51 protein-coding genes (1 of these 51 running past the window's edge) are annotated in these 57,323 nt (G+C 65.3%); 40 read left to right on the top strand and 11 right to left on the bottom strand.

The annotated features are described in order from the left end of the window. The 3 genes from B3H47_RS11645 to thiL form a co-directional block, all read right to left on the bottom strand. On the bottom strand, positions 1–265 hold a 265-nt coding region (locus B3H47_RS11645), incomplete at its 3' end, for a CinA family protein (protein WP_286987086.1). A gap of 4 nt (positions 266–269) precedes the next feature. Then, positions 270–791: a phosphatidylglycerophosphatase A family protein gene (locus B3H47_RS11650; protein ID WP_286987087.1), complete on the bottom strand. Its 522-nt coding sequence runs from the start codon at positions 789–791 to the stop codon at positions 270–272. Further along, positions 788–1,759 (bottom strand): thiamine-phosphate kinase, encoded by a 972-nt coding sequence (gene thiL / locus B3H47_RS11655; RefSeq protein ID WP_276706864.1) that lies wholly within the window; start codon positions 1,757–1,759, stop codon positions 788–790. The genes B3H47_RS11650 and thiL overlap by 4 nt, the downstream gene beginning before the upstream one ends. Before the next feature lie 136 nt (positions 1,760–1,895). Between thiL and B3H47_RS11660 the strand changes: the two genes are divergently transcribed. The 3 genes from B3H47_RS11660 to B3H47_RS11670 all read left to right on the top strand — a co-directional run bounded on the left by B3H47_RS11660 (position 1,896) and on the right by B3H47_RS11670 (position 5,377). After that, on the top strand, positions 1,896–4,184 hold the full coding sequence (locus B3H47_RS11660) for an NADP-dependent malic enzyme (protein WP_286987088.1): 2,289 nt from the start codon (positions 1,896–1,898) through the stop codon (positions 4,182–4,184). A 337-nt stretch (positions 4,185–4,521) separates the two neighbouring features. Continuing rightward, the gene (locus B3H47_RS11665) at positions 4,522–4,968 is read left to right on the top strand and encodes a ribonuclease domain-containing protein (RefSeq protein WP_156053923.1); all 447 of its coding nucleotides are present in this window, start codon (positions 4,522–4,524) and stop codon (positions 4,966–4,968) included. Then, positions 4,931–5,377 (top strand): barstar family protein, encoded by a 447-nt coding sequence (locus B3H47_RS11670; protein ID WP_013121914.1) that lies wholly within the window; start codon positions 4,931–4,933, stop codon positions 5,375–5,377. The genes B3H47_RS11665 and B3H47_RS11670 overlap by 38 nt, the downstream gene beginning before the upstream one ends. 179 nt (positions 5,378–5,556) lie before the next feature. Here B3H47_RS11670 and rsmA read toward each other — a convergent pair whose 3' ends face one another. Genes rsmA through B3H47_RS11685 form a run of 3 tightly spaced genes read right to left on the bottom strand, consistent with a single transcriptional unit; the run spans position 5,557 to position 10,087 of the window. Further along, entirely contained in the window at positions 5,557–6,363 is an 807-nt protein-coding gene (gene rsmA / locus B3H47_RS11675) for a 16S rRNA (adenine(1518)-N(6)/adenine(1519)-N(6))-dimethyltransferase RsmA (RefSeq protein WP_286987089.1), read from the bottom strand. Between the two features lie 27 nt (positions 6,364–6,390). Beyond that, a complete protein-coding gene (locus B3H47_RS11680; RefSeq protein ID WP_286987090.1) occupies positions 6,391–7,809 on the bottom strand; it encodes a peptidylprolyl isomerase in 1,419 nt (472 codons plus the stop codon). Beyond that, positions 7,802–10,087 (bottom strand): LPS-assembly protein LptD, encoded by a 2,286-nt coding sequence (locus B3H47_RS11685; RefSeq protein WP_286987091.1) that lies wholly within the window; start codon positions 10,085–10,087, stop codon positions 7,802–7,804. Before B3H47_RS11685 ends, B3H47_RS11680 begins: the two co-directional genes overlap by 8 nt. A 220-nt stretch (positions 10,088–10,307) precedes the next feature. On the opposite strand from B3H47_RS11685, the gene B3H47_RS11690 reads away from it, so the two are divergent. The 3 genes from B3H47_RS11690 to B3H47_RS11700 are packed head-to-tail and all read left to right on the top strand — an operon-like array spanning position 10,308 to position 13,488. Next, positions 10,308–11,336: an aminoglycoside phosphotransferase family protein gene (locus B3H47_RS11690; RefSeq protein ID WP_286987132.1), complete on the top strand. Its 1,029-nt coding sequence runs from the start codon at positions 10,308–10,310 to the stop codon at positions 11,334–11,336. Positions 11,337–11,362: 26 nt separating this feature from the next. Next, entirely contained in the window at positions 11,363–12,049 is a 687-nt protein-coding gene (gene murU / locus B3H47_RS11695) for an N-acetylmuramate alpha-1-phosphate uridylyltransferase MurU (protein ID WP_156055271.1), read from the top strand. Between the two features lie 32 nt (positions 12,050–12,081). Beyond that, on the top strand, positions 12,082–13,488 hold the full coding sequence (locus B3H47_RS11700) for an aminopeptidase P N-terminal domain-containing protein (RefSeq protein ID WP_286987092.1): 1,407 nt from the start codon (positions 12,082–12,084) through the stop codon (positions 13,486–13,488). Positions 13,489–13,670: 182 nt separating this feature from the next. Here B3H47_RS11700 and B3H47_RS11705 read toward each other — a convergent pair whose 3' ends face one another. Both B3H47_RS11705 and B3H47_RS11710 read right to left on the bottom strand, forming a co-directional pair. Then, complete coding sequence (locus tag B3H47_RS11705) at positions 13,671–14,474, bottom strand: carbon-nitrogen hydrolase family protein (RefSeq protein WP_286987093.1); 804 nt, start codon at positions 14,472–14,474, stop codon at positions 13,671–13,673. 39 nt (positions 14,475–14,513) lie between these two features. After that, on the bottom strand, positions 14,514–18,794 hold the full coding sequence (locus tag B3H47_RS11710) for a YhdP family protein (protein WP_286987094.1): 4,281 nt from the start codon (positions 18,792–18,794) through the stop codon (positions 14,514–14,516). Between the two features lie 207 nt (positions 18,795–19,001). Between B3H47_RS11710 and glnE the strand changes: the two genes are divergently transcribed. From glnE to B3H47_RS11835, 25 genes are all read left to right on the top strand, one after another. Then, complete coding sequence (glnE, locus tag B3H47_RS11715; RefSeq protein WP_286987095.1) at positions 19,002–21,737, top strand: bifunctional [glutamate--ammonia ligase]-adenylyl-L-tyrosine phosphorylase/[glutamate--ammonia-ligase] adenylyltransferase; 2,736 nt, start codon at positions 19,002–19,004, stop codon at positions 21,735–21,737. A 216-nt stretch (positions 21,738–21,953) separates the two neighbouring features. Further along, on the top strand, positions 21,954–23,648 hold the full coding sequence (locus B3H47_RS11720) for a proton-conducting transporter membrane subunit (RefSeq protein WP_286987096.1): 1,695 nt from the start codon (positions 21,954–21,956) through the stop codon (positions 23,646–23,648). A gap of 13 nt (positions 23,649–23,661) precedes the next feature. Then, a complete protein-coding gene (locus B3H47_RS11725) occupies positions 23,662–24,426 on the top strand; it encodes a hypothetical protein (protein ID WP_286987097.1) in 765 nt (254 codons plus the stop codon). Beyond that, positions 24,411–27,524, top strand: a complete 3,114-nt coding sequence (locus B3H47_RS11730; protein ID WP_286987098.1) for a DUF2309 domain-containing protein — start codon at positions 24,411–24,413, stop codon at positions 27,522–27,524. Before B3H47_RS11725 ends, B3H47_RS11730 begins: the two co-directional genes overlap by 16 nt. Continuing rightward, positions 27,521–27,847, top strand: a complete 327-nt coding sequence (locus B3H47_RS11735) for a P-II family nitrogen regulator (protein ID WP_013104276.1) — start codon at positions 27,521–27,523, stop codon at positions 27,845–27,847. The genes B3H47_RS11730 and B3H47_RS11735 overlap by 4 nt, the downstream gene beginning before the upstream one ends. 295 nt (positions 27,848–28,142) lie before the next feature. Continuing rightward, a complete protein-coding gene (locus tag B3H47_RS11740; RefSeq protein WP_013104278.1) occupies positions 28,143–29,564 on the top strand; it encodes a form I ribulose bisphosphate carboxylase large subunit in 1,422 nt (473 codons plus the stop codon). Positions 29,565–29,632: 68 nt separating this feature from the next. Beyond that, positions 29,633–29,962: a ribulose bisphosphate carboxylase small subunit gene (locus B3H47_RS11745; protein ID WP_013104279.1), complete on the top strand. Its 330-nt coding sequence runs from the start codon at positions 29,633–29,635 to the stop codon at positions 29,960–29,962. Between the two features lie 115 nt (positions 29,963–30,077). Further along, the gene (locus tag B3H47_RS11750; RefSeq protein ID WP_286987099.1) at positions 30,078–32,810 is read left to right on the top strand and encodes a CsoS2 family carboxysome shell protein; all 2,733 of its coding nucleotides are present in this window, start codon (positions 30,078–30,080) and stop codon (positions 32,808–32,810) included. A 16-nt stretch (positions 32,811–32,826) separates the two neighbouring features. Next, positions 32,827–34,392, top strand: coding sequence for a carboxysome shell carbonic anhydrase (locus tag B3H47_RS11755; protein ID WP_276729289.1), 1,566 nt, complete (start codon positions 32,827–32,829; stop codon positions 34,390–34,392). A gap of 10 nt (positions 34,393–34,402) precedes the next feature. Further along, positions 34,403–34,657: a carboxysome peptide A gene (locus B3H47_RS11760; protein ID WP_013104282.1), complete on the top strand. Its 255-nt coding sequence runs from the start codon at positions 34,403–34,405 to the stop codon at positions 34,655–34,657. Then, positions 34,657–34,902: a carboxysome peptide B gene (locus B3H47_RS11765; protein ID WP_013104283.1), complete on the top strand. Its 246-nt coding sequence runs from the start codon at positions 34,657–34,659 to the stop codon at positions 34,900–34,902. Before B3H47_RS11760 ends, B3H47_RS11765 begins: the two co-directional genes overlap by 1 nt. Positions 34,903–35,007: 105 nt before the next feature. Beyond that, positions 35,008–35,304 (top strand): BMC domain-containing protein, encoded by a 297-nt coding sequence (locus B3H47_RS11770; protein WP_013104284.1) that lies wholly within the window; start codon positions 35,008–35,010, stop codon positions 35,302–35,304. Between the two features lie 45 nt (positions 35,305–35,349). Then, positions 35,350–35,646 (top strand): BMC domain-containing protein, encoded by a 297-nt coding sequence (locus B3H47_RS11775; RefSeq protein WP_013104285.1) that lies wholly within the window; start codon positions 35,350–35,352, stop codon positions 35,644–35,646. 104 nt (positions 35,647–35,750) lie between these two features. After that, a complete protein-coding gene (locus B3H47_RS11780; protein ID WP_013121931.1) occupies positions 35,751–36,089 on the top strand; it encodes a BMC domain-containing protein in 339 nt (112 codons plus the stop codon). Between the two features lie 26 nt (positions 36,090–36,115). Then, entirely contained in the window at positions 36,116–36,547 is a 432-nt protein-coding gene (locus tag B3H47_RS11785) for a ferritin-like domain-containing protein (protein ID WP_286987100.1), read from the top strand. Next, positions 36,540–36,806, top strand: coding sequence for a 4a-hydroxytetrahydrobiopterin dehydratase (locus B3H47_RS11790; protein WP_013121933.1), 267 nt, complete (start codon positions 36,540–36,542; stop codon positions 36,804–36,806). The genes B3H47_RS11785 and B3H47_RS11790 overlap by 8 nt, the downstream gene beginning before the upstream one ends. 3 nt (positions 36,807–36,809) lie before the next feature. Next, positions 36,810–37,448 (top strand): ParA family partition ATPase, encoded by a 639-nt coding sequence (gene parA, locus B3H47_RS11795; RefSeq protein ID WP_286987108.1) that lies wholly within the window; start codon positions 36,810–36,812, stop codon positions 37,446–37,448. Then, positions 37,445–37,702 carry a hypothetical protein gene (locus B3H47_RS11800; protein WP_286987111.1) on the top strand — a complete coding sequence of 86 codons (258 nt, stop codon included), beginning with the start codon at positions 37,445–37,447 and terminating at the stop codon, positions 37,700–37,702. The genes parA and B3H47_RS11800 overlap by 4 nt, the downstream gene beginning before the upstream one ends. A gap of 67 nt (positions 37,703–37,769) precedes the next feature. After that, entirely contained in the window at positions 37,770–38,687 is a 918-nt protein-coding gene (locus tag B3H47_RS11805; RefSeq protein ID WP_013104291.1) for a CbbQ/NirQ/NorQ/GpvN family protein, read from the top strand. A 62-nt stretch (positions 38,688–38,749) separates the two neighbouring features. Beyond that, entirely contained in the window at positions 38,750–41,107 is a 2,358-nt protein-coding gene (locus B3H47_RS11810) for a nitric oxide reductase activation protein NorD (protein WP_013121935.1), read from the top strand. 13 nt (positions 41,108–41,120) lie between these two features. Then, positions 41,121–41,750: a microcompartment protein gene (locus B3H47_RS11815; RefSeq protein WP_013104293.1), complete on the top strand. Its 630-nt coding sequence runs from the start codon at positions 41,121–41,123 to the stop codon at positions 41,748–41,750. A 15-nt stretch (positions 41,751–41,765) separates the two neighbouring features. Further along, a complete protein-coding gene (locus B3H47_RS11820) occupies positions 41,766–42,590 on the top strand; it encodes a S1 family peptidase (RefSeq protein ID WP_013121936.1) in 825 nt (274 codons plus the stop codon). Positions 42,591–42,646: 56 nt separating this feature from the next. After that, the gene (locus B3H47_RS11825) at positions 42,647–42,949 is read left to right on the top strand and encodes a hypothetical protein (RefSeq protein WP_276729280.1); all 303 of its coding nucleotides are present in this window, start codon (positions 42,647–42,649) and stop codon (positions 42,947–42,949) included. Positions 42,950–43,016: 67 nt separating this feature from the next. Beyond that, positions 43,017–43,961: a transaldolase family protein gene (locus B3H47_RS11830; protein ID WP_286987114.1), complete on the top strand. Its 945-nt coding sequence runs from the start codon at positions 43,017–43,019 to the stop codon at positions 43,959–43,961. Between the two features lie 28 nt (positions 43,962–43,989). After that, positions 43,990–44,700, top strand: a complete 711-nt coding sequence (locus B3H47_RS11835; protein ID WP_286987115.1) for a 16S rRNA (uracil(1498)-N(3))-methyltransferase — start codon at positions 43,990–43,992, stop codon at positions 44,698–44,700. A gap of 21 nt (positions 44,701–44,721) precedes the next feature. On the opposite strand, the gene B3H47_RS11840 is transcribed toward B3H47_RS11835, so the two are convergent. Further along, positions 44,722–45,681 (bottom strand): LysR family transcriptional regulator, encoded by a 960-nt coding sequence (locus B3H47_RS11840; RefSeq protein WP_286987116.1) that lies wholly within the window; start codon positions 45,679–45,681, stop codon positions 44,722–44,724. 408 nt (positions 45,682–46,089) lie between these two features. Between B3H47_RS11840 and B3H47_RS11845 the strand changes: the two genes are divergently transcribed. From B3H47_RS11845 to B3H47_RS11885, 9 genes are all read left to right on the top strand, one after another. After that, on the top strand, positions 46,090–47,169 hold the full coding sequence (locus B3H47_RS11845; RefSeq protein ID WP_013104299.1) for a class 1 fructose-bisphosphatase: 1,080 nt from the start codon (positions 46,090–46,092) through the stop codon (positions 47,167–47,169). Positions 47,170–47,325: 156 nt separating this feature from the next. Then, positions 47,326–48,201, top strand: a complete 876-nt coding sequence (locus tag B3H47_RS11850; protein ID WP_276729275.1) for a phosphoribulokinase — start codon at positions 47,326–47,328, stop codon at positions 48,199–48,201. Positions 48,202–48,232: 31 nt separating this feature from the next. Then, entirely contained in the window at positions 48,233–50,260 is a 2,028-nt protein-coding gene (tkt, locus tag B3H47_RS11855) for a transketolase (RefSeq protein WP_286987118.1), read from the top strand. A gap of 22 nt (positions 50,261–50,282) precedes the next feature. Beyond that, positions 50,283–50,990 carry a phosphoglycolate phosphatase gene (gph, locus tag B3H47_RS11860; protein WP_013104302.1) on the top strand — a complete coding sequence of 236 codons (708 nt, stop codon included), beginning with the start codon at positions 50,283–50,285 and terminating at the stop codon, positions 50,988–50,990. 71 nt (positions 50,991–51,061) lie between these two features. Beyond that, the gene (gene gap / locus B3H47_RS11865) at positions 51,062–52,069 is read left to right on the top strand and encodes a type I glyceraldehyde-3-phosphate dehydrogenase (protein ID WP_156053945.1); all 1,008 of its coding nucleotides are present in this window, start codon (positions 51,062–51,064) and stop codon (positions 52,067–52,069) included. A 70-nt stretch (positions 52,070–52,139) separates the two neighbouring features. Beyond that, on the top strand, positions 52,140–53,345 hold the full coding sequence (locus tag B3H47_RS11870) for a phosphoglycerate kinase (RefSeq protein ID WP_286730320.1): 1,206 nt from the start codon (positions 52,140–52,142) through the stop codon (positions 53,343–53,345). 53 nt (positions 53,346–53,398) lie between these two features. Further along, the gene (gene fba / locus B3H47_RS11875; protein ID WP_286987120.1) at positions 53,399–54,463 is read left to right on the top strand and encodes a class II fructose-bisphosphate aldolase; all 1,065 of its coding nucleotides are present in this window, start codon (positions 53,399–53,401) and stop codon (positions 54,461–54,463) included. A gap of 110 nt (positions 54,464–54,573) precedes the next feature. Continuing rightward, complete coding sequence (locus tag B3H47_RS11880; protein WP_286987121.1) at positions 54,574–55,131, top strand: thioredoxin family protein; 558 nt, start codon at positions 54,574–54,576, stop codon at positions 55,129–55,131. Beyond that, positions 55,128–55,892, top strand: coding sequence for an HAD family hydrolase (locus tag B3H47_RS11885; protein ID WP_286987122.1), 765 nt, complete (start codon positions 55,128–55,130; stop codon positions 55,890–55,892). The genes B3H47_RS11880 and B3H47_RS11885 overlap by 4 nt, the downstream gene beginning before the upstream one ends. A gap of 292 nt (positions 55,893–56,184) precedes the next feature. Here the strand turns inward: B3H47_RS11885 and B3H47_RS11890 are convergent, their stop codons facing one another. Further along, positions 56,185–56,856 carry a hypothetical protein gene (locus tag B3H47_RS11890; RefSeq protein ID WP_286987123.1) on the bottom strand — a complete coding sequence of 224 codons (672 nt, stop codon included), beginning with the start codon at positions 56,854–56,856 and terminating at the stop codon, positions 56,185–56,187. Positions 56,857–56,973: 117 nt separating this feature from the next. Then, positions 56,974–57,323, bottom strand: the 3' portion of a protein-coding gene (gene holA / locus B3H47_RS11895; RefSeq protein WP_286987125.1) for a DNA polymerase III subunit delta. 742 nt of this gene lie beyond the right edge of the window; 350 of the gene's 1,092 nt are visible here — the last part of the coding sequence; its start codon lies beyond the right edge, outside the window — the gene reads right to left on this strand; the stop codon is at positions 56,974–56,976.

A 57,323-nucleotide genomic window follows, 5' to 3' on the forward strand; every position in this document is an offset into this window, starting at 1 on the left:
TGCTCTCAACGCAGGCCTGACTGACCGCGCCATGGCGAATCAGTATCTCTTCGGGTACGCCGAGCAGACGCATCTTGACGCGGTTGTCATAGGCCACCACGCCGCCCTCGAACCAGCGCGAACTTCCCGCCACATCCGTCAGCGTGCTCGCCACTAGCCCGCCGGTGCAGGATTCGGCCGTGGCCAGCCGCCAGCCGCGCGCGCGGCTGGCCGCGCCGACCTCGGCTGCAAGGCGGCAAAGTGCGTCGAAGTCGGGCCGGGTCATGGACTCAAACCAGGGCGTAAAGCCGGATGCCCAGTGCCATGACCAGCAGCGTGAAAGCGGCGGCGATCAGGTCGTCGAGCATGATGCCCAAGCCCCCTTTCACATTTCGGTCGGCCCATCCTACGGCCAGCCATTTACCGGCGTCGAAAGCGCGAAACAATAGAAAAGCGGCCAGTTGCTCAGCCCAGCCCGCCGGGGTGACGAGCAGCAGAATCAGCCAGAAGGCGATGATCTCGTCCCACACCACGGGCGAGGCGTCTTCCAGGCCCAGCGCACGCGAGGTATGGCCGCAGGCCCAGATGCCGGCGACGGCGCCCACGCCGATGACCACAGCCCAGCTCAGCGGGCTCAGCCAGAGCGAAAGCAGTTCGTAGCTGGCCCAAGCGAACAGCGTGCCCGCAGTGCCCGGTGCGATGGGCGACAGGCCGCTGCCGAAACCCAGTGCGAGCACATGCAGGGGGTTGCGCCACATGAAGCGCCAGGAAGCGCCTTGTGCGGTGGCGGGAATGGGGGTGGGGGCAGTCATGGTGTGCGGAAATGGTCGAAGCCCGCATAGACATTGTCCAACACCTGTCCGCTCGCGTCGATCAGCCGCAGGCCCGGCTCGGCGTCGATGCGGCCGATGCGGGTGACGGGCGTGGCAGCCTGTGCCGCGGCGGCGGCAACGGTGTTGCGCGCTGCGGGTGGGGCGGTGAACAGGAGTTCGTAATCGTCGCCGCCCGCGAGTTGGCACAGGCGGCGGCGCTGCAGGGGTTGGGCGGCAAGCGCTGCGCTGGCCGGGCAGGCGTCGGCATCGACGGTGGCTCCCACCCTGCTTGCGCGCAGGAGGTGGCCGAGGTCGGCAAGCAGGCCATCGGAAATGTCGAGCGCGGCCTGCGCCACGCCCCGCAGCGCCAGACCGAGGGCGACGCGGGGTTCAGGGCGATCCATGCGCGCAAAAGTCACGGCTTGCGTCTGCGCATCCAGCGTCCATTGCCCCAGGCGATGACCCAGCGCCAGCCGGGCGTCGCCCACGGTGCCCGAGACCCAAAGGTCGTCACCGGGCCGCGCGCCGCTGCGCAGCAGCGCCTGGCCGCGTGGCACGAGTCCGAGCACGGTGATGCAGAGGTTGCGGGGGCCGCGGGTGGTGTCGCCGCCGACCAGCTCGATGTCGTGGCCTTCGGCCAAGGCGAACAGGCCGCGCGCAAAACCTTCGAGCCAGCGTGGATCGGCCTCAGGCAAGGCCAGCGCCAGGGTGAAGGCGTGCGGCCTTGCGCCCACGGCGGCCAGATCGGACAGGTTGACCGCCAGCGCCTTGTGTCCCAAAGCGACCGAATCGGCCCCGGGTAGGAAATGCCGACCTTCCACCAGCATGTCGCTGGAAATGGCGATTTGTTCATTTGCGGCGGGCGCGGCGAGCAAGGCGCAATCGTCGCCCACGCCTAAAGCGGCGCGGCGCACGGGCCGGGTGAAGTAGCGGGCGATGAGATCGAACTCGCCGAGCGGTGCAGTCATGGAAAGGCTATGCGATCAGAGGTGGTATGCACGCCATGTTCGCATATCGGTGCGCGGGCAGGCTCCTACAATACCCGTTTCCCGTGCGGCGACAAGATGCGAAACGTTCACGACGGCCGCGTGAGGAGGAGACTTCATGTCCAGCCCAGAAGACACCAAGGCCAAGCTGCGCCAAGCCGCGCTTGAGTATCACGAATTTCCCCGCCCCGGCAAACTCGCCGTCGTCGCCACCAAGCAGTTGTCCAATCAGCGCGATCTGGCGCTGGCCTATTCGCCGGGTGTGGCGTCGGCCTGCGAAGAAATCCAGTCCAAGCCCGATGATGCGTTTCGCTACACCGGGCGTGGCAACTTGGTTGCGGTGATCACCAACGGCACCGCGGTGCTGGGGCTGGGCGACATCGGCCCGCTGGCAGCCAAGCCGGTGATGGAAGGCAAGGCGGTGCTGTTCAAGAAGTTCGCGGGCATCGATGTGTTCGATATCGAAGTGAACGAAAAAGACCCGACCAAGCTGGTCGAGATCATCGCCGCGCTGGAGCCCACGTTCGGCGGCATCAACCTCGAAGACATCAAGGCCCCGGAGTGCTTCGAGGTCGAGCGCAAGTTGCGCACCCGCATGAGCATTCCGGTGTTCCACGACGACCAGCACGGCACGGCCATCATCGTCGGCGCGGCCATTCTCAATGGCCTGAAGGTGGTGGGCAAGGACATCGCCCAGGTCAAGCTGGTGTGCTCCGGCGCGGGCGCTGCGGCGCTGGCCTGCCTGAGCCTGCTGGTCGATCTGGGGCTGCCGCGCAAAAACATCTGGGTGAGCGATCTGGCCGGCGTGGTGTACGCGGGCCGCACCGAGCTGATGGACGAGGACAAACGCCGCTTCGCGCAAGACACCCCGGCGCGCACCCTGGCCGAGATCGTCGACGGTGCGGACGTGTTTCTCGGCCTGTCCGCAGGCGGCGTGCTCAAGCCCGAATACACCCTGCGGATGGCGGACAAGCCCATCATCCTGGCGCTGGCCAACCCCACGCCCGAAATCCTGCCGGAAGAGGCGCGCGCGGCGCGGCCTGATGCCATCATCGCCACGGGCCGGTCGGACTATCCGAACCAGGTCAACAACGTGCTGTGCTTCCCCTACATTTTCCGCGGTGCGCTCGACAGTGGCGCCACCACCATCACCGCCGAGATGGAAGTGGCCGCGGTGCGTGCCATCGCCGAGCTGGCGCAGGCTGAACAGAGCGACGTGGTGGCGGCCACTTATGTGGGTGAGCCGCTGCGTTTTGGCCCCGACTACCTGATTCCCAAACCCTTCGATCCGCGCCTGATGATCAAGATCGCCCCGGCAGTGGCCGAGGCGGCGGCGAAGAGTGGCGTGGCGCGCCGCCCCATCGCCGATCTGGACGCCTATCGCGACAGCCTGCAGCAGTTCGTCTATCAGTCCGGCGCGCTGATGCGCCCGATGTTCAGCATCGCCAAGAAGGCGGCGAAAAAGCGCATCGTCTATGCCGAGGGCGAGGACGAGCGCGTGCTGCGCGCCGTGCGCGTGGTGGTCGATGAGCACCTGGCCCGGCCCACTCTGGTGGGGCGTCCGGCGGTCATTGCCCAGCGCATCGAGCGTTTCGGTCTGCGGCTGGAACAAGAGCGCGATTACGACGTGGTCAACACCGATTTCGATCCGCGCTACCGCGATTTCTGGCAGAGCTACCACCAACTTGCGGGCCGCAAGGGCGTGACCCCGGCGATGGCCAAGATCGAAATGCGTCGGCGCCTGACCCTCATCAGCTCCATGATGCTGCACAAGGGCGAGGCCGACGGCATGCTCTGCGGCACCTGGGGCAATACCCACATCCACCTGCACTACATCGACCAGGTCATCGGTCGTCGTCCCGGCGCCAAGGTGTATGCGGCGATGAACGTGCTGGTGCTGCCCGGTCGGCAGGTGGCGCTGGTCGATACCCATGTCAACATCGACCCCAGCGCCGATGAAATTGCCGAAATCACCTGCATGGCGGCGCAGGAATTGCGCCGCTTCGGTATCGTTCCCAAGGTGGCCTTGCTGTCGCATTCCAATTTTGGCTCCTCTCCTGCGCCCAGCGCGCTGAAAATGCGCGAGGCGCTTGCCCTGCTGCGCGAGCGCGAACCCGATCTGGAAGTCGATGGCGAAATGCAGGGCGACACTGCGGTCGACCCGGTCTTGCGCGCCAGCCTGATGGTCGATTCCGCCCTCACTGGCGAAGCCAATCTGCTGGTGTTCCCCAATCTGGACGCGGCGAATATCTCCTACAACCTGCTCAAGGCCACCGCGGGCAACAACATCGCCATCGGCCCCGTTTTACTGGGGGCGGCCAAGCCCGTGCACATCCTCACCGCGTCCAGCACCGTGCGTCGCATCGTCAACATGACGGCGCTCACCGTCGCCGAGGCCAATCTTTGAGCGCCCCCAGGGCCGGGCACTCCCCACCCCAACCCTTCCCACAAGTGGGGAGAGAGTGATCTCGCCTCCCCCACGACGTGGGGGAGGTCGGGAGGGGACTGCCCAGCCCGCCCCTCGTGGGGGCTGAGGCCTGCGGCTCTTTGACCGTAAAACCTGCCTAAAAATTGGGCGAATCCTTGTGTTTCCGTGGCGATTTCGCTACGATTGCGCTTTAGCTGGTGTGCAGGGTCGAAGAATTTCATTATGGCCCAATACGCGAAACCGAACAGCATCAGCTGGTAATTTTCACGCAATTGCGTCCAATTTTCTCTAACGGTGCGGCTTTTGCCGCAGCAGCATGAATCGCCGGTGCATTCGTTCTACGCTGCAATCCCTGTTTTTTGCGGGGCTGCTGATTGCCACTTTGTCGCTTCTGGCATCAGGCGGAACCAGCGTGTGGCCTGCAGCCCAGGCGCGCGAAACGTCGCAATCGTCGCAAACCTCGGCACTGCAGGATATTCCAGTCATTTCCGTGGCCGACCTGCCGGTGCAGGCGCGAGACATGTTGAAGCGCATTGAACAAGGCGGCCCGTTCGAGGGATACAAGGACGGCGTCATTTTTGGAAACTATGAGCGGCTTTTGCCCTCAAAACGTCGTGGTTATTACCGCGAATACACCGTCCCGACTCCAGGCGCTCGCAACCGAGGGGCGCGCCGCATTGTGTGCGGAGGGGCCAAGCACCATCCCGATGTTTGTTACTACACCCATGATCACTATGCCAGTTTCCGACGCATCGCCCAATGATGCCGATCCCGCCGTGCTGCTCAAATCGGTACGGCCGAATATCGTGCAGTCGATCCGGGCTTACCGTGTTGCGCAGTTGCAAGACGCAGCCGAGACGACCGGCCAGCATTTTCTCTATGCCAACCTCGCCGAGGCGACCACCAAACAGGAAGTGCTGGAGACGATTGCGCGCTCCTTCCTGTTTCCCAAGCATTTCGGCAAAAACCTCGATGCCCTGCACGATTGCCTGACCGACGTGGTGCACGGCGGCGGGCCGCAGCCCGGTTTCGTGGTCGTGCTCGAGCAGCTACCGGCCACGCAGCGATTCGACAAGGAAGCGCGCGAAACGCTGCTCGACGTGTTCCGCGACGCGGCCGACTTCTGGGCGGAGCGTGGCATAGCCTTCAGGGTCTTCTATTCTTTTCTGTAACCCGCACTCCTGGCCGGGAGGAGATGCGGGGCGAAGCGGTACCGGAACCCAGAGTCAAGGCCGTCAAGGTCTGCACCCCGTGGGAAGGGGCTTGGGCGCAGCTCGTGGTTTGAGCCCCGCCTGATCTTTTCCTGCGGTGCTGGAGGTGGCGCAAGACACGTTTTGTCTTGCGCCATTTTTTATGGCGACGATGGAAGCGACTGAGCCAGCGCGATGTACTCGGCCGTGCTGACTTCCTCGGCGCGGCGCTGCAGATCGAAGTCGCCGGCATAGCCTTGGGTGTCGAGCCAGGGCCCTAGGCTGTGTCGCATCAATTTGCGGCGCTGGGAGAACGCGGCGGTCACCAGGGCGGAAAGCAGTTTGCGGTCGAGCCGCGGCAATTCCTGCACAGGCAGCGGGGTCATGCGAACCACCGCGGAATCGACCTTAGGCGGCGGATCGAAGGCTTCGGGCGGCACGTCGAGCAGATTGACCATGCGATAGCGCCACTGCAGCATGACCGAGAGTCGGCCGAAATCGCGACCACCCGGGGCGGCCACCATGCGGTCGATCACCTCTTTTTGCAGCATGAAGTGCTGATCGCGAACCTGCTCGGCCACATCCATGAGATGAAACAGCAGCGGCGTGGAAATGTTGTACGGCAGATTGCCAACCAGGCGCAGATCGGCGCCCAGGCTGGCGAAGTTGAAGTCGAGCGCGTCGGCCTCGATCAGTTCCACCTTGTCGGGCGCTTGCTTGCGCCAGCGTGCGGCGAGGTCGCGGTCGATTTCGACGGCGGCCAGGCGGGGAATGCGCTGCAAGAGCGCGAGCGTCAAGGCGCCCAGGCCGGGGCCGATTTCCACCAAGCGCTCGCCAGCCTGCGGGTTGATGCAGTCGACGATGCCCTGGATGATCTGCTGGTCGATGAGGAAATGCTGGCCGAAGCGCTTGCGCGCCACATGCGTGGTTTGCGCCGCCCCGCGCGGCCGGGCGGGCGGGTGCTTCATGCTGCTGAGCCCAGTCTGATGCGCCGATCAGTCATTTTCCGGAATGTGCACATAGGTGCGGGCGCGCACGTCGCGCACCAGCTCATCGAAGTCTTCCGCAGCCTTTTGACGTTGCAGCACTTCGCGCGCCAGCGCGCGTTTTTGCGACGCTTCGAGCGGTCGCACCGCGCGGTCAACCAGTTGCAGCAGCACGACCTTGTTGCCCATGACGATGGGCGCAGATACATCGCCTGGATTAAGGCGCTGCAACGTGGCGTCGAGCACGGGGTCGAGCTGCCCGGGCAAGACCCAGCCCAGCGCGCCGCCTTTGGCCGCCGTCGCGGGGTCTTGCGAAAGTTCGCGGGCCTTTTCGCTGAACTGCACCTTGCCGTTTTGCACCGCCTGCGCGATGGAGTCCAGCTCGGCCTTGGCGCGAATGCGCTGCGCGTCGGTGCCGGCGCTCAGCACGATTTCGCGCACCTCGCTTTGCATGGCCGTGGTGGGCGCGGCCGTCTCGCCGCTGACCTGCAGCAGCTTCAGGATGTGAAACCCGGCCGCGCTGCGGATGACGGGGCTGATCTGCCCGGGCTGCAGGTTGCGCACGGTGTCGACGAACAGCGTGGGCAGACGGTTGGCCGGGCGCATGCCCAGATCGCCGCCGCGCTTGGCGCCTTCGCCCTGAGAGTCTTGGGTGGCGAGCTGGGCGAAGTCGGCGCCCGCTTTCAGCTTGGCGTCGATGGCGTCGATTTTCTGTTTGACGGCGGCGACTTGCGCCTCGGTGGCGTTTTGCGCCACCGGCAAAAAGATCTGCGCGATGTCATAGGCGGCCTGCGGGCTGGCGGCGGCAGCGTCTTGTTTGGACAGGAACTCGTCGATTTCGCTTTCGGAAACCGTCGGCAGTTGCGCCATGCTGCGCTCACGCAATCGGCTGATGAGAATTTCGCGCTTGAGCTGATCGCGGTAAGTGCTCCAGCCCATGCCCTCTTTCTCGATGGCGCTGCGCAGTTCGGGCACGGTCAGCTTGTTGTTGCTCGCCACCTGGGCGATGGCGCGGTCGAGGGTGTCCTGGTTGACGCCCATGCCGATTTGCTCGGCATATTGCGCCAGCGCCACTTCGTCGATCATCTGGTTGAGCACCTGGCTGCGCAACTGCGCTGCAGACGGCAGTGTGGCGCCAGCGGCCTGCGCCTGCTGGCGTGTGGCTTCGACTCGCAGTTGCAGGTCGTAATCGGTGATCACCTGGTTGCCCACGATGGCAGCAATGCCATCGCTGGTGCGCGCACTGCTGAAGGTGGAGGGCAGCGCGGGCGGCGCTGCCATCGGTGGGACGGTGGCAGCAGCCGGTGCTGGCACCGACAAACCGCCCGCAGCGCCGGGAGGCAGCCGCAAACCCTGCGCCTGCGCACAGACGGCCAGAGAGGCCAGCATCATTGCCAGCAGGGCGCGTGGCGGAAGAGTCTTATTCATAGTTGGCAAAACGGCTCGGGGGCACGTTGGATTGCTTGAGGATCTGATAGCCGGGGATATTCTGCTTGAGCGCCGACAGCGGATTGTTGCCCAGCCGGGAAAAGCCGACGAGTTCGAGCTGGAAAAGGATGCGGGTATAAGCCGTGGCCTGGGTGAGCGAGTTGCGTTGCAGCACGATGCGGCCGATCCAGCAGCCGCCGTCGTATTCGAACCCCAGCAGGCCGTCGTTGAAGCGCTTGTCGAGAATGCTGTAGTTGGCCTGTCCCACCGAATACCAGCGCGGGCTGAGCTGCCATTGCCACGCCGTGTTGATGTAGCGCAGCGGAATCTGGCCCGATGCGGCGCTTTGGTACAGGTAGCTGGTGCTGATGGTTTTATACGGCCCGGGTGACCAGCGCGCGCCCGCGGAGATCTGCTGGCTTTGCTTGAGCCGCATGTTGTATTGCAGTGCGGCCTCCGCGCTCCAGTGTGTGCTGAGGTTGGCGCTGGCCAGCGCGAAGGTGTCGTTCAGCCCGGCCGGAATGGGATTGCCGCTGAGCACGACCCGCTGCGGCGCGAACAACACCCGCTGCGCTAGGGTGAGTCGCCCGAGTTCGACGCCGGTCCGCGGGTCGAGAAGACGCGAGGTGACGCCGCCGGTGAGGTTGTTGGCGTCAGCGATGCGATCAACGCCCGAGAACACGTTGTCGGTGTAGATGGTAGACAGGTTCAGGTCGAGGTCTGCGCTGTCGAAGTTCGGCAGGTTCTGCTGGTTTCGATAAGGCGTATAGACGTAGTAGAGCCGCGGCTCCAGGGTCTGCGTGAGCGCGCGGCCGAACAGCGAGGTGGGGCGCTCGAACACCAGGCCGCTGTCGAGGCTGAAGGTCGGCACCGAGCGGTCGGCGGTGGTGGCGCCGCCGGTCATCGCCGTGTCGGTGACGTAGCGGGTGAAGTTGAACGACAGCTTGGGCGTGATAAAGCCGCCGGGACGCACCACCGGATAGCTGATCTGCGGGTTGAGGTAGAGCCGGTCGCCCGAAATCGCGGTGGGGTTGGTGAAGCGGGTCAGCGCCGAGTCGAACTGCCAGCTCAGGCCGCTGTAGTTCGCGCTCTGCAAATGGGTGTAGAGCTGGGGCTGCTGGTTGTAGGGCACGCCGATCGGAGCCGCGGTGTTTTGCAGCGTCTGCCAGCGGTTCACGCTGAGCTGCATATAGCCCAGCGGCAGACCGTAGGTGAGGCTGCCTTGTTGCGGCAGGGTGCGGTTGGAGCCGATGACCGGGTTGACGCCGCCGAAGTCTTGCCACCAGTTGTCGTCGGACACCTGCTGGTAGTTCACCGCGTAGCTCAGGCCGTGGCCGAGGCCGCCGTTCTGCTGCAGATAACCGGCCCAGCGACTGTTGCCGCTGTCGCTGCTGTCCGAAGGCAGCAGGTCGAACTGGCTGCGGCCCGAAAACGTCGGCTCGAGCCAGCGCGTGGCCAAGCTGCCCATGAAGCCGCGACGCAGAATGACGCGCGGCGTGAGCGTGGCGTCGTAATTGGGGGCGATGTTCCAGTAGTACGGCACCGCGAGGTCGACGCCGTTGCGGCTGTCCACGCCCAGCGTGGGCGGCAGCCAGCCCGACTTGCGCGCATCGCTCAGCGGAAAGCTAGCGTAGGGCAGCGGCAGGATGGTGGCGCCCTTGAACACCACGCGGGCGTCGCGCGCCACGCCGGTGTTGTCGGCCAGGTTCAGGTCGAGATGCGTGGCCTGCACGAACCAGTCCACCGGGCTGGCGGTGCAGGTGGTGTAGGTGGCGTTGTCGGCTTTGAGGTGGTCGCGGCCGAGAAAGTCGATGTTGTCGGCGTGGCCGTGCCCCTGCGTGACGCGAAAGTAATAGTCGGCGTCGGGCATCTGGCCGCGATAGGTGTCGAGCTGCATGCGCAGCGCCGGGCCGGTGAACAAATTGCCGTCGCGCAGCACCCGCACGTTGCCGTTGGCCACAGCCTCGTTCTCGACAAAGTAGTAGCGCAGGCGGTCGGTCTTGATCACGATGCTGTGCTTGCGCAGTTGCACGTCGCCGGTGGCGTGGACATAGATATTGTTCTGTCCGGTAATTTTGTCAGCGATGACGAACAGCGGTTCGAAGGCCTCGGCCTGCGCGGGCAGGCGCTGCAGCAAATCCAGGCTGGGCGTGAGCTGCAGCGGGGCGGAGGCAGGTGTTGCCTCTTGCGCCTGCGCCGTGACATCCCAGCCCAGTGCGAGCGCCAGCATCAGGAGGGTGAGGCGCGGAAGGCGGCGGGACGGCGGGGGAAAAGGCACGGGGATCAGGTGGGAGGCGGGCTTATAACGGCGAACCGCGGCGGATCGCCCGGCCAGTCGATCGATTCGGGCCGCAACGGTGCCTAAAATGCCAGCGGATTATAGGGAGTGCCCCCAGACCTGCCGCGTTCGCGCCAGGCTCCCGAGGGGAATGAGAAAACTTGGGGCGACCCGGCGTTTTCTCATGAGCTCTTCCTTCCTGTCTTGTCCATCCCATTCCATGTCCGCCACCGACCCCGACACCCGCGCCCAGGCCCTGCAACATTGGTTGCAGGACATCGCCCCGGCGCACCAGTTGCAGCTCGAGAGCCTGCAGCCCGCTTCCAGCGACGCCAGCTTCCGCCGCTACTTCCGTGTTCAGGCGGCGGGAGGTTCGCGGATCGTGATGGACGCACCGCCGCCGATGGAAAACGTGCGGCCCTTCGTGCGCATCGCCCAACTGCTGGCCGAAGGCGGCGTGCAGGCGCCGCAGGTGCTGGAGCAAGACGTGGCGCAGGGTTTTTTGTTGCTCACCGATCTGGGGCAGACCACCTATCTGCAGGCTATCAATGCCCAGCCTGATCGCGCCGACGGCCTGATGCGCGACGCGCTCGGCGCGCTGGTCTCGCTGCAGCGCATCGACGGCGCGGGCGTCGTGCCGGTTTACGACGCGGCCCTGCTGCAGCGCGAACTCGATCTGTTTCCGGAGTGGTTTGTGCAGCGTCACCACGGCCATGTGCTCAGCGACGTGCAAAGCACCGCGCTGCAGGGCCTATTCGCCGCACTGATCGCTAACAACCTGGCGCAACCGCAGGTGTTGGTGCACCGCGACTGGCACAGCCGCAATCTGATGGTCACGCCCGAGCGCAACCCCGGCGTGCTCGACTTTCAGGATGCAGTGATCGGCCCCATCACCTACGACCTGGTCTCGCTGCTGCGCGACGCCTATATCGCCTGGCCCGAAGAGCAGCAGCTCGACTGGGCCATCCGCTACTGGGAGCGCGCCCGCAAGGTCGGACTGCCGGTGGCGGCCGACGCCGCCGACTTCTATCGCGACCTCGACTGGATGGGCCTGCAGCGCGCGCTCAAGGTGCTGGGCATCTTCGCCCGGCTGTATCACCGCGACGGCAAGGCGCAGTATCTCGGCGATCTGCCGGTGGTGCTGCAACACACCCGGCTGGTGGCGGCGCGCTACGGCGCCTTCAAGCCCTTGCTGCAGTTGCTCGACCAGATCGAGCGGCGCAGCCCGCTGGTGGGCTACACCTTCTGAACGTGAACAGCCTGCCCAAGCGCGCCATGATTCTTGCCGCCGGACGCGGGCAGCGCATGCGGCCCCTCACCGACGCTTGCCCCAAGCCCCTGCTGGCCGTGGGGGGCAAGCCGCTGATCGTCTGGCAGATCGAACGCTTGGCCGCGGGCGGCTGGCGCGACCTCGTCATCAACACCGGCTGGCTGGGGGAGCAGATTCCCGCTGCGCTGGGCGACGGCAGCGCCTGGGGCGTGCGCCTGCGCTACTCGCCCGAGCCCGCGCAGGCTTATGAGACCGGCGGCGGCATCGCCACCGCCCTGCCCCTGCTCGGCGCCGCGCCCTTCCTCGTGGTCAGCGCCGACATCTACACCCCATTCGATTACGCGAGCCTGCACGCACCGGCCGACACCATCGCCGCCGATCCGCAGCACACCGCGGCGCATCTCGTGCTCACCCCCAACCCCGAACACAACCGCGACGGCGACATGGCGCTGGACGCGCAGGGCCGCATCCGGCGCGAGGGCGCGCGGCTGAACTACGGCAATATCGGCGTGTTCCACCCCGCGCTGTTCGCCGGGCAGCCCCGGGCGCAAGCCTGGAAACTGTTTCCCTGGCTTTATGGCGCGGCCGATGCCGGGCGGGTGAGCGGCGAAGTGTTCAGCGGCCCCTGGCACAACGTCGGCACGCCCGAACAATTGGCCGCGCTGGATGCGCAATTGCGCGGCGCAGGCTAGGCTTGCATCCATTGCCTTTTTCGAACACGCTCATGCCCGATTCCAATCTGCTCGTCCGCTGCGCCACCCGCCGCGCTGAAGTGGTGCGCCAGCTCGCCGCCGCTGGCGGCGGTGTTGCCTTGCTGCCCACCGCACCCGAGGCCCTGCGCAACCGCGACGCCGACTATCCCTACCGGCACGACAGCTATTTCTACTACCTCACAGGCTTCACCGAGCCGCACAGCCTGCTGGCGCTGCAGGTGACCGCTTCGGGCAGTAGCCGCAGCGTGCTGTTCTGCCGCGACAAAGACGTGGAGCGCGAAATCTGGGACGGCTTCCGTTGGGGCCCGGAAGCCGCGCGCGAGGCCTTCGGCTTCGACGCGGCGCTGTCCATCAACAGCCTTGAGACCGAGCTGCCCAAGCTGCTCGCCGACCAGCCTGCGGTGTGGTGGCCCTTCGCCGTGCACGCGGGGCTGGAGACCCAGGTGGAACGCTGGCTGGCGGCCGTGCGCGCCCAGACCCGCGCCGGGGTGACCGCGCCGCGCACCCAGCACGATCTGTGCGCCATCCTCGACGACATGCGGCTGTTCAAAGATCCGTATGAACTGGACGTGATCCGCCGCGTCTCAACCATCTCCGCACAAGGTCACATTCGCGCCATGCAGGCCAGCCGCCGCGGCCTGTTGCAACCGCCGTCGCAAGGTCTGCGCGAATATCACCTCGAAGCCGAACTGCTGCACGCCTTTCGTCAGGGCGGATCGCAAGCCCCGGCCTACGGCTCCATCGTCGCCGCGGGCGCCAATGCCTGCGTGCTGCACTACCGCGCCAGCGACGCCCCGGTGCGCGCGGGCGACCTGGTGCTGATCGACGCCGCCTGCGAGCTCGACGGCTACGCCAGCGACATCACCCGCACCTTCCCCGCCGACGGTCGCTTCACCGGGGCGCAGCGCGCGCTGTACGAGGTGGTGCTCGCCGCGCAATCGGCCGCGATTGAGGCCAGCGTCCAAGGCGCCCGCTTCACCGACCCGCACGACGCCGCCTTGCGCATTCTGGCGCAGGGTCTGCTCGATCATGGCCTAATTGCGCGCAACGCCGCGCCCGATGTGGACGCCGTCATCGCCACCGGCGCCTATAAGCGCTTTTACATGCACCGCACCAGCCACTGGATGGGCATGGACGTGCACGACTGCGGCGACTACGCCGAGCCGGGGCAAGCGATCGAAATCCAGCCCGACGGCAGCCGCAAACGCCCCGCGCGCATCCTGCGCGAAGCCATGGTGCTCACCATCGAGCCGGGTTTGTACGTGCGCGCGGCCGACGACCTGCCCGCCGAATTTCACGGCATCGGCATCCGCATCGAAGACGATATCGCCGTGCGCGCTGACGGCCAGCCCTGCGAGGTACTCACCGCAGCAGCCCCCAAAACCGTGGCCGACATCGAAGCCGTGATGCGGGGTTGAGCGCCCGGGCAAGCGGCCTGTGATGCGTTCGAGCTGCCCCGGCAGCGCTGCAGGAGAGCCGACATGGCCATCGTGACCACGCGCAACCGCTCGCGGCGCATCGAAAATAAGTCCAGAGCGTGATCCGTGAGTTTCGCGTCGCGGTTTATTGAGCTATCCGCAGCGCTGGGGCATCACCCAAATCACACCACCCGATGCCCCAGTGCGGGCAGGCTTTCGCGGTGTCTGGCGATGCGGTCGCGATCCAGGGTGGCGGTGACCACGGCCTCGCCTTCAGCCTGCATCGCCAGCACGTCGCCCCAAGGGTCGATGACCATGCTGTGGCCCCAGGTGCGGCGGCCGTTTTGGTGCACGCCGCCTTGCGCGCAGCCGACGACGTAAGCGAGGTTTTCGATGGCGCGGGCGCGCAGCAGCACTTCCCAATGCTTTTCGCCGGTGGTGTGGGTGAATGCGGCGGGCAGCAGGTAGGCATCGCACGCGGACCCCTCAGACAGCGCCCGAAACAGCTCGGGAAAGCGCAGGTCGTAGCAGATGGCGAGTCCCATGCGCCAGCCTTCGCAGTCGAACGCCACGGGCTGGGCGCCGGGGGTGATGCTGTCGGCTTCGGCGTAGCGCTCAGTGCCGCGCTGGAAGGCGAACAGGTGCATTTTGTCGTAGCGCGCGGCCAGTTCGCCCGCGGGGTTGAACACCAGGGTGGAGTTGAGTACGCGGTTGGGGTCGGGGCTTTCCAGCGGCAGGGTGCCGCCGACGACCCACAGGCCGAGGCGGCGGGCGGTGCTGGCAAGAAAGTCTTGGATCGGGCCGCTGCCGGGTTTTTCGCGCACGCGCACTTTGTCGGCGTCGGTCTGGCCCATGAGGCAGAAATATTCGGGCAGCACGGCCAGCCGCGCGCCTTGGGCCGCGGCCTGTTCGAGCAGGCTTTGGGCGCGTTGCAGATTGGCGGCAACGGAGGTGCCGGAAACCATTTGAAGGGCGGCAATTTTCATGGCGGCATGCAGTGAATCGGTGGATGGCCCCAGCTTACGTCAGGGCGTGGCGGGTGCGGCGTCTGCGGGTTTGGGGGCGTTCAGCGAGGCTTCGGTGACGATGGGGGTGAGCCAGGTGCCGGTGATGTCGTACACATGGGTGAAGGCGCGCGCCAGGGGTTCGCGGGCGATGTATTGCGCCAGGAAAGTGCCCAGACCGATGACGGGGTTGATCAGGGCATAAGCCAGCGAGGCCGCGCCGGCGTTGATGTTGGGCACGACGACCACGCGCAGATTCTGCGTTTCGGCGGCCAGGTTGGTGCTGCCTTCGATGCGCACCGAAGCGGCCACACCGCTCATGCGGAAGTCGCGGGTGGTGGCGATGCCGCTGGCCACGTTCACGTCGGCGTCGACCTTGTCGAAGGCGAAGCCGGACGAGAACAGGTCGCGGAAATCGAGGGTGAAGCGGCGCGGCAGGCTTTGCAGACTGAGCACGCCCAGCAGCTTGGCGATGCCGGGGTCGGCCTTGAGAAATTGGCCCTGCCCGAGCTGCAGATTGAACTGCCCGTCCAGGCTGGGAAAGTCCAGACTCAGCGGCGAGCCCAGCCAGGCCAGGTTGCCGCTGATGTCGCCCTTGCCGCCTTTGAGCAGGCCCGGTTTGCCCAGGGTGGCGAGCAGGCTGCCGGCGTCAAGGATGTCGAGCTTGAACTGCATGGTCGTGCGCCGCGCGGGCGAGGCGGAATCGGTGCTGCCGGGCGCGGTGAGTTGCGTACCCACGCTGGACCAGGCGCCGCTGCCGCTGAGCACGCCGCCGGGCGCGGAGAGCTGGAAGTGGGTGAGCTGCCACACCTTGCTGTCATCGACCCGGCCACGGTTGACGGCCTGTACTTCGAGACGGGTGAAGTGGTGGCCGTGCAGATCGACGTTGTCGGCCACGATGTCCAGCGCGGGAATGCTCTTGGGTTGTTCGTCGAGCAGGTTTTCCACGTCGGAGTCGCTCGACTTGGGGAGTTCCAGCCGCGCCAGCCGGGCGCTCAGGGTGCCGGGGTTGCTGCCGCTGCCGATCTGCCAGCCGATATAACCCGACATCTGGCGCGAGTTCACATTGGCCTGCAGCAGATCGCCGCTGCGGTTGCCGCCGATCACGACCTGATTGATCACGCGGTGCATCAGCGTGAGGCGGCCGATGTCCAGCGCTGCGGTGGTGGGCAGCAGCCCGATCAGCCCGCGATCACTGTTCGCGCGAAACACCACGGGCGTCTGCGCCGAGGTGTCGGGCAGCAGGGGTTTGATTGCGGCTTCCCAGGCATCGAGATCGAGCAGCGGCAGTTGCACATTGGCCTGCACGCCGGAGCTGGGTTGCGGCAACGCGACCTGCGGGCCGATGGCCAGTGCGCCGCTGAGCACGCGAAAATCTTCTGCCGACGCGCTGGAGCCCGCTGCCGCGGGCAGCGGATCTTCCAGCGCGTAGCGGGCGCGGGCGATGCCGCCCAGGTCGATCTGCACCATATTGCGGCGGGCGCCATTCGGGGCGGCAGGCAGCGGGGTGCGGGTGTAGAGCAGCGACTCGGGCGCATCCGCAGGCTTGCCCAGCGGCGGCGGCAGGTTGATGGCGACCCCCGCCAGATTGCTGCGCAGTTCCAGCGTGGGTTCCGGTGAGGCGCCGGGCTGCGCGGCTCCGGAGGGACTGGCGCTGCGACGCGGCTGGGTGATGCGCAGGGTATAGGTGGACTGGCCCTGCAACACTTTGCCCAGCGTCTGCATCCACTGCGGCTGGGCGGCGCGCAGCCCGGCGCTGCTGAAGCCGCCGCTGGCGAGCAACTGCAGCGGCTCGCCCGGTTGCTGGCCGCCGCTGAGCTGAACCGCGCCGCCCAGCACATCCGGGGCTTTGAGCGCCACACGGAAGCCGTCGTGGGTGAAATCGACCGTGCCGCGCACCTGGTTGAAGCGGGGCAGATCGCGGCTCCACAGCACGTCCACGCCTTGCAGCGTGGCCTGCCCCTTGACGGTGGCGGCCTCCATGTCGCCGAGCGGGAGCTTGAGGGCGATGTCCAGCGCCATCGGCCCTTGCGCCTGGACGTGGTCGAACACGCCGCCGAGTTGCCGGTTGACCGGGCTGTCGAGCAGGTAGCGCAGCGCATCGCTGGCGGGCGCCTGCGCCTTGCCGCTGATGCTCAGCACGCCGCGGTTGAAACTGGGCAGGCTGCCATTGACCGCGCTGAGCCGCGCGCCATACGCCTGCGCCGAGGCGTTGCGCACTTCGAGGCTGTGCGAGGTGATGCGCAGCAGGCCGTTGACCTGGGTGAGTTCCGGCCACTGCGCGTTGGCGTGCACCGTAGCGGCGCTGGCGGTCTGCCCCGGCGGCAACAGGCTGCGCGGCGCGTAGTTGAGCACGCCGTCCTCGATCTGCGCGCTCACCTCGAAGGTGCCGCCAAAAGAGCCATCCTTGGCCTGGACGTCGAAGGGGAAGTCTTCGAGCGGGCCCTTGACCGCAAACTCCACGTTCTGCGCCCTGCCCGCGGCGATGGCGCTGCGCAGGTAATCGCGGGTGTGCAGGGGAATGTCGATGGGCAGATAGCGCCACACCGCGCGGGCGTCGGCGCGGCTGAGCTGCCCCTGCAGGTCGATACTGCCCATGCCTTTGGCCGCGCCGCGCCAGCTCAGCGTGGCCTGGCCCGCCGCATCGGCGTTGGCGAAATCCAAGCGCTGGGCGTTGACCAGCCACTGCCCGGTTTTGTCGCGCTTCCAGTCGAGGTCGGCGCGCAGGGTGTCGAAGCCCAGCCGGGCCGGGGCGTAGATCAGCGGCAGATCGAGCGCACCGCCGCGGCTGAGCTGGATTTGCGCCTTGCCGCCTTGCTGCGTGGCGCTGAGCGTGCCTGAGAGTCCGCTGACGCCGGGCAGATCGGCCGGGAGTTGCAGCACTTTTGCGGCCGCCTTACCCCGGTCGATCAGCGGGCCGGGGTTGGCCGGGGGCGTGAGCTCTCCGCTGCCTGCCGGGCTGTTCCAGCGCAGGTCGGCAAACTGGGTTTGCAGTTGATAGCTCGGCGGCAGGCCGGTGGGCGCCACGCCCTTGGGCCAGCTCGCCTGCGCGGTGAACGCGGCGACCCGGCCCTGCGGCTGCAGGGCAGCCAGTCGCGCGTGCCACAGCGCGGGCAGCGGCAGGCGCTGTGCCAGGGCCGAGAGGGTGCCCAGGTCGAGCGCGCCAGTCTGCAGCCGCGCCTGCGTGGCGCCGCCCTTGGGCTGCTGCCATTGCCAGTCGATGGTGACGGGCGCCAGGCTTTGGCCCTGCGCGGTGCGGAACTGCAAGTTCTGCAGACTGGCGTTTTCGCCACCGGGCAGCGGCGCCCAGGTCATGCGGGTGGATAAGGTGTCGAGCACGAAGGGGGGTAATGAGGCAGGCAAGGCGGGCGGTAAGGGGCCGGGGGTCTTGCTGGGGGCGAGCTGCAGGGCGACGCCGCGCAGCGCCAGATCGGCGGTGAAGGCGGTGGGCGCGGCTTTGTCGAGCTGCGCCCAGGCGCGCACGGAGCCGCGTCCGGTCTGTGTGGTGGCGGGCAGGGTCAGCGGCAACTGGGGCTGCAGCGCGGCGAGATCGACATTGGATGCCTCGCCGTACAGCGTGCCCTTCCAGCGCGAAAAATCGGCGGTATGGCGCAGAAAGAACGGTTGACGGAAGCTGGCGCGCAGATCGATGGGGCCGCCAAAACCTGCTGGCGGCGTGGCGGTGAGTGCGGCGCGGTGGGTGAGCAGGGTATTGCGCAACAGCAGGTTGACTTGGGTGAGCGGCAGCGGCGGGGCGTGCTGCGCGGCGTTTTCCCAGGTGAGGCGGCTGTCGAGAATCAGGATTTCGTCCTGCTCGAACAGCCAGTCGGCGAACTGCTGCGCGGCGTCGCTTTGGCCGCTGCTGTGCAGCGCGATGCGTATGCCGCCGATCTCCAGATGGTTGGCGTCGGGCCGGGTGACGGTGAGGTCGGCGCCGCGGATCACCAGTTGATCGAAGGTGGGGGTGAGGCGGGTCAGGCTTTTCCACGAGGGCGTGGCTTCAACGGCGGCGAACTGCAGAGCGGGCTGGCCCTGCGGGCCGTCGATGCGCACATCGCGCAGGGCGAACTGCGGCATCAGCCCGTGCCATTGCGTCTGGATCGCGCCGATATGCACCGGCAGCCCCAGCGCCTGGCTGCTGACCTGCTCGACCCAGGGGCGGAACTGTTGTGCATTGGGCAGCACGGCGTAGCGCAAGGTCAGCAAGCCCGCGCCGAGCACGAAATACACCGTGAGCACGAGCAGAACAGCCGCCTCAAAGATGCGGGTGGAGGCGCGCAGCGAAAGATGGAGCAGAGACAAGGCGGATGCGCTGGGAGAAAAAACGAAATTGGAGCGAAACGTCGGAATCGATGGTAGTCAAACGCCATGGCGCTCCCTGCAGGAATGACCGGGATTTGCGCCGCGTCTTCGATTCCTGCGCTGGGGCGTCAGACACTGGCGAGGCCCGGTGCAGCCTTGTCTGCGCTGGCCTATGCTCCGCCTTCATCGCAGTTGCAGGATGGTCCAATGGAGTTGTCGCAGTTTTCACGCTTTTATCGTCGCCATGTCGGGCGGTTCGACGAGGTGCTGGCCTGCTGGCCGCAGGGCATTCCCGCGCGGGGCGAGATCGACGCCGCCATCGCCGCCTTGCACCAAGCCGGCGCGCCGCTCCCTACGGTATTGCGACGGGTGCGCAATGCGCTGATGCTGCGTCTGATCGAATCCGATCTGGCGGGCGCGCCGCTGGAAGCCATCTGCATCGGCATCAGCGATCTGGCCGAAAGCGTGGTGGCGGCCGGGTTGCGGGCGGCGCATGCCGAGCTGCAGCCGCGTTTTGGCGTGCCGCGCACCGAGACCGGCGAGGCGGCGCAGTTTCTCGTGGTCGGCATGGGCAAGCTGGGCGGGCGCGAGCTCAATGTGTCGTCCGACATCGATCTGGTGTTCGTGTACGACGAAGACGGCCAGACCGATGGCGCTGCGCCGCTGAGCAACCGCGAATACTTCGGCCGCGTGGTGCGCGCCTTCGTGCCCTTGCTGTCGGACGTGACGGGCGACGGCTTCGTCTTCCGCGTCGATACCCGGCTGCGGCCCAACGGCGATAGCGGCCCGCCAGTGGTCAGCTTGGCCATGCTCGAAGAATATTTTTTGGTGCAGGGGCGCGAGTGGGAGCGGTTCGCCTGGCTCAAGTCGCGCGTGGTTTCGCCGCTCGACACGCCTCAGGCACAGCGCGCCGCGCAGGGGCTGGCGGCGGTGGTCGAGCCCTTCGTCTGGCGACGCTATCTCGACTTCGGCATGCTCGAAGCCCTGCGCGCGCTGCATCGGCAGATTCGCGCCGAGGCCACCAAACGCGCCGCCGCCCGGCCCGACAAAGCCAACGATGTCAAGCTGGGCCGGGGCGGTATTCGCGAAATCGAATTCACCGTGCAACTGCTGCAGGTGGTGCGCGGCGGGCGCATGCCGCAGATTCGCGAAAGCGCCACCCTGCCTGCACTGCAATTGCTCGTCGCCCACGACCTGCTGCAGGCTGAAGCGGCCGAGCGGCTGGCGTCGAGCTACCGCTTTTTGCGCCGCCTGGAACATCGCATTCAATACCTCGACGACGCGCAGACCCACAGCATGCCGTCTGAAGACGCCGACCTGCACGCCCTGGCCTGGTCGATGGGCTTCGTCGATGACGACGCCAGCCAGCGCGCTGGCTGCCCCAAGGGCTGCAAGCTGTTGCGCGAACTCGACCAGGTGCGCGAATTCGTCGCCAGCGAGTTCGACGCCTTGCTGCACAACGGTCCGCAATGCACCGGCTGCAGCAAGCCGCCAGAAAGCATGGACGCGGTGCGGCATCGGCTGGCCAAGGCCGGCTTGGCACACGACGCCGTCGTCGCGCGGCTCAAGGCGCTTGAAACCTCGCCGCGCTACAGCGCTTTGAGCGACACCGGGCGGCTGCGGCTGCTGCGCGTGCTCGACCGGGTGATCGGCATGGCCGCCGAGCGCGCCACCGCCGAAGTGTGCCTGACCCGCGTCATCGACCTGCTCGAAGCCATCGGGCGGCGCGAAACCTATCTGGCGTTTTTCGCCGAGCAGCCCGCCGCGCTGGCGCGGCTGTGCAATGTGCTCGAAACCTCGGCCTGGGCCGCCGATTACATCAAGCGCCACCCCGCCGTGGTGGACGAACTCATCACCCCGCCGAGCGAGCGCTTCAACGCCGCGGACTATCGGCTCGGCTTGCTGCGACACCACGCGCAACTGGCGGAGCGCGGGCGCTGGGATGCCGGCGAGGGCATGGACTTGCTGCGGCAAGGCTTTCACGCCGAAATGTTCCGCACCCTGTCGCGCGATCTGGCCGGGCTCATCAAGGTCGAGCAGGTGGCCGACGAACTCTCCGCCCTGGCCGATGCCACCGTGCAACTGGCGCTGGAATGGTGCTGGAAGGAACTGCCGCAGCGCCACCGCGAACAGCCCGCCTTCGCCGTGATCGCCTACGGCAAACTCGGCGGCAAGGAACTGGGCTACGGCAGCGATCTCGACATCGTCTTTCTCTACGACGACAGCGCGGACGGGGCGCAAGAAATCTACGCCGCCTTCGCCCGCAAGCTGGTGTGGTGGCTCACCGCGCACACCGCCGCAGGCCGTCTGTTCGAGATCGACACCCGGCTGCGCCCCAACGGCAACGCCGGGCTGCTGGTCACCAGCGTCGAGGCCTTCGACGCCTACCAGCGCGGCCGCGGCAGCAACACCGCGTGGACCTGGGAACATCAGGCGCTCACCCGGGCGCGCTGCTGCGCGGGCGATCTGGCCATCGGCGCGCGCTTCGAGGCCATCCGCACCGCCGTGCTCACCACCCGGCGCGATGCGGACGCGCTGCGCACTGAAATCCTCGCCATGCGGCAGAAAGTGGCCGACGGCCACCCCAACCCCAGCGGCCTGTTCGACGTCAAGCACGACGCAGGTGGCATGGTCGATGTCGAATTCGCCGTGCAGTATCTGGTGCTGGCACACGCCGCCGACTACCCGCAGCTCACCGCCGACCTCGGCAACATCGCCCTGCTCGGCATGGCCGAGGCGCTGGGCCTGCTGCCCGCCGGGGTCGGCCGACCCGCGGCCGACGCCTACCGCGAACTCCGCCGCATCCAGCACCGCGAACGCCTGGCCGGGGCCGATGCCGCCCGCGTGGCCGCAGACACGCTGCAGGCCCAGCGCGCCGCGGTGCACGCGCTCACCCGCGCGGTGTTCGGCGCGCAGCGGGTGGCGCAAGAGGCCGAGGCGTAGGCGAGTTCGGTTTGCGTCCCGGCCTTTCTGTTCAGGATAGCTGAACAGAAAGACAAAATTTATCAATTTTCCTTACCTAAAGCCGCCCTTAGGATGACTCCTGCCGTCGGCTTATGCAGGGCGGTCCTCTTGTTGCGGCGGCCTGAGCAAGGTTTCGCAGGCTGCCGCTCCCCTTCGATCTGTTGCAGCAGACTTCCGTGCGAAAGCCCCAAGCCGATGAACTGGATTGATGTTGCCGTGCTGGCCCTGCCAGCCTTGCCCCTGCTGTCCGCTGCCCTGATTCCCCTGTTATCCGGAGGCCATCAACGTCGCGCGGCGCGCTGGAGCATCGTGTTCACCACGCTCACGTTGCTGGTGGCGCTGGTGCTGCTGGTGCAGCATTTGCGCGGCGCGCAGGGGCAGTCGCTGTTTGTCGGCGTGCAGAGTATCGGACTGCTGCTCGATCCGCTGAGTCTGGCCATGTCGGTGCTGGTGGCGGGCATCAGCCTGATCGTGCATGTGTATTCGCTGAATTACATGGCCGATGAGCCCGGTTATGTGCGCTTTTTCTCCCTGCTCGATCTGATGACGGCGACCATCCTGCTGATGGTCAGCGCAGGCGATCTGATCACGCTGCTGGTGGCGTGGTTTGCCGTGGGGCAGTTGCTGTATTTCCTGTTGGGGCACAACACCCAGCGCGAGGTCACCGGGCGCTACGCCTTCTGGACGTTCATCACCTACCGTTTGGGCGACCTACCTTTGGTGGGTGCTGCGTTGTTGCTGGTCAAAGCCTATGGGGCGTGGGATCTGCCCACGCTGTTCGCGCGCGTCGCCGCCGATCCGCATCTGCAACTGGGCGGCGTGGCCGTGGTGCCGGTGGCCGCTCTGCTGGTGGCTCTGGCGGCTTTTGCGCGCTCGGCCCAGTTTCCGCTGCACATCTGGCTGCCCTACACCATGGACGGCCCCACGCCCGTGTCGGCGTTGATGCACGCGGGCATCGTCAATGCGGGCGGCTTTCTGTTCAACCGCTTCGCACCGCTGCTGATCCACGCGCCGGACGTGTTGCACCTGGCTTTCGTCGTCGGCTTGGTCACGGCCTTGCTCGGCTCGGCGCTGATGCTCACGCAAAACGACATCAAGAAGTCGTTGGGCTACTCCACCATGGGCCAGATGGGCTTCATGATCATGGAGTGCGGCCTGGGGGCGTTTTCACTGGCGGTGTATCACCTCATTGCGCACGGTCTGTTCAAAGCCACGCTGTTTCTTGGCTCGGGCAATGTCATTGGCGACACCCGGCGCGATGACGGCGTGCCCGCCGATGACATCTACACCTTCGTGGTCGAACGGCGCCCGCTGCGTGCGGTGAAGGTGCCCTGGCTGCTGGCCGCGACGATCACGGTGCTGGTGCCCGCTGTGGTGCTCGGGCTGTCGCACTGGCTGGTGGCCGCCGACTTCTTCCACAAACAGGGCGCAATCGTGCTGCTGTTCTTTGGCTGGGTCACGGGGGCGCAGGTGTTTTTCTCCATCCACAAGCTGCCCAGCGAGAACCCTTGGCGTTCGCTGACCCTGATTTTTTTGTCTTTCCTCATCGTGGTCGTGGGCTACACCCTGATCGCCCACGCGTTTGAGACCTTCCTTTATCCCGATCCGGTGTTGCGCGACGCCACCTATGCCGCGGCGGGCATCAACCTGTTGGCTTTCGATCTGATGATCATTTTCTTCACTCTGGTGCTGGTCGGCGCCTGGCTGGTGACGTTTTATGCGCAATCGCTCGATCTGGAAGGGCGGCAGGGCACGCTGTGGAACGCCATTTATCTCAATCTCTACGCCCTGTTTTCGCGCGAGTTCTACATCTCCGACATCTACACCCAGATGTCGAGCGCCACGGTCGCGGCGTCCAAGCGGGTGAACGTCTGGCTGCGCTGGGTTTGAGGGAAAGAAAGCGATGATCGAACTGCTGATCTGTGCCGTTTTGCTGCTGCCGCTGCTGCCTTTCAGCCTGGCGGTGAATGCTGCGCTCCAGGCCTTGCCCAACTGGCTGCGCGCGCTGCTGCTCATTGCCCTGCCGGTGGCGGGGGCGGTGGTGCTCGGCGGCGTGCCTGTGCCGACCGGTGTGTTGGCCCGCGTGATCCAGGTGGCCGCGGCGCTCACCGCGCTGTTCTATGCCTGGCGACTGCTATCGGTGCGCGAACTGTTCGTTTGGGCGCGGCTGCAGGCCACCTCGGCCTGGGCGCTGATCTGGCTGGCCTGGCTGTTCGGGATGTCGGGTGAGCGCTTGATCGCTGTGGCGCTGGCACTGAGCCTGCCGGCTGCTGTGCTCACCCTGCTGGCCTGTGCGCTGCAATGTCGTCTGGGCGGCGCTTATCTGGGCCTGCGCGGGCGGCTCGGTGCGATCTACCCCCGCCTCACCGGGGCGCTGGTGGTGGCGCTGGTGGCGGCGCTGGCCGCGCCGCCGTTCCCGGGGTTTTTCGCCCTGCTGGCCGTGCTGCACCAGGTGTCGGCCGTTAGCGTGTTCATCGTGCTTGCAGTCTGGATTTTGTGGAGTTGGGCGGCTTCGCTGCTGTGGCAGCACAGTTTGTTCGGCGAGCCCTGGCCGCAGCCAGTCGGCACAGTCGATCTGTCGACAACGATGGCCGCCGTGTGGGTTTTGCTAGCGCTGGCGGCAATTTCTCTGGGTCTGATCGGGGGTTGGGTATGGTCGATGCACTGAATCTGGCGAAGCGCCTGCGGGTGCGCTCGACCGCCTACGTGGCGGGCGAACCGGTGCCTTATTTCTGGCCGATGCGCACCTTCATTCACCACAATCCGCTGTACGGGCTGGAGCACCTGCCGTTCGAGCAGGCGGTGCGCCGCGGCGCGGAGTTGTTTCACGCGCGCATGTTCCTGCCCCGCAGCAACTATCAGCACTGGCAGCGTGAGGGCAAGGTGCAAGCGCAGACGCTGGCCCAGGAAATCGAACGGCGCGCGCAGCAACTGCCCTCCGTGACGGGGATCGACTGGCCGCAATGGCTGCATGCCATGATGCAGGCCGAGCATGATCGTGATTTTGTCGTTCCCGGCGCGCTCTCGGCCGATGTGTACGCGGCCTTGCATGCGCAGACCCCGACTCCGCAGCCGGTCGATGTCGCCACGCTGCTGCCCGCCCTGAAACAGCGTCTGCACGCGCATACCCTGCCCGAGGCGGTCGATGCTTTGTGGGGCACCCGCCTGGCCGACGAACTCGACGAACTGGTGATCAAGAGCTGTCTGGACTTTTTCGACGAAGACCAGTCGTCCTGGCGCATGCCAGGGCGCGAGCGCGGGCTGTTTGCGGCCTGGAGCGAAGTCACCCGGCGCAATGCCCGCATGTTTCTTCGGGGCCTCAACGTTCGGCGCATTCTCGACCGCGTCGAAGATGCCGAAAGCGCCGTGGTGCATGTCATGGAGCAAATGGGTGTCGACACCGAGGACTGGTCGGCCTATTTCACCCGCGAGCTCACCCGCCTGCACGGCTGGACTGGCTTCGTGCGCTGGCGGGCCTCGGCCAAGCATTACTACTGGGCGCAGCGCTACCCGGCCGACATCGTCGATCTGCTGGCCATTCGGCTGATCGTGGGGCTCGCCTTGTTGCAAGAGAGCGCGCGTCATCGCGGCACGCCGGTGCAGCGCGGGCAACTCGACGCCTTGCTGCAAGAGCGCAGTGCCGAATGTCTGCTGCGCGAAGCGCTGCACAGCGGCGCGGTGCTGCCCGACTGGGCGCAGCGCATCGACGACACGCTGGCGCGTGGCCACTGCGCCCGCTGCGACGACCTGCTGCAGCGCTACTGGCCGCTGTGGCAGCGCAAACTCGCGCAGGAGCAGGTCGACGCGTTGCGAGCGCTGGCCGTTGCCGCCAAAGCCACGTTCGCGCTCGAAGCGCTCGACCCCAGCGGGGTGCAAGGGCTGCTGCAGGGCTTGCAGGAATTTGGCGAGCAGGAGGGCATGGTCTGGACTCTGGCGATGGAGGCGCAGTCCATCGACCATCTGCTGGCTCGGGTGCAGGTGCCCCAAGACCTGCCTGCCGACAAGCGTCCGTTTGCCCAGGCCTGGTTTTGCATCGATGTGCGCTCTGAACCCATTCGCCGCCATTTGGAGCGCGTGGGCGACTATCAGACCTTCGGCATCGCCGGATTTTTCGGCGTGCCCGTGGGTTTTCTGGGATACGGCAAAGGCAGCGAAAGCCACTTCTGCCCGGCGGTGGTCACGCCCAAGAATCTGGTGCTTGAACTGCCCGCGGCCCTCGATCCCAACGACGAAGACTTTGTCAGCACCCTCGGGCATGTGCTGCACGACCTCAAAAGCTCGGTGCTCTCGCCCTACGTCACCGTCGAGGCGGTGGGTATGTTGTTCGGTCTCGATCTGTTCGGCAAGACGCTGGCGCCGCTGGGCTACAGCCGCTGGCGCAGTCGCATCGACGCCGAAAAACCCGTCACCCGCCTGCTGGTCGACAAGCTCACCCGCGAGCAGGCCGATTCCATCATCCGCACCCTGCAGCGGGCCATGATCGTCAAGGCGCTGCATGCCGAGTTGCACATCGACCGCGAACGGGTCGATGACGCCATGATCCGCGAACTGCGCGAAACCGCGCTGCGCCACCGCAGCGGACCCACGCGTCTGCGCGAGTCGTTCGGCGTGTCGGACAAGCAAGAAGCCGAATTCATCGACAAGTTGCGCGAGGTGTACCGCGTCGATCCCGACTTTGCCGGCTACCAACTGGTGCGGCTTGGACGAATTGGCTACTCGCTCGACGAGCAGGTCAACTATGTGCATACCGCGCTGACCATGATCGGTTTGACCCAGACCTTCTCGCGCTTCGTGCTCATCGTCGGCCACCAGGGTCAAACCGAGAACAACCCCTACGAGTCGGCGCTGGATTGCGGCGCCTGCGGTGGCGGCAGCGGTCTGGTCAACGCCCGGGTGCTGTCCCAGATGGCCAACAAGACGGCGGTGCGCGAGCGCCTTGCGACCATGGGCATCACCATCCCGGAAGACACCTGGTTCCTGCCGGCCGTGCACACCACCACCACCGATTCCATCGAACTGCTCGACCTCGACCTGCTGCCCCCGCGGCTGCTCGTCTATCTGGAGCGCTTGCGCAACGGCCTGCGGGCGGCTTCGCGCCTGGCCGCAGCCGAGCGCATGCCCAAGTTGATGTCCAGCCCGCGTGAACTCGATCCGGCCCATGCTTACCGCCTGGCACACCGTCTGGCGGTCGATTGGTCGCAGACGCGGCCCGAGTGGGGGCTATCGAAGAACGTCTACGGCATCATCGGTCGCCGCAGTCTGACCGAGGCGGCCGATCTGGAAGGGCGGCCCTTTCTGCAGTCCTACGACTGGCGCTGTGACCCCAAGGGGCGTCTGCTCGAGAACATTCTCGCGGCGCCCGTCGTGGTGGGCGAGTGGATCAACCTGGAGCATTTTTTCTCCACCGTCGATAACGCCCACATGGGCAGTGGCAGCAAGGCCTATCACAACGTCGCTGGACGCTTCGGGGTGATGACCGGCAATCTGAGCGACCTGCGCACCGGCCTGCCGATGCAAACGGTGATGCGCGAAGGACGCCCCTACCACGAGCCGATGCGGCTGATCGCCTTAATTGAAGCTCCGCTCGACTTTGCCGGGCGGGCGCTGCAAAGCGTGGTCAAGGTCAAGAGCCTGGTGCTCGGCGGCTGGATCCGCGCCATCGTCATCGACCCCACTCAGGGCTACAAACCTTTCGTCTACAACAACGGGCAATGGGAGGAGCGCGCACCGCTCGTTGCCCAGACTCAGGAGGATCTCGTCGCATGAACGCCATCAAGCTGTATCCGCTGAAAAAACTCGAAATCATCCTGGAAGGAGCGCACAAGGAATTCGCTACCGACCTGCTCGACCGCGCCGGAGTGAAGGGTTACACCATCGTCGGCAACCTGTCGGGCAAGGGTAGTCACGGCATGTACGAAGGCCACCTCATGTTCAATGAGGACGATGCGCTGATCATGATCATCGCTGCGGTGCCCGAAGAACTCGTGGGCCCGCTGCTCGAAGGCTTCCAGCCCTTTTTCGAGGCGCACTCCGGCGTGGTGTTCGTGCACGACATTCAGGTCGGGCGCCCCATCAAATTCCGCAACTGATCGGCGCCGAGACGGATCGGATGATTTAGTTTTCCTGAACGAAAGTGTTGTCGATATAAATTGATTCTTATGTAAGCGGGGCGGTATTCTTCAATCCGCTTTCAAGGATATGCGGTTTGTGCAGAGATCTTCTGACCTCTCACGGCTGCTTGGAATTCCAAGCAGCGCAACGCAAGACGGGTCGTCCCGACTTTTTCTGTGTTGCGGTATCAAAGAGACTTTTTGTTGGCCGCCCGTACCTGTTGGCCAGAACATTGAAATTTTTGTCACGTTTCATCGCTAAGGAGTGATCGATATGGCAGTTAAGACCTATCAGGCCGGCGTTAAGGAGTACCGGCAAACCTATTGGATGCCGGAGTACACCCCTCTGGACACCGATCTACTGGCCTGCTTCAAGATCACCCCGCAAGCGGGCGTCGATCGCGAAGAGGCTGCAGCCGCTGTGGCGGCCGAGTCGTCCACCGGCACCTGGACCACGGTGTGGACCGACCTGCTGACCGACATGGACTACTACAAGGGCCGCGCCTATCGCATCGAAGACGTGCCCGGCGACGACACCTGCTTCTACGCCTTCATCGCCTATCCGATCGACCTGTTCGAAGAAGGCTCGGTGGTCAACGTGTTCACCTCGCTGGTGGGCAACGTGTTCGGCTTCAAGGCCATCCGCGCCCTGCGTTTGGAGGACATCCGCTTCCCGATCGCCTACGTCAAGACCTGCAACGGCCCGCCCAACGGCATCCAGGTCGAGCGCGACGTGATCAACAAATACGGCCGTCCGCTGCTGGGCTGCACCATCAAGCCCAAACTGGGTCTGTCGGGCAAGAACTACGGCCGCGCCGTGTACGAATGCTTGCGCGGCGGTCTCGATTTCACCAAGGACGACGAGAACATCAACTCGCAGCCCTTCATGCGCTGGAAGCAGCGTTTCGACTTCGTGCAGGAAGCCACGCTCAAGGCCGAGCAGGAAACCGGCGAGCGCAAGGGCCACTACCTGAACGTGACCGCCCCGACCCCGGACGAAATGTTCAAGCGTGCGGAGTACGCCAAGGAAATCGGCGCGCCCATCATCATGCACGACTACATCACCGGCGGCTTCTGCGCCAACACCGGCCTGGCGCAATGGTGCCGCGACAACGGCATGCTGCTGCACATCCACCGCGCCATGCACGCCGTGCTTGACCGCAACCCGCACCACGGCATCCACTTCCGCGTGCTGACCAAGATCCTGCGTCTGTCGGGTGGCGACCACCTGCACACCGGTACCGTGGTGGGCAAGCTCGAAGGCGACCGCGCCTCCACCCTGGGCTGGATCGATCTGCTGCGCGAATCGTATGTGCCGGAAGACCGCAGCCGCGGCATCTTTTTCGATCAAGACTGGGGCTCCATGCCCGGCGCCTTCGCCGTGGCCTCCGGTGGCATTCACGTGTGGCACATGCCCGCGCTGGTGACCATCTTCGGCGATGATTCCGTGCTGCAGTTCGGCGGCGGCACCCTCGGCCACCCCTGGGGCAACGCGGCCGGCGCCGCAGCCAACCGCGTGGCGCTCGAAGCCTGCGTGCAAGCCCGCAACGAAGGTCGTCAGGTCGAAAAGGAAGGCCGCGAGATTCTCACCGCTGCCGCCCAGCATTCGCCCGAACTGAAAATCGCCATGGAAACGTGGAAAGAAATCAAGTTCGAGTTCGACACCGTCGACAAGCTGGACGTCACCAACAAGTGACCGATCCCGGTGCGGTGGCCGCTGAGGCCGCCGCTGCCTGACACCGTTTGCTCTCAAAGGAATTCATCATGGCCACTGTGCAAGCCTACAAAGCCACCAAGAAGTACGAAACCTTCTCTTATCTGCCGCAAATGACGCCCGAACAGGTGCGTCGCCAGATTGCCTACACCATCGCCCAGGGCTGGAACCCCGCGGTGGAGCACACCGAAAAGGGCACCTCAGCTCGCGTGAGCTTCTGGTACATGTGGAAGCTGCCGCTGTTCGGCGAGCAGTCCGTCGATGCGGTGCTGGCTGAACTTGAGGCCTGCCACCGCGAATTTCCTGACCACATGGTGCGTTTTGTCGCTTATGACAACTACGCCCAGAGCCAGGGTCTCGCGTTCGTGGTCTACCGCTGATCGCGGATCTGGCGTGATGGCATGGATGCCGTCGCGCCGGTTTTCCGGGGCCGCGTGCCTCGGGTTCAGGCTCCGAGTTTTCTGAATTCACGACTTCTCTGCTTCGAGGTCCACCATGACATATCCTGCCGAACGCCATGCGCAGGCGACCCTTTCGGGTCGTGAGCTGGCACTCAAGCGGCGCCAGGCCATGGCGCTGCATGGCAAGGCCGGCTCGGCCAAGCCTGCTGGCGCCCCTGCGCGCCAAAGGCCGGAGATGGCTGCCGCATTTTCTGCTGCTTCTTCGCAGTCGCGGCCCGCCTCCGCCGTATCGGCAGCCCCTGTCGTGCGTGCGGCCGCCTTTGCTTCCGCCTCTGCGCCCACCGCGTCCTTGAATCCGCCGCAGACGCAGCTCAGTCCAGCGCGTGCGCGCCGCCAGGCGCTGTCGCAGCAGGGCAAGGCAGCGATCAAACTGGCTGGAAGCGGCGGCCCGAGCGCGCATCTGCGCCCCTCGGTCGCTGCGATCTCTAGTGAGGCTTCTTCTCGTGATGCATCCGCGAGTTGCGGCTGCGCCACCGAGCAGTCCTGTGGTTGCGCCGATGCGGCTGCAGCGCCATCCACCCAGAGCGCGATGTTCGCACCCGCTGCCGAGGTGTCAAACGCTGTTCGCGCGGTGCCGATGGCGGGAGGTCGCGCCCTGGCGCAGGCCCGCCGTGCCGCGCTGGCGCAGGATGGCAAGGCCGGTCTGCGTCGTGTGGCGCAGGCCACCAAGATTGCGGCGTCGCTTCCAGGGCAGGATTGGCAGGTCGCCATGAGCAAGGGGGCGACCGCTCGCCAAGTGGCGATGCAGCGCCGTCATGTGCAGTCGCTCGTCGGCCGCGCGGGCGCCTGCGCCTCTGCCGAGTCCTCGCGCCCCAGTGGTCGCATGAAGGCTCGCAACACGCAGGCTCCCGTGCCGATGAAGGTCGAGGAAGGTCACACCCTTTCGGGCCAACGCGTGACGGGCACTCAAGTCGAACGCAGCCAGCGCGTCAGCGGCAACGAGCCGGGATCCTGCCGCGCCATCACCGGAACCGAATACATCGGCTCCGAGCAATTCGACACCTTGTGCAAGACCCGCCCCGCTCCCAACCCGCCGAAGGTGGGTGTGAGCACCACGCTGCGCGAACAGCGTGTCACCGGCACCGAAGTGGGCCGGTCCTCCAAAATGACCGGCGACGAGCCGGGTTCTTGCCGCGCCATCACCGGTACCGACTATTTGAGCGCAGAGCGCTACCAAGAATTCTGCGACACCCGTCCTCAACCCGGCGCTCAAAAGGTCGGCCGCGGCACCACTGAAATGGGTCAGCGCTTCACCGGCACTTTGGTGGATCGCCCGGTGAAAGTGACCGGCGGCGAGCAAGGCTCGGATCGCACCGTCACCGGCACCAGTTACAGCATGGCCAGTGCGGATACCGCGCCGAACAAGGTCGAGATTTCCACCACGGCGCAAGGCAAGGCCGTGACGGGAACGGGTCTGGGTGCGCGCAAAGGTATGACGGGCGATGAGGCCGGCGCCTGCCGCCCGGTGACGGGCACGCAATATCTGTCGAGCGAGCAGTTCGTGCAGGTCTGCGGCACCGAAGCCCCGGCGCAGCCGCGCAAGGTCAGCGTGATGTCCAGCCGAGATGGTCAGAGTGTGACCGGCACCGATGTGGGTCGCAGTTCGCAAGTGACCGGCAGCGAAGCGGGTTCCGCTCGCGCCATCACGGGCAATCAGTATTTCAATGCCAAAGACTTCGGCGGCGCTTCCACTGCGGCTCCGGCCAAGGTCAGTACGATGCAGACGCTCAGTGGCCGGTCGGTGACCGGTTCAGAGGTCGCGCCCAGCCCAAAATTGTCCGGTGATGAGTCATACGGGTGCCAACCCGTCACCGGCGTCGACTATATCGGCACCCAACAACTGGCCGCAGTGTGCGAAACCGCACCGGCCATCGCGCCCGTCGCGAAAGTGGCGGTCGACCAGACCTGGAAGGGTCAGAAGGTCACAGGAAGCCATGCGGGCCGTAGTCAGCGCGTCACCGGCAACGAGGCCGGCGCCTGTGCGCCCATCAGCGGCAACAGCTATTTCGGCCAGGGGCAGTATGCCGAGTTCTGCGCGGCGCCTGCGCTGCAGCAGCAGCGCAACCTGCAACGTGACAGCACCACGGTTTCGCTGCGCGCCATTACCGGAGACCGGCCTGGTGCCGGAGGTTCGGTGATGACCGGTGACGAACGTGGCGCCTGCGAGCCGGTGACTGGCACGCCTTATCTGGGCATGGACACCATGCCGGGCCAATGCGCCACCAGTGGCCGTTTCGTCTCGCGCGCTCGACCGGTCGAGGAGCCTGTGCGCGATCCGGCTCCTGCGGGCTTCAGCATTCTGACCCGCGGGCATGCCTCGCTGGGACGTGAACGCGATCAAGCCGTGACCGGTAACGGTATGGGCTCGGAGCGCATCTCCGGCTCGATCAACAAGGCCGAAGGTCTGATTACCGGCACCCCCGAGTTCCGCAAGCAGGATGTGCAGCGACTGCAAGCCCAGCAGCAGGTGCAGAAAGACGCCCTGCTGCAACGTGCGGCGCAGCGCCTGAGTGGCGAGGGCAGTCAGCAAGGCACCAAAGTTTCGGGTGACGTGTGGCTCGACAAATCGCGCGTAACCGGCACGGAAGGCACGTCGAGCTTGATGCGCAATCTGTCGATGCGCGGCCAGCCCCGTGGTGCGGGCGCCAATGCCACCACGTTCCGCGAGGTGGAGCGTCCCGAGGTGCCTGCGTCGCGTGTGACCGGCTCGTCAGGCAACACCGAACGCGGTGCGCCGGTGACCGTTTCCGGCGGCGCGCGCGGCTGAGGCGAGGGCAAGTTCGATGAACACGCTCAAGCGCAGAACGGCTCTCCAGGCCAGTGGCGCCTACCTGCCGACGCAGGAGGTCTCCGCGCCGCATTTGCACGCCGTCCGCCCCGCGTTGCATGCAGACGAGCATGCGATCGACAACCCGGCCTGTGTCATCGGCCCCGGGCAGCGCTGCGAACATGCCTTGGTCGATTCCGAGCTCAACTGCCGCTTGTCCGACTATGAGCGCATCGTGCGCGGCCGCTTCAGCGGCATTGTCGACGTGCTCAAGGAAATCTCCGCGCTGCAGCACGAGCGAGACTTCGCCGAGCGCGCGCAGCGGCTGGCGCAGGAACGGCTGGGCTATGCCTTGCCGCAACAATTGCTCGACGATGCCTGGGTGTCAGGCCTGGACATGAAGGCGCTGCATACGCACTGCATTTTCCAGAGTTTCAAGGTCTGCGTGGATCGCACCGATGCCGACCAGTCGCTGTGGCTGAACCGCATGGCGCTCACGCCCGAGTTTCTCGCCGCCTGCGGTTATCACACCGTGGACGTCACTCCCTGCGCCGACGGTCGCCTGCAAGGTTTGCTGCCTTTCGTCTTTCGCATGGCGCCCAACCGCAACGTCTATCTCAAGGCGTATGCGGGGGCGATGTTCGATGTCGAAGCCGATATGGTCGATTGGGGTCATCGCGAGATCGAGCGCTTGAGCGGCGGAATTCCCGGTGGCGAATCGCAGAACTATCTGAAGATCGCGGTGTACCACTTCAGCAGCTCGCACTCGCATGAACAGGGCTGCGCCTTTCATGCCAGCAATGACAAGCAGGCGGTGGAGTCGGCCAAGCAGCGTCTGGACGAATTGCGCATCGCCATCGAACGTACCTATGGCGTGGGCGCCGCGCCGGACATTCTGCTCGTCGGCCTCGATACGGATGTGGATGCGCTGCGCATTCACCTGCCGGATGCCGACGGCGATGTGAATCCCTACCGTTACGTCGATACGGCAGAGCTGTACCGCGAAACCGTGGGGCTGACGGCACAAGCCGCTCGGGCTCACATTGCGCAGCGGGTGGACGAAGCGCAGAACATGGACGGTTGGGCGCAGGGACGCGGCGTGATGATCCCGGGCATGCGCCAGCTAGTACTGGCGCTGGCTGAGGCCAATCTGTCGCAGATCGAGTATGTGATCCATCACCATCAGGGCCGCTACACCGTGCTGGGCCACGACGAAGAGTTCATCTGCGCCGGCGAGGCCACGCAGTATGTGCAGATGCGCAATAAGTACTACTTCGCCCACCTCGATACGGTCGAGGAAGGTGCGGCCGATGTCGATGTCGGCATCAAGATTTTTACCGGCCTGAACGTGCGGCATGGCCTGAGCGTGCCCGTGTTGGTGCATTTTTACTATTCGTCGCGCGTGCCCGGCTCGCGCGAACGCGCGCTCAACCGCGCAAAACAGGTCAAGGCGGCCATCGAAGCGAGGTATCCGGCGCTGGTTGCGCGGGAACTGCTGACCTGCCGCATGGCGCTGTCCGACCGTTTCGACACCGAACGCTGCGTGTTCGTTGACGAGGCGGAGGCGGACTCAGGACATTGAGGGAAGACAGATGCGCATCATGCGAGTGGAAAAGACGCTGGTATCGACGAATCGGATCGATTCGTTCGGTCATCGTCCGCTGCTCGTCGTCCAGGAAAAAGCGGGTGGCACGCGCAGCGTGGCGGTCGATGCAGTGGGCTGTGTGCCGGGAGATTGGGTGATCTGTGTGGGTTCTTCTGCTGCGCGGGATGCAGCAGGCGCCAAGGATTTTCCGTCCGATCTGACCATCGTCGGCATCATCGACCATTGGACTGCGGAGGGCTGATGGAAATCTGGCGCGTCAAGGACGAACTGGTTTGTACCCGGCGTGCGCCGGGGCTGAAGTCCGCTTCGTTGCGCGTTTTGCAGGGACAGACAGGCAATATTCAGGTGGCCACCGATCCGGTGGGTGCGCCGGTGGGCAAATGGGTGTTTACCACCCTGGGCAGTGCAGCAAGGCTGGCCATGCCCGACCCGAGTGTCACCACGGATCTGACCATCTGCGGAATTATCGAGGGCTGGGAGGAGTGAACCCGTCAACGGGTTTTCCGTGCAGTCGTGTGAGCAAGAGGGCACCTCGGGCACCGGGCTCGGTGCTTATGGGTGGGAAGTCGACTTTTAGACAAGGAGTGACAAATGGCTGAACGGATGGGCATTGCCCTGGGAATGATCGAAACACGCGGCCTGGTGCCGGCGATTGAAGCAGCGGATGCCATGTGCAAGGCGGCGGACGTGCGCCTCATTGGCCGCCAGTTCGTGGGAGGCGGCTACGTCACAGTGCTGGTGCGTGGCGAAACCGGTGCGGTGAACGCGGCGGTGCGTGCGGGCGCCGATGCCTGCGAGCGCGTGGGTGACGGCCTGGTGGCTGCGCACATCATCGCCCGCGTGCATGGCGAAGTCGAGGGCATTCTGCCCGAAGCGCCGTCGGCCTGAGCTGGCGGCAGGCATTGGTAATTGCAAACCTTTGAGGAGCGAGAAATGGCGAACGTGAATGGAATTGCCCTGGGCATGATCGAAACGCGCGGACTGGTGCCGGCGATCGAGGCGGCTGATGCCATGTGCAAGGCAGCGGAAGTGCGACTGATCGGTCGCCAGTTCGTGGGCGGCGGCTACGTCACCGTACTGGTGCGCGGGGAAACCGGCGCGGTCAACGCGGCGGTGCGCGCGGGTGCCGATGCCTGCGAGCGCGTGGGTGACGGCCTGGTGGCTGCGCACATCATCGCCCGCGTGCATAGCGAAGTCGAAGGTATTCTGCCTTCCACGCCGAGCGCCTGATCGGCGCTGATTGGCGCTGATTGGCGTTCAGCATGAATGCGCCGACCCCGCCCGCATGGTTGCGCCCAGCGGCGGATGAGGTGAAACCTGATGGAGATTTGGAAATGGCAAGTGTGACGGGTATTGCCCTTGGCATGATCGAAACGCGTGGTTTGGTGCCCGCGATCGAAGCGGCCGACGCGATGTGCAAGGCAGCGGAAGTGCGACTGATCGGTCGCCAGTTCGTGGGGGGGGGCTACGTCACCGTACTGGTGCGTGGCGAAACCGGTGCGGTGAACGCGGCGGTGCGTGCAGGCGCCGATGCGTGCGAGCGCGTGGGCGACGGCCTGGTGGCTGCGCACATCATCGCCCGCGTGCACAACGAGGTGGAAGGCATACTGCCGACCAGCCCCGATGCAGAGGGCGGTGGCCGCGACGCGGAAATCACCTCCACCCGCAGTTAAATACGCAGCCAAGCACGCAGGTCCATATGCCGGTAGATTCCCGCACCCTGGGTTGGTTGACGCGCGCACTCGGTCATGAAATGACCGCAGTGCAGCAGTACCTTGCCCAAAGCGTGCTGGCCCGGCTGTGGGGCGATGCGGCCTTGGCCGCTGAGCTGCGGCGCGAGGCGCTCGAAGAACTCGATCACGCCAGCGCGCTGATGAAACAACTCATTCTGCACGGCATCGCGCCTTGCGCGGGCAATTTGCCGCCCGCTCGTCTGGGGCGCAGTCCGGCCGAGTTGCAGGTGCATGACGCGCAGCTCGAGACCTCAGCGGTGCATTTGTATGCAGACGCCCTGCGTCATGCGCAGCGGGTGCGCGATGGCGAGTCGGCCGCCTTGTTTGCGCGCCTGCTCAACGAAGAATCGCAACATCTGCAGCGGGTGCAGCATACCGAAGGAGCCTCACATGGATGAACAAACCGCATCGTGGCGCGAGCAGGGCAAACCGCCGATGCTGTTCAAGCGCTTCGCCTTCGGCAGTTACGCCCAGACGCGTGCCTTTCTAGATGCGCTGGCGGCCTTGTCCGAAGAAACCGGGCAGCATCCGCAGAACATCAACTTCGGCACGACCTACGTCAACATCACCCTCGATGCGGCCGACGGCGCCACGCTGGGCGAGGCCGAGCGCGCCTTTGCCGCCCGGGTGGATGCCTTGGCGGGAAGTTCGGGCTGAGTCATGGCAGCCGCCCAAGTGCTGGCCGTCATCAACCAGAAGGGCGGCGCTGGCAAGACCACGCTGGCCATGAATCTGGCTGCCGGGCTGGCCTGGCGCGGGCCGACGGTGGTGGTGGACCTCGATCCGCAAGGCTCTGCGCTGCAATGGGGTGGCGCAGGCGCGCAGCCCTACCCGGCCACGGTCAAACAGATCTCGGGCCGCTGGGACGGCGCCGGGCTTCGGCAGACTTACAAGGCCTATCAGCACATCGTGCTCGATTGTCCGCCCTCGCTCGACAGTCATGCCTCCAGCCAGGCGCTGCGGACCGCCGATGTCGCGCTCATCCCCGTACTGCCCTCGCCGGTGGATCTTTGGGCCAGCCTGCGCCTGCCGCAAGAGGTGGAAGCCGCGCGCACGCAAAACCCGGGACTGCGTGCCTTTCTGGTGCTCAATCAGATCGAGCAACGCAGCGCCCTTTCGGCCGCCATGCAGGATGCGCTGGCCGAGTTCGGCCTGCCCGTGCTGCAGGCCGCCATGCGCCGCCGCGCCATCTATCGCGCCTCGGCGCTTGACGGCTTGTCGGTTTACCAGATGGGCGCCCGTGGCCAGGGCGCTGCGGACGAAATCGACGCCATACTCAAGGAGGTTTACCCATCATGAGCAGCATCAAGGAAAAGTTGACCCAAAGCGTGCGTCAGGCACGCTCCACCCAACCCGCCAAGACAGCCGGCGCCCCGGCTCGCGCCGCAACGCCCGCCACTAAGGCGGCGAGCAAGCCCGCGCCCGCAGTCAAGGCAGCCGCAGTCGCCAAGCCTGCTCCGCGCACGGTCGCCAAGGCGTCGGCAATGCCCCTGGCGGCAGAGCCTGCCTCGTCGGCCTCTACGCTGTTCCCGCAGCGCGTCTGGCCCGATTGATTGCCCGATTGTGTTTTTCGCGCCGGTCGGCCCTGAGCCGTTCCGCGCTTTGTCGAAAGAGATTGCCATGCGTCACGAAGACTACGTTCGCACTTATGCCCCCCGTCAGGATGCACGTCCTGCGCGAGCCGGTTCCGTCATGCCTGCCGCCCATCGCCCGGCAGCCGATCTGAGCGCAGCGCCTGCGAGCGGGCTGGACGCCTACCGTGTCGCCCGCGAGCCCTATTACCGTGCGCTGAGCGACGAAGTCGAGCTGTACGAGGCGGCTTATTCCGTGCGCCTGCCGGTCATGCTCAAGGGCCCCACGGGCTGCGGCAAAACCCGCTTCGTCGAATACATGGCCTGGAAGCTGGGCAAGCCCTTGATTACCGTGGCCTGCAACGAAGACATGACCGCCTCCGACCTGGTGGGCCGCTATCTGCTCGATGCCAACGGCACCCGCTGGCAAGACGGCCCGCTGGCCATGGCCGCTCGCTTGGGCGCCATCTGCTATCTCGACGAAGTGGTCGAGGCGCGGCAGGACACCACGGTCGCCATTCACCCGCTCACCGATGCGCGGCGCATTCTGCCGCTGGAGAAGAAGGGCGAAATCATCGAGGCGCATCCCGATTTCCAGGTGGTCATCTCCTACAACCCCGGCTATCAGAGCCTGATGAAGGACCTCAAGCAATCCACCAAGCAGCGTTTTGCCGCGCTCGATTTCCACTACCCCGAGCACGAAGTCGAAGCCGAGATCGTGGCGCATGAATCCGGTGTGGGTCTGGAGGTGGCCAAGAATCTGGTGCACATCGCCGAACGCTCGCGCAATCTCAAGGGGCACGGGCTCGACGAAGGTATCTCCACCCGCATGCTCATCTACGCCGGCTCGCTGATCGCGCAGGGTGTGGCGCCGCTGGGAGCCTGCCGCATGGCGCTGGTTCGACCGATCACCGATGATCCGGACATGCGCGATGCGCTGGACGCCGCGGTGACCACCTATTTCTGACCTTCGCTAGCGCTGCGGCCCCCAGTCGCCACGGGCGGCAGGCCGCGCGCAGTGAGTCCATCATGGCCATTCACCTCGAAGAATTCCAGGAACTCGTCGACGAGCTGCCGAGCGGTGCGCAGGACGTCCTGCGCGCGTCTTGGAACGAGGCGGCGCGCGCCTTCTCCTCGCGCGGCCTAGACAACTTCCTCAAGGGAGCTGCCGCGCTGCACCAGCTTGGCCGCGGTGAAGAGCTGGTGATCACCTACCTGCAGTCCATGCCCGAACTGGCCCGCGCCATCGGTGAGGACGTGCTGCCCGATCTGGTCAATTTTCTGTTGGCCATGGCTTCCAAGACCTCTGGCCAGGTGTTGGCGCTGATCGCTGCCACTGCGCCCCTGGCCGGTCAGCGGTTGGGCGACGAAGAGTTGTTTCGGCAGTTTCTCAGCGTGCTGTCGCTGATGCTGGCACAGGCGCCGCGAGGCTTGCGGCCCATGCTCGAAAACCTGGAGCGTTTGCTGTCGCAGCTCACCCTGGGCGGGCTGCGGCGCTGGGCCCAGTGGGGCGCGCAGGCCTACAAGGCTGATTTTGACGGGCAGGTCGCCTACTTTTCGCTGCAAAGCCCCGATGCGCTTTCGATGTTGCAGCAAGAGCGCAAAGGCACGCTGTTCGTGGATGTTCAGCGTCGGCTCAACATCTATCTGCGGGCGATGTGGGGACGCGACTTTTTCATGCGCCCGACCGCAGGCGACTACGAAAACCGCGAAGGTCTCAAGCCCTTCATCGAGCGCTACGTCATTCACATCGCCGATGCCTACGACGACTTTCGCCCTCTCGGCCCCGACACGCCGTCAGAGCAGATCGTCAGCGCGCTGGACGTCTATCGCGCTGCGGCCAACCACTGCGCCGCGCATCTGGTGTTCACCACCGAGCCGCTGTCCATGCAGGCCCTGTCGCCGCTGCAGATCGGCCTGATCGAAGTCATCGAAGACGCACGCGTCGAGGCGCTGGCTATTGCTCAGTTTCCCAATATGCGTGAGGCGTGGCTGGCCCTGCAGCCGCCTGCCGACTACAGCGAGCCCAAGACCGTGGGCGATCTGCTCAACCGACTCGCGCGCGCGCTGTTGGAGGAGCACAGCGCCGATCCGCATCCTTGGGTACAACAGGGCGTGGCCCATTTTCGCGCCCAGCCCGACTTGCTGGATGCGAAATTCAGCTGGAACGTAGGCATCGACCTCTCACACCCCTTGGCGGCACTGGATCTGCCGGAATACAACCGCCGCACCGATGGTCTGCGCGCGCTTTATCGCGACGACAACCGCGCCATCTGGGAACTGGAGGAGTACGACGAAGCGCAGGCGTTGCAGGCCACCTGGGAGACGCAGCAGCAGGTGCGGCGCAAGGTCAGCGTCATGGAGATGGTCAACGAAGTCGACAACGAATTCGCCGGTGACGACGCGCAGGAGGTCTGGATTCTGCCCACCGAGTTCTACCTCGACCAGGAAGGGGTGACCATCAACTCGCTCGAAGGCCGCCCGCCGATTTCCGAGCCCTTTCACTATCCCGAGTGGGACTATCAGATCCAGCTCGACCGCCCAAGCTGGGCCACCGTGCTCGAGCGTCATCCGCCGGTGGGCGACCTGGCGGTGATCGACGCCATTCTGGCCGAGCACAAGCCGGTGGTGTCGCGTCTGAAATTTCTCATCGAGTCGATGATTCCGCAGGGTCTGCAGCGCATCCGGCGCCAGGAAGACGGCGACGACATCGACATCGATGCCGCCGTGCGCGCCATGACCGATGTGCGCATGGGTGTTCAGCCCGACCCGCGCATCATGGTGCGGCTCAAGCGTGCGCAGCGCGATCTGGCCGTGATGGTGCTGCTCGACATGTCCGAGTCGTCCAACGACAAGGTGCGCGGCCACGACTATTCCGTGCTCGATCTCACCCGCGCCGCCACCGTGCTGCTGGCCGAAGCGCTGCAACGCATCGGTGACCCGTTCGCCATCCACGGCTTCTGCTCCGACGGGCGGCACGATGTGCACTACTACCGCTTCAAGGATTTCGACCAGCCCTATGGCGATCTCGCCCGTGCGCGGTTGGCCGGCATGAAGGGCAGCTACTCCACCCGCATGGGCGCTGCGCTGCGCCATGCCGGGCACTATCTGGAGCAGCAGCCCAAGCGCAAGAAAATCTGCTTCGTCGTCACCGACGGCGAGCCCGCCGACAACGATGTGCGCGACCCGCAATACCTGCGGCACGATACCAAGCGCGCAGTCGAACAACTGCTGCAGCAGGGCGTCACGGTCTACGCGCTGTCGCTCGATCCGCACGCCGATCTGTACGTCTCGCGTATTTTCGGCGTCAAGAACTTCACGGTGATCGACAAGGTCGAACGCCTGCCCGAAAAGCTTCCTATGCTCTACATGAGCCTCACCCGCTGAAGGCGCGCCAGGCATGAAAATCTCCCTGCGCACTTTCGTCTTCATCGACGCCCTGCAGCCGCAGTTGGCGTCCTATCTGGCCACTTCGTCGCAAGGCTTCTTGCCCGTGGCCGGCGATGCCTGTCTTTGGGTGGAGGTGGGGCCGGGCATGGCGGTGCACAGCCTGTCGGATGCGGCGCTGAAAAAAACCAATGTGCGCATGGGCGAGCAGGTGGTCGAGCGCTCTTTCGGCTCGATGGAGCTGCACTACCGCAACCAAAGCGAGGTGCTGGCTGCCGGCGGCGTGATCCTGCAGCAGCTCGGGGCCAGCGAGCAGTCGCGGCTGCGCTGCAAAGTGGCGTGGAACGAAATCATCCGCGCCATCACCCCCGACCACGCCACCCTCATCAACCGCCAGTTTCGCAAGGGCTCGATGATCCTGCCGGGCAAGAGCATGTTCATCCTCGAAGTCGAGCCCGCGGGTTACATCGTCTACGCCGCCAACGAGGCGGAGAAGGCGGCCCAGGTCACCCTGGTCGATGTGCGGCCGTTCGGCACCTTCGGGCGGCTGACCATGATGGGCAACGAGGCCGAAGCCGCCGAGGCGCAGCGGGCGGCGATTGCCGCCATCGAGCGGCTGAACCAGTCCGCGACGCATCACTGAACGAGCCGCCTCCACATGGACATCGATTCCACCGCCAAGCGGCTGCTGTTTTCCACCGTCCGGGTCGACACCGTGCTCGACGACGGCAGCGAAGGCTCCGGCACCGCCTTCGTCGTGCGCCATGCGCATGCCCGCGGCGTGACGGACTTCGTCGTCACCAACCGCCATTTGGTGGAGGGCGTGCGGCGTGGCGGGCTGGTGTTCACGCAAAAGCGCCAGGGTCGGCCCGCGTTCGGCCAGCGCTTCCAGCTCAACATCGACGAGTTCCCCGCCGCCTGGCATCTACACCCCGACGCCGAGGTCGATCTGGCCCTGGTGCCGCTCGCGCCGCTGCAGCAGGCGGCTGAGCAGCAAGGCGTGGAGCTTTATTTCGAGCCGATCGACAGCCGACTCATTCCCGATGCCGCGACCTGGCAGCAGTTCGACGCCCTGGAAGACGTGCTGTTCGTCGGCTATCCCAGCGGCGTGTGGGATCAGGTCAACCTCATGCCCATCCTGCGCCGAGGGACCACGGCGACGCCCGCCGCACTCGACTTTGAAGGGCATCGGCAGTTTCTCATCGACGCCGCGGTCTATCCCGGCTCCAGCGGCAGCCCGGTGTTCATCGAACGCCGAGGCGGCCAGATTTCACGGCGCGAGGCCACGCGCGATCTGCTGTTCGCCGGGGTGGTTGCCGCGGTGTTTTTCCGTGAGGAAGCGCACCACATCGTGCCCGCCCCGGTGCCTGCCAACAACCGGGGCATGGCGCTGGGTTCTGAGATGATCGATCTGGGGTTGATCATCAAATCCGATAAAGTGTTCGAGCTCATCCACTCTTACCTTCAGCGCTGGGTGGCCTGAGCGGCGACCACATCGGTCTCAACGACCGACGACCGCCCGACCGAAACGAGCTCAACATGCAAGAAAAACCGATTTATCCCGGCTATCACGCCGACGCGCACGGCATGACCCAGCTTGGCCGGGTGGTGCTTGACGCCTGGGTTTTCGGGCTGCTGCCCGAAGCCGAAGACTGCAAAGGCTGGGACCTGCAGCGCATGCAGGGGCTGATGCAGAAAGTGGAGGCCGAATGGGATCAGTACGGCAATCTGCCCAGCCGCCTGCCGCCGGAACTCGCCGAGCGTCACCGCGCCCTGTATGAGCGCGCCATGCAGCGCGCAAAGAGCAAGGGCTGGAACGCCGAGCTCGACGACGAAGACTGATCTCATTTGAGAGCAGTCGAAGCTCGCCTAAGATGACCGCTTCGCATCGCCGTCTCACTCCTCACTCATGTCTGCACTCGATTCGCTGGCTGCTTCCACTGTCGTCGTGGTCGATACGGCCGATCTGGATCTGCTGTCCCGCTGGAGCGCGCGGGATGCCACGACCAATCCCAGTCTGATTCGCAAGGCGGCCGCCGATCCGCGCTATGCGCGCCTCGTCGCGGCCGCAGTGAGCGGTTCTGCCGACGTCAATGATCGTCTGGATGCGCTGCTCGTGGCGTTCGGGGTGCAAATTCTGCAGCGTCTGCCGGGCCGGGTGTCCACCGAGGTCGATGCGCGCCTGTCCCACGATACCGAAGGCACCTTGCGGCGCGCCCGCGCGCTGATGGCGCGATACGCGGCGCAGGGCGTGCCGCGCGAGCGCGTGCTGATCAAGATTGCCGCCACTTGGGAAGGCATTGTCGCGGCCCGCATGCTCGAAGCCGAAGGCATCCACTGCAACCTCACGCTGTTGTTCAGCTTCGCACAGGCGCAGGCTTGCGCCGCGGCGGGTGTGAAGTTGATTTCGCCTTTCGTGGGACGCATCACCGACTGGCATCGCCTTCAGGCTGGCGGGGCCTGGGACGCCGAACAGCGTCGCGGCGCCAACGACCCCGGCGTGCAGGCTGTGAGGCGCATCTGGTATGACTACAAGCAGCAAGGCGTGCCGACCGAGGTAATGGGCGCGAGCTTTCGTGACCTGGACCAGATCGCTGCCCTGGCAGGCTGTGACCTGCTCACCATTCCACCGGCCTTGCTCGATGCCCTGGCGGCCAGCGACCGCGCGATGCCGCGTCAACTCGACGCGGCGCAGGCAGGCCCGGCGACCGATCCCCTGCCGCCCGTGCTGAGCCAGCAGGACTTTGAGCAGGGCATGCGCGCCGACCGCATGGCCACCGAAAAGCTGCAAGAGGGCGTGCGCCTGTTCAGCGCAGACACTGAAGCGGTGCTGTCTCAACTGGCCGCGGCGTGAAGCGCGCAGTTCCTACGGTCGCTCTTTCGTGTCGTTGCGCTTTTACATTCCGCCCACTGAGGCCACGCTGGCGCCCGGCCTGTTGACCCTGCCCGCGGCGACGGCGAGGCATGTCAAGGTCTTGCGATTGAAGGAGGGCGAGTCGGTCGCCGTGTTCGACGGCACCGGCGGCGAGTGGTCGGGCGAGGTCATCGACCCCCAAACCTTGCTGCTTCGCACCCACCATGCGGTGGAGCGCGAAGCGGACGTGCGCGTCATGCTGGCCGTGGGCATGCCGGCCAACGAGCGCATGGATGCTTTGGTGGAAAAGGCGGTGGAACTGGGTGTCGCGGCCATTCAGCCCTTGATTACGCGGCGCAGCGTGCTACGTCTGCAGGGCGAGCGGGCGCAGCGGCGGGTGGCGCACTGGCAAGGCGTCGCCATTGCAGCGTGCGAGCAGTGCGGGCGAAATCGCGTTCCCGAGGTGGCGCGGGTGGCGACGCTCTCCGATTGGCTGCAGCACCTTGGCAACGACAACGCCCAGTTGCATCGCTGCGTGTTGAGCCCGTTGGCGACGAATCCGCTTCGGCCCTTTGCCTCGGGCGAATCAGGATGGATGGTCTCCGGCCCCGAGGGCGGACTGGGCGAAGACGAAATCGCCTTGCTGCAGCGATCGGGGTTTCAAGCCGTCAGCCTGGGGCCGCGCGTGTTGCGCGCCGATACCGCGCCGCTTGCTGCGCTGATGCGCGCCTGCGGCTGAGCGTAGCGACCGGCGCTGCGACTACGGCTCAGCGTTGGCCAATTCCTTGCCGGGTGCCAGAATGTCGGTGCCGAAGGTTTCCGCCAGAAACGATTCGCCATGCTCCAGAATGAAATAGCGGAATGCTTCCGCCCCCGGTGACAGCAGTTTGGCCAGACTGTTCACCGCGTACCAGCGTCGCAGCAAGGGCATGCCCTCGATCGACGGCACGGTCAGCAGGTTGTTGCGCAATTCCAGATCGATGGTGTGCAGCGACAGGAAGCTGATGCCCATATTCGCCATGACCGCCTGCTTGATGGTTTCGTTGCTCTGCATTTCGGTGAACAGGGGCAGCTCCATCTGATGCTGGTGCAGATACTCCTCAAAAGTGGCGCGCGTGCCCGAGCCGGGTTCGCGGATGATGAAGTTGAACTGCGTCAGCAGTGTGGCCGAGTGCGGCCCTCCGGTCGATAACGGGTGCTGTGGCGGCGCGATGATGCCCATGGGGTGGGCGGCAAAGGGTTCGGCGCGCGTGGCAACGTCTCGCGGCGGTCGGCCCATGATGGCGAGATCCAGCTCGCTGTTCTGGAGATGACTCACCAATTGTTCACGGTTGCCCACCGAGAGCCGGACCTCCACATGGGGATACTCGGCGTGAAAGCGCGCCAGCAAGCGGGGCACGAAATACTGGGCCGTACTCACCATGCCAATGGTCAGTCGGCCGGCCTTGATGCCCCGCAGGCGCGCCATGGCGTCCTCGGCGTCTTTGAGCGTTGCAAGAACCTTGCGGGCATAGACCACCAAATACTCTCCCGTCAAGGTCAGACTGACGGACTTGCCCTGACGCTCGAATAGGGGGAGCCCGACCTGCGACTCCAGCTCTCTGATTTGCATGGAGACAGCAGGCGGCGTGAGGTGCATTTCCTGGGCCGCCTTGCCAAAGTGCAGGTGGCGCGCAGCGGCGCTGAAGACGCGGAGCTGACGGATGGTCGCGTTTTTCATCAAAATTCCTGATCTGAACATCAACAAATCGTGAATTTACCTTAATTCGAGCCACCGCTTATATTCGGCCTAAGCGATAAAGATTAGGAATGAATTTTGTCATTCACCTTTTCGCCATGGTCATGGGTCGCACCGTTTGTGAACGGGCTCCGAAGTTCTACTTCAGGAGCTTTTACCGCAGCCAATGAAGTCTGTTCATGCGAGTCTCCGTTTTGGGGCTGCGGGCTTTTTGAAGTGACTTGCGCTGATGGGCGTCTTGCTGACGTCTCAGTGATTTCTCAGGGGTTGGTCCGCCGACCGCAGGTTGCTTCAAAAAGTCATCGGGCCTCGAGCCAGCAGATTCACCCGCACGTCTGAAGTGCGGGGCAGGTCTGTTGTCCCTGGCCTATAACCATTGGGAGCTCCACCATGCAGTCAGGTCGCACCACCGTCTCAAAATTCCTCATCGAGCAATTGCACGGCACCGATGATCAGGCCGATCTCGCCGCCTTGCTCGTGGATGTGACCGCCGCGGTCAAGGCCATCTCCGCCATGACCTCCAAGGGGGCGCTCGGCGGCTTCCTCGGTGCGCTCGACACGCAGAACGTGCAGGGCGAAGTGCAGAAAAAGCTCGACGTGCTCTCCAACGACGCCATGATCCAGGCGTGCGAGTGGGGCGGCCTGGTCGCCGGCATGGCGTCCGAAGAAATGGACGACCCGTACACCCTGCCGAAGGAATTCGAGCGCGGCCCCTACATGCTCATTTTCGATCCGCTCGACGGGTCGAGTAACACCGACGTCAACGTCTCGGTCGGCACCATTTTTTCGGTGCTGCGCCACACCAAGATCGGCGACCCCACCGTGGCCGACTACCTGCGCCCCGGCGTGGAGCAGGTCGCTGCGGGTTACGCCATCTACGGCCCGGCCACCATGCTGGTGCTGACCGTGGGCAAAGGCACGCACGGCTTTACCCTTGACCGCGAAATCGGCAACTTCATCCTCACCCATCCCAATCTGCAGATTCCCGCAGACACCAGCGAATTCGCCATCAACACCAGCAACGAGCGCTTCTGGGAGCCGCCGATTCAGCGCTATGTCGCCGAGTGCAAGGCCGGCAAGACCGGTCCGCGCGGGCGCGACTTCAACACCCGCTGGATCGCCTCGATGGTGGCCGACGTGCACCGCATTCTCATGCGCGGCGGCATTTTCATGTACCCCAAAGACACCAAAGACCCGAGCAAGCCGGGCCGTCTGCGCCTGATGTACGAAGCCAATCCGATCGGCATGATCATCGAACAGGCGGGCGGCGCGGCTTCCACCGGGCGCGGGCGTATTCTTGAGGTGCAGCCAAGCTCGCTGCATCAGCGCGTGCCGGTGATGCTGGGCTCCAAGAACGAGATCGAGCGTCTGGAGCGCTATCACGCCGAATATGACCGGGGCGAAGACAAAGCCTTTGAGTCGCCGCTGTTCAAAGAGCGTTCGCTGTACCGCGACGAAGCCAGCCGTTGAGCGTTGCGGCCGCCGGGTCGGTTTGCTTCGGCAGCATCGAAGCGTAGGGCCCCGCCGCCATTGCTGCGCTTTGCGCCGGATCAAACCTGGCAGCGACCCGCATCAAGACGGGCGCTGCATGCATTGATTTCCTTGTCTTGAAAAGAGGCTCGCACCATGTCTGTCAAACATCCCATCATTGCCATCACCGGGTCGTCGGGCGCCGGCACCACCACGGTGATGCGCAGCTTCCAGCACATCTTCCGCCGCGAACAGCTCACCGCGCAAATCGTCGAGGGAGATTCCTTCCATAAGTTCAACCGCATGGAAATGCGCGAGGAGATGAAAAAGCAGGAAGCCGCGGGCAACCGTCACTTCAGCCATTTCGGCCCCGACGCCAACCTGCTGGGCGAACTGGAAACCGTGTTCAAGACCTACGGCGAGACCGGCGGCGGCAAGGTGCGCAAGTACATCCACGATGCGGGCGAGGCGGCCGAATTCGGCGTCGAGCCGGGCAACTTCACCGAGTGGAAGGACATCAAGCCGGGTTCCGATCTGATGTTCTACGAAGGTCTGCACGGCGGTTACGCCGCTGGCGAGATCAACGTGGCCAAGCAGGTGGACCTGCTGGTGGGCGTGGTGCCCATCATCAACCTGGAGTGGATTCAAAAGCTGCACCGCGACCAGATCCAGCGCGGCTACTCGCAAGAGGCGGTGATGGACACCATCCTGCGCCGCATGCCCGACTATGTGCATCACATCGCGCCGCAGTTCTCGCGCACCCACGTCAACTTCCAGCGCGTGCCCACGGTCGATACCTCCAACCCCTTCATCGCCAAAGACATTCCCACGCTCGACGAGAGCATGGTGGTCATTCGCTTCGCGAACCCCAAGGGCATCGATTTTCCCTACCTGCTGTCCATGCTCCACGACTCGTGGATGAGCCGCCCCAACACCCTGGTCGTGCCCGGCGGCAAGATGGGCATTGCCATGCAGCTCATCTTCACGCCGATGATTCTGCGTCTGATGGACCTCAAGCGTCGCGCAGGTTAACCGCGTTGTCCAAACCCGGAAGAATTTCAACATGACTACCGTTCAAATCGACACCCAACAACGCCGCCGTCTGGCCAACGCCATCCGCTTTCTCGCCATCGACGGCGTGCAGGCCGCCAACTCCGGCCACCCCGGCGCCCCCATGGGCATGGCCGACATTGCCGAAGTGCTGTGGCGCAATCACCTGCACCACAACCCGGCCAATCCGCACTGGGCCAACCGCGACCGCTTCGTGCTGTCCAACGGCCACGGCTCGATGCTGATCTACGCCCTGCTGCATCTCACCGGCTACGACCTGCCGATCGAGGAGCTCAAGCGCTTCCGCCAACTGCACAGCAAAACGCCGGGCCACCCCGAAGTGGGCTACACCCCGGGCGTGGAAACCACCACCGGCCCGCTGGGACAGGGCATCGCCAACGCCGTCGGCATGGCGCTGGCCGAAAAAGTGCTGGCGGCGCAGTTCAACCAGCCCGGCCATGCCATCGTCGATCACCACACCTATGTGTTCCTAGGCGACGGCTGCCTGATGGAGGGCATCAGCCACGAGGTCTGCTCGCTGGCCGGCACGCTCAAGCTCAACAAGCTCATCGCCTACTACGACGACAACGGCATTTCCATCGACGGTCATGTCGAGCACTGGTTCTCCGACAACACCGCCCAGCGCTTCCAGGCCTATGGCTGGAACGTCATCGGCCCCATCGACGGCCATGACGCCGCTGCCGTCGAGAAGGCCACCGCCGAAGCCAAGACCAGCGACAAGCCCACCCTCGTCATCTGCCGCACCACCATCGGCTGGGGCTCGCCCAACAAGGCGGGCACGCACGATGTGCACGGCGCCGCGCTCGGCCAGGCCGAGGCCGACGCCACCCGCAAGGCCCTGGGCTGGGACTACGGCCCGTTTGAAATTCCCGCCGACATTTACCAGGCCTGGGACGCCAAATTCCACGGTGCCAAGCTCGAAGCCGACTGGAACGAGCGCTTCGCCGCCTATGAAAAGGCTCATCCCGCACTGGCCGCCGAATTCAAGCGCCGCATGGCGGGCGACCTGCCGACCGATTGGGGTCAGACCGTCCAGGCGCTTTACGCCAAGGCCCGCGAAGTCAGCGCTGCCACGGCCACCCGCAAGTCCTCGCAGATCGCGCTCGAAACCCTGGTGCCCGCGCTGCCCGGTCTGTTCGGCGGTTCGGCCGACCTGACCGGCTCCAACCTCACCGCGGTCAAGGCCTCGCATTCCTTCGAGAAGGCCGCGCCCGGCACGGCTTTCAACTATCTTTCGTATGGCGTGCGCGAATTCGGCATGGTGGCCATGATGAACGGCATGGCGCTGCATGGCGGCTTCCTGCCCTACGGCGGCACCTTCCTGATGTTCTCCGACTACTCGCGCAACGGCGTGCGCATGAGCGCGCTGATGAAGCAGCGGGTCATCCACGTCTTCTCGCACGACTCCATCGGTCTGGGCGAAGACGGCCCGACGCACCAGCCGATCGAGCAGCCGTCCAGCCTGCGCCTCATCCCCAATCTGGATGTGTGGCGCCCGGCCGACGTGCTCGAAACCGCGGTGGCCTGGAAGCACGCCATCGAGCGCAAGCACGGCCCCAGCGCCCTGCTGCTGTCGCGGCAGAATCTCGTCTCCACCCCGCACCCGGAAGACGCCGAGCGCACCATTTCGCGCGGCGGCTATGTGCTGTCCGAAGCCCAGGGCGGCAAGCCGCAGATCGTGCTGATCGCCACCGGCTCCGAAGTGGAAATTGCGCTCAAGGCGCAAGGCATGCTGGCCGAACAGGGCGTCGCGGCCCGCGTGGTCTCCATGCCCTGCACCAACGCCTTCGACCGCCAGGATGCGGCCTACCGCAACGAGGTGCTGCCCGCAGGCTTGCCGCGCGTGGCCATCGAGGCGGGTCACCCGGACTTTTGGCACAAGTATGTCGGCCTGAACGGCGGCATCGTCGGTATCGCCACCTTTGGCGAATCCGCCCCGGCGCCGCAGCTTTATCAGTACTTCAAGGTGACGGCAGAGCATGCGGTCGCCGTGGCGAAGTCCGTGCTGCAAGCCGCTTGAGTCTGACCCGACACGCAACAGGATGACGCAAGCCATGTTCGATTTGGTGATGTTCGACCTCGACGGTACGCTGGTGGAAACCGCGCCGGAAATCGCCGACGCGGTCAACGACCTGCTGCGCGATCAGCAACTGCCCGAAGTCTCCGAGCATCTGATCCGCGCCTGGATCGGACATGGCACGCGCGAACTCATGCTGCACGCCTATGCGCACGCCACCGGTCTCGAAGAAGAGACGGTGCGGCGCACCGGCACGCTCGACATCCTGATGCCGCGCTTTGCCGAGTTCTATGCCGTGCGTACCGGGCAGCGCAGCCGCCTCTATCCCGATGTGCTCAGTACGCTCAAGGCCTTGCGCGCGGCGCAGGTACGCATCGCGCTGGTCACCAATAAAGAACAGCGCTTCGCCACCACGGTGCTCATGGTGCATGGCATCCGTCACTACTTCGACATGGTGGTGGCCGGCGATACGCTCGAAGCCAAGAAGCCCGATCCGCTGCCGGTGCGCTACTGCCTCGACGCCTTCAAGCTGCGGGCAAACCGCGCGCTGTTCGTCGGCGATTCCGAGATTGATGTCGCCACCGCGCGTGCCGCCGGCGTGGCGGTCTGGGCGGTGCCCTATGGCTACAACCACGGCAAGTCGATCGCCCTGGCCGAGCCCGATCGCATCATTCCCACGGTGGCCGCAGTCGCCGAGGCCGTGCGGGCGTCGGCCTTGCACGCTTCCGATTGAGGGCGCGCTCAAAACGCCGCCTGCACACGCCACACCTCACTTTTTCTCAACCTTCATTCAGGAGATCTCATATGACCATTCGCATCGCCATCAATGGATTCGGCCGCATCGGCCGCATGGTGTTCCGCGCCGTGGCGCAGGAAGCCGAGTTCAAAGACTTGGAGATCGTCGCCATCAACGACCTGCTCGAGCCGGACTACCTGGCTTACATGCTGCAGTACGACTCGGTGCATGGCCGCTTCAACGGCACGGTGGGCGTGGAAGGCAACAACCTGGTGGTCAACGGCAAGAAAATCCGCCTCACCGCCGAGCGCGATCCCGCCAACCTGAAGTGGAACGAAGTAAATGCCGACGTGGTGGTCGAAGCCACCGGCTTCTTCCTCACCCTCGATACCTGCCAGAAGCACATCGACGCTGGCGCCAAGAAAGTGGTGCAATCCGCCCCCTCCAAGGACGACACGCCGATGTTCGTCTATGGCGTGAACCACGCCAAGTACGCTGGCGAGAAAATCGTCTCCGCCGCCTCCTGCACCACCAACTGCCTGGCCCCCGTGGCCAAGGTGCTCAACGACAGCTTCGGCATCAAGCGCGGCCTGATGAGTACGGTGCACGCCGCCACCGCCACCCAGAAGACCGTGGACGGCCCGTCGAGCAAAGACTGGCGCGGCGGCCGGGGCATCCTGGACAACATCATCCCGTCGAGCACAGGCGCGGCCAAGGCGGTGGGCAAGGTCATTCCCGAGTTGAACAAAAAGCTCACCGGCATGGCCTTCCGCGTGCCCACGCCTGACGTCTCTGTGGTCGACCTGACCGTCGAGCTGAACAAGGAAGCCAGCTACGCCGACATCTGCGCGGCCATGAAGGCCGCTTCCGAAGGCCCGCTCAAGGGCGTGCTCGGCTATACCGAAGACAAGGTGGTCTCCACCGACTATCGCGGCTGCTCCATGCCGTCGATCTTCGACGCCGAGGCCGGTATCGCTCTCGATTCCACCTTCGTCAAGGTCGTGTCCTGGTACGACAACGAGTACGGCTATACCTGCAACATGATGCGCTTCGTCAAGCACGTCGCCAGCAACTGATGCCGCCAGCCCCGCTGCCTTGACGACTCATCAAAACACCCGTCAGCGGGGTGCAAACGAGGAGAGACTGATGCAAATCCTGACCTTTGAAGAAGTGTGCAAGCGCGGCTTCGCCCAGGACAAGCGCGTATTCATTCGCGCCGATCTGAACGTGCCGTTCAACGACAAGGGCGAGATCACCGAAGACACCCGGGTGCGCGCTTCCGTGCCCGCAGTGAAAATGGCGCTCGATGCCGGTGCCGGGGTGATGATCACCTCGCACCTGGGCCGCCCGACCGAAGGTGAGTTCAAGCCCGAGGATTCGCTGGCCCCCGTGGCCAAGCGCCTGAGCGAGCTGCTCGGCCTGCCGGTCAAGCTGCAGGCCAACTGGGTGGACGGCGGCTTTGACGTGCGTCCTGGCGAAGTGGTCATGCTCGAAAACGCTCGCGTCAACAAGGGCGAGAAAAAGAACGACGACGCGCTGTCGCAAAAAATCGCCAAGCTCTGCGACATCTATGTGAACGACGCCTTCGGCACCGCCCACCGCGCTGAGGCGACCACCTATGGCATCGCCAAGTACGCGCCCATCGCCTGCGCGGGCCCGCTGCTGGCGGCCGAGATCGACGCCATCAGCCGCGCGCTGGAAAAACCTGCACGCCCGCTGGTGGCCATCGTCGCAGGCTCCAAGGTCTCCACCAAGCTCACCATCCTGCAGGCCCTGGCCGACAAGGTCGATGGCCTGATCGTGGGCGGCGGCATCGCCAACACCTTCATGCTGGCCGAAGGTCTGCCCATCGGCAAAAGCCTGGCCGAGCCCGATCTGGTGGATGAGGCGAAGAAGGTCATCACCAAAATGAAGGAACGCGGCGCCGAAGTGCCCATTCCCGAAGATGTGGTGGTGGCCAAGCAGTTCAGCGCTACCGCCGAGGCCACCGTCAAAGACGCCAAGGATGTGGCCGCTGACGACCTCATACTCGACATCGGCCCCAAGACTGCGGCCAAGCTGGCGGCCAAGCTCAAGACCGCGGGCACCATCGTCTGGAACGGCCCGGTGGGCGTGTTCGAGTTCGACGCCTTCGCCAACGGCACCAAGGTGCTGGCCGAGGCCATCGCCAGCAGCCCGGCGTTCTCCATCGCGGGCGGCGGCGATACCCTGGCGGCGATTGCCAAATACGGCATCACCGACCGCATCGGCTACATCTCCACCGGCGGCGGCGCCTTCCTGGAAGTGCTCGAAGGCAAGCAGTTGCCCGCTTTCGAGATCCTGCAGCAGCGCGCCAAGCAGCCTTTGTCTTGAAGCCCATGCTTTGATCGTTTTGAACCTGTTCCCTTTCTCTTGAGGAGTCCGTCATGGCCCTGATTTCCCTGCGTCAACTGCTCGACCATGCGGCCGAGCATTCCTACGGCGTTCCCGCCTTCAACGTCAACAACCTCGAACAGGTGCGCGCCATCATGGAAGCCGCCGACGAGACCAACTCGCCGGTCATCCTGCAAGCCTCCGCTGGCGCGCGCAAGTATGCTGGTGCGCCCTTTCTGCGCCACCTCATCGAGGCCGCGGTTGAAGAGTGGCCGCACATCCCCGTGGTCATGCACCAGGATCACGGCACCAGCCCCGGCGTGTGCCAGCGCTCCATCCAGCTGGGCTTCAGCTCGGTGATGATGGACGGCTCGCTGGGCACCGACGGCAAGACGCCGACTACCTACGAGTACAACGTCGATGTCACCCGTCGCGTCGTGGAAATGTCGCACTCCTGCGGCGTGTCGGTGGAAGGCGAACTCGGTTGCCTGGGCTCGCTCGAAACCGGCACCGCCGGTGAAGAAGACGGCATCGGCGCCGAAGGCACGCTTGACCACAGCCAGCTGCTGACCGACCCGGAAGAGGCCGCTGACTTCGTGAAAAAGACCCAGGTCGACGCCCTGGCCATTGCCATCGGCACCAGCCACGGCGCGTACAAGTTCACCCGTCCGCCCACCGGTGACATCCTCGCCATCGGCCGCATCAAGGAAATTCACGCCCGCATTCCGAACACCCACCTGGTGATGCACGGCTCCTCCTCGGTGCCGCAAGAGTGGCTCAAAATCATCAACTCCTACGGCGGCGACATGGGCGAGACCTATGGCGTGCCGGTGGAAGAGATCGTCGAAGGCATCAAGCACGGCGTTCGCAAGGTCAACATCGACACCGATCTGCGCATGGCCTCCACCGGCGCCACCCGCAAGTTCCTCGCCGAACACCCGAAAGAGTTCGATCCGCGCAAATTCCTCATCGCTTCGACCAAGGCCATGAAAGAGATTTGCAAGGCGCGTTACGAAGCCTTCGGCACCGCGGGCAATGCGTCCAAGATCAAGCCCATCACGCTCGATGCCATGGTGGCGCTGTACGAAAAGGGCAAGCTCGATCCCAAGATCAACTGACGCCTAGGGCAGTTTCTGTCCGAGTTTGATGGGATCGACAACCCCGGCCTCAGCCGGGGTTGTCGTCTGTGCATTGCATTCCCCCGCCAACCCAGCAAAGGAGTTTTGTCATGGCCGCAACCGCCGATCCCTTGCAGCGCGGATTTCCCGCGCCCGATTTCCACCTGCCCGGCATCGATGGCCGCAGCCACACCCTGGCCGAACTGCGCGGCCCCAAGGGACTGCTGGTGATGTTTATCTGCAATCACTGCCCGTATGTGCAGGCCGTGGCCGACCGCATGGTGCGCGATGCCCGAGAACTGCGCGCCCTGGGCGTGCATGCGGTGGCCATCAACAGCAACGACGTGAGCGCCTATCCCGAAGACTCCTTCGACAACATGAAGCTGTTCGCCGCGCAGCACGGCTTCGGTTTTCCCTATCTGTATGACGAAACGCAGGCCGTGGCCAAGGCCTACGGCGCAGTCTGCACGCCCGACTTTTTCGGCTTCAACGCCGATTTGAAGCTGCAGTATCGCGGCCAGCTCGACGCCTCGCGCAAGCAGGCCGCCCCCGCCGACGCTCGCCGCGATTTGTTCGAGGCCATGAAACAGATCGCCGCAACCGGCATCGGCCCCGCGGAGCAATATCCCAGCATCGGCTGCTCCATCAAATGGAAAGGTGAGGCATGAATTCAACGCCCTTGCGCGCACTGATTTTCGACGTCGATGGCACCTTGGCCGAAACCGAGCGCGACGGTCACCGCATCGCTTTCAACCAGGCCTTCGCCGATGCCGGGCTGGATTGGCATTGGGACGTGCCGACCTACGGCCGTCTGCTCGCCATTACCGGCGGCAAAGAGCGCATGCTGGCTTATTGGCAGGAGATCGATCCGCAGGCCGCGGCTGCGCCCGAAGCGGCGGGGCTGATCGCCGAGCTCCACCGCCGCAAGACCGCGCACTATGTGCGACTGGTGGCGGAGGGCGGCATCGCCCTGCGTCCGGGCGTGCGTCGGCTGCTGGAGCAGGCGCGTGGCGCCGGGCTGCGTCTGGCCATTGCCACCACCACCACGCCCGACAATGTCGAAGCGCTGATTCACGCCACCCTGGGTGCAGGCGGCATGGACTGGTTTGACGTGGTGGGCGCGGGCGACGCCGTGCCGCGCAAAAAACCCGATCCCGGCATCTACACCTGGGTGCTCGAACGCATGGCGCTGGTCCCGGAGCAATGCCTGGCGTTCGAAGACTCGACCAACGGCCTGCGCGCGGCGCACGGCGCCGGGCTGCGCACCGTGGTCACCACCGGCGCTTACACCCATCACGAAAACTTCGACGGCGCGCTGGCCTGGCTCGACGGTCTGGGCGAGGCGGGCGCTCCCGCTACGGGGCGCATCGGCAGCCAGCCTTGGTCCGGTGTGGTCGGGTTGAACGAGCTGCGGCAGTGGGCTGACTGAATCTGGGTTGAACCCAGATTGCCCATCAGTCCGTCCTTCGCTTCTATGCAGGGCGCTGGCGGGCGCGAAGCGCTGGGCCAAACCCTCCCCACCCCAGCCCTCCCCACAAGTGGAGAGGGAGTCTTTTTGCACCACCTCCACTTGTGGGGGGGCCGGGAGGGGCATCCGGAGCGCCGCGTAGCGCTGTTCTCACCTCCTCCACTTGTGGGGGAGGCCGGGAGGGGGATGCACGGCCTGCCGCGCCATCATCCCGTGATCTGGTGAAATTCCGGCCCGGCAACAACGCCGTTGTTCAGCCGACCACGCTGAGCGACATCGGCGGCAACAAAATGCCTTGCGCATCCTGCGTGCCCAAGGCGCGGCGCAGATGTTCGACCTTGGGTGGCTGCGCTGCTGCCCCCGGTGCGGTGTATTGATCCAGCCGCGCGGTCTTGCTCACCCAGGTTCCCAGATTGACCCGCACCGCCTGTGCGCTGCGGTTGACGATCAGCACCCGCCCGCCCTTGGGGCCGATGAAGCTGGCGCCGGTGACCTGCTCAGGCGCACCGGGAAAGTCGAGCTTGACCAGATTGCTGGCCTGTTCCGCGGCCCGGCTCCACGCGGCGGCGAGCGGGCTGGGCGCGGGGCACAACAGGGCCATCGGCAAGACCGCCTGCTTCTCCGGCACCGTCACCTGATTGAGGTTGACCAGCAAGGCGGCAGAGGCGTCGAGTTGCGCGCGCCAGGCAGGCGCAGCGATCTTCACGCCATGGCAGTTGACCTGCAGCGCGGGCAGCAGTTGCGCGGGCAGCACGCGCATCACATCATCCGGGCCTGCGGTGAAGCTGGGCGCGTTGTCGGGTATGGGCGCGGGCGCGGCCTGCGCGAAGGCAGCGGGCAGCAGGGCGGCAGCCGACAGGCCGAGTGCGGCTAGGGTGTGGCTCAGTCGGCCAGAGTAGGGGGAGCGAGGCGGGAAAATGGGCATGACGTTTCGGTGAGAGAGGCTGCAAAAAAGGCCGCGAAGAAGACAGCGGACTTTGCTCAGAGCCGGGCAATGCCACAGAGTTCAAAAGCCCGCAACATGCGACCTTGAGACATTCACTCAAAGCGCCGGGCGCAGAACCAATCTGCGGCCCTGCCGAGCGCTCGGTGGCGTGGGCCAGAGGGCGTCGAGCATGGACAGGGCGAGCACCTGCAGCGCCTCCCACGGTGCGCGCGGCAGGGAGTCAGGGCGCAGGCCCTTGACCGCCAGATCGCACTGCGCCGCGAGTTGCAGCAGCCGCTCCAGATCGGGCGTGCGCAGGCGCGGCAAGGCGCGTTCCAGCAGTTTTTCCTTCACGCCCCAGATGCGGTTGGCGCGCAGCAGCGCGGGCAGCGCCTGCCCCGCGTCCAGCCCCTGACGGATGCGCAGCCAGGCGCGGATGTCGTCGGCCAGCGTCCAGTGCACCAGCA

The sequence above is a fragment of the Thiomonas sp. UBA7699 genome (genome assembly GCF_002482605.1).
Classification (GTDB): domain Bacteria; phylum Pseudomonadota; class Gammaproteobacteria; order Burkholderiales; family Burkholderiaceae_C; genus Thiomonas; species Thiomonas arsenitoxydans.

Excerpts from the sequence above, each read along its gene's own strand:
- B3H47_RS11650 (WP_286987087.1), bottom strand. The coding sequence starts at position 791 with ATGACTGCCCCCACCCCCATTCCCGCCACCGCACAAGGCGCTTCCTGG.
- thiL (WP_276706864.1), bottom strand. The coding sequence starts at position 1,759 with ATGACTGCACCGCTCGGCGAGTTCGATCTCATCGCCCGCTACTTCACC.
- B3H47_RS11660 (WP_286987088.1), top strand. The coding sequence starts at position 1,896 with ATGTCCAGCCCAGAAGACACCAAGGCCAAGCTGCGCCAAGCCGCGCTT.
- B3H47_RS11665 (WP_156053923.1), top strand. The coding sequence starts at position 4,522 with ATGAATCGCCGGTGCATTCGTTCTACGCTGCAATCCCTGTTTTTTGCG.
- B3H47_RS11670 (WP_013121914.1), top strand. The coding sequence starts at position 4,931 with ATGATCACTATGCCAGTTTCCGACGCATCGCCCAATGATGCCGATCCC.
- rsmA (WP_286987089.1), bottom strand. The coding sequence starts at position 6,363 with ATGAAGCACCCGCCCGCCCGGCCGCGCGGGGCGGCGCAAACCACGCAT.
- B3H47_RS11680 (WP_286987090.1), bottom strand. The coding sequence starts at position 7,809 with ATGAATAAGACTCTTCCGCCACGCGCCCTGCTGGCAATGATGCTGGCC.
- B3H47_RS11690 (WP_286987132.1), top strand. The coding sequence starts at position 10,308 with ATGTCCGCCACCGACCCCGACACCCGCGCCCAGGCCCTGCAACATTGG.
- murU (WP_156055271.1), top strand. The coding sequence starts at position 11,363 with ATGATTCTTGCCGCCGGACGCGGGCAGCGCATGCGGCCCCTCACCGAC.
- B3H47_RS11700 (WP_286987092.1), top strand. The coding sequence starts at position 12,082 with ATGCCCGATTCCAATCTGCTCGTCCGCTGCGCCACCCGCCGCGCTGAA.
- B3H47_RS11705 (WP_286987093.1), bottom strand. The coding sequence starts at position 14,474 with ATGAAAATTGCCGCCCTTCAAATGGTTTCCGGCACCTCCGTTGCCGCC.
- glnE (WP_286987095.1), top strand. The coding sequence starts at position 19,002 with ATGGAGTTGTCGCAGTTTTCACGCTTTTATCGTCGCCATGTCGGGCGG.
- B3H47_RS11720 (WP_286987096.1), top strand. The coding sequence starts at position 21,954 with ATGAACTGGATTGATGTTGCCGTGCTGGCCCTGCCAGCCTTGCCCCTG.
- B3H47_RS11725 (WP_286987097.1), top strand. The coding sequence starts at position 23,662 with ATGATCGAACTGCTGATCTGTGCCGTTTTGCTGCTGCCGCTGCTGCCT.
- B3H47_RS11730 (WP_286987098.1), top strand. The coding sequence starts at position 24,411 with ATGGTCGATGCACTGAATCTGGCGAAGCGCCTGCGGGTGCGCTCGACC.
- B3H47_RS11735 (WP_013104276.1), top strand. The coding sequence starts at position 27,521 with ATGAACGCCATCAAGCTGTATCCGCTGAAAAAACTCGAAATCATCCTG.
- B3H47_RS11740 (WP_013104278.1), top strand. The coding sequence starts at position 28,143 with ATGGCAGTTAAGACCTATCAGGCCGGCGTTAAGGAGTACCGGCAAACC.
- B3H47_RS11745 (WP_013104279.1), top strand. The coding sequence starts at position 29,633 with ATGGCCACTGTGCAAGCCTACAAAGCCACCAAGAAGTACGAAACCTTC.
- B3H47_RS11750 (WP_286987099.1), top strand. The coding sequence starts at position 30,078 with ATGACATATCCTGCCGAACGCCATGCGCAGGCGACCCTTTCGGGTCGT.
- B3H47_RS11755 (WP_276729289.1), top strand. The coding sequence starts at position 32,827 with ATGAACACGCTCAAGCGCAGAACGGCTCTCCAGGCCAGTGGCGCCTAC.
- B3H47_RS11760 (WP_013104282.1), top strand. The coding sequence starts at position 34,403 with ATGCGCATCATGCGAGTGGAAAAGACGCTGGTATCGACGAATCGGATC.
- B3H47_RS11765 (WP_013104283.1), top strand. The coding sequence starts at position 34,657 with ATGGAAATCTGGCGCGTCAAGGACGAACTGGTTTGTACCCGGCGTGCG.
- B3H47_RS11770 (WP_013104284.1), top strand. The coding sequence starts at position 35,008 with ATGGCTGAACGGATGGGCATTGCCCTGGGAATGATCGAAACACGCGGC.
- B3H47_RS11775 (WP_013104285.1), top strand. The coding sequence starts at position 35,350 with ATGGCGAACGTGAATGGAATTGCCCTGGGCATGATCGAAACGCGCGGA.
- B3H47_RS11780 (WP_013121931.1), top strand. The coding sequence starts at position 35,751 with ATGGCAAGTGTGACGGGTATTGCCCTTGGCATGATCGAAACGCGTGGT.
- B3H47_RS11785 (WP_286987100.1), top strand. The coding sequence starts at position 36,116 with ATGCCGGTAGATTCCCGCACCCTGGGTTGGTTGACGCGCGCACTCGGT.
- B3H47_RS11790 (WP_013121933.1), top strand. The coding sequence starts at position 36,540 with ATGGATGAACAAACCGCATCGTGGCGCGAGCAGGGCAAACCGCCGATG.
- parA (WP_286987108.1), top strand. The coding sequence starts at position 36,810 with ATGGCAGCCGCCCAAGTGCTGGCCGTCATCAACCAGAAGGGCGGCGCT.
- B3H47_RS11800 (WP_286987111.1), top strand. The coding sequence starts at position 37,445 with ATGAGCAGCATCAAGGAAAAGTTGACCCAAAGCGTGCGTCAGGCACGC.
- B3H47_RS11805 (WP_013104291.1), top strand. The coding sequence starts at position 37,770 with ATGCGTCACGAAGACTACGTTCGCACTTATGCCCCCCGTCAGGATGCA.
- B3H47_RS11810 (WP_013121935.1), top strand. The coding sequence starts at position 38,750 with ATGGCCATTCACCTCGAAGAATTCCAGGAACTCGTCGACGAGCTGCCG.
- B3H47_RS11815 (WP_013104293.1), top strand. The coding sequence starts at position 41,121 with ATGAAAATCTCCCTGCGCACTTTCGTCTTCATCGACGCCCTGCAGCCG.
- B3H47_RS11820 (WP_013121936.1), top strand. The coding sequence starts at position 41,766 with ATGGACATCGATTCCACCGCCAAGCGGCTGCTGTTTTCCACCGTCCGG.
- B3H47_RS11825 (WP_276729280.1), top strand. The coding sequence starts at position 42,647 with ATGCAAGAAAAACCGATTTATCCCGGCTATCACGCCGACGCGCACGGC.
- B3H47_RS11830 (WP_286987114.1), top strand. The coding sequence starts at position 43,017 with ATGTCTGCACTCGATTCGCTGGCTGCTTCCACTGTCGTCGTGGTCGAT.
- B3H47_RS11840 (WP_286987116.1), bottom strand. The coding sequence starts at position 45,681 with ATGAAAAACGCGACCATCCGTCAGCTCCGCGTCTTCAGCGCCGCTGCG.
- B3H47_RS11845 (WP_013104299.1), top strand. The coding sequence starts at position 46,090 with ATGCAGTCAGGTCGCACCACCGTCTCAAAATTCCTCATCGAGCAATTG.
- B3H47_RS11850 (WP_276729275.1), top strand. The coding sequence starts at position 47,326 with ATGTCTGTCAAACATCCCATCATTGCCATCACCGGGTCGTCGGGCGCC.
- tkt (WP_286987118.1), top strand. The coding sequence starts at position 48,233 with ATGACTACCGTTCAAATCGACACCCAACAACGCCGCCGTCTGGCCAAC.
- gph (WP_013104302.1), top strand. The coding sequence starts at position 50,283 with ATGACGCAAGCCATGTTCGATTTGGTGATGTTCGACCTCGACGGTACG.
- gap (WP_156053945.1), top strand. The coding sequence starts at position 51,062 with ATGACCATTCGCATCGCCATCAATGGATTCGGCCGCATCGGCCGCATG.
- B3H47_RS11870 (WP_286730320.1), top strand. The coding sequence starts at position 52,140 with ATGCAAATCCTGACCTTTGAAGAAGTGTGCAAGCGCGGCTTCGCCCAG.
- fba (WP_286987120.1), top strand. The coding sequence starts at position 53,399 with ATGGCCCTGATTTCCCTGCGTCAACTGCTCGACCATGCGGCCGAGCAT.
- B3H47_RS11880 (WP_286987121.1), top strand. The coding sequence starts at position 54,574 with ATGGCCGCAACCGCCGATCCCTTGCAGCGCGGATTTCCCGCGCCCGAT.
- B3H47_RS11885 (WP_286987122.1), top strand. The coding sequence starts at position 55,128 with ATGAATTCAACGCCCTTGCGCGCACTGATTTTCGACGTCGATGGCACC.
- B3H47_RS11890 (WP_286987123.1), bottom strand. The coding sequence starts at position 56,856 with ATGCCCATTTTCCCGCCTCGCTCCCCCTACTCTGGCCGACTGAGCCAC.